Raw genomic sequence first — 56,777 nt, 5'->3', positions numbered from 1 at the left:
TTGGGTAAAGCGTGTTCCTGTGGGAGCGGGCTTGACCCGCGATGGAGCGCGTAGCGGTCCGCTTTCAGTGCAAAGCGATACAAAAAAACATTAGATACACTAAAAAGCTGTTTGATATTGAATTGTGTATCGCTTATAAATACTCCCATGCCCAACCAGCCTTGAGGCGGGAGCCCGAACATGTACGCACAGCTTGTCGAAACCGGCGTCAAACGCATCAAGTCCCTGGACGAGATGTCGCCCCAGGAACGTGCCTTCCAGGAAAAGATCGACGCCGAAATCAAGATCGAAGCCAAGAACTGGATGCCCGACGCCTACCGTCAGACCCTCATCCGCCAGATTTCCCAGCACGCCCACTCCGAGATCGTCGGCATGCTGCCCGAGGGCAACTGGGTCACCCGTGCCCCGACCCTCAAGCGCAAGCTGCAGCTGATGGCCAAGATCCAGGACGAAGCCGGCCACGGCCTGTACCTGTACAGCGCCATGGAAACCCTGGGCGCCGATCGCGACGAAGAGATCGCCAAGCTGCACAGCGGCAAGGCCAAGTACTCCAGCATCTTCAACTACCCGACCCTCAACTGGGCCGACATGGGCGCGGTGGGCTGGCTGGTGGATGGCGCCGCCATCGTCAACCAGGTGGTGCTGCAGCGCACCTCCTACGGCCCCTACGCACGGGCCATGGTGCGCATCTGCAAGGAAGAGAGCTTTCACCAGCGCCAGGGCTACGAGATTCTGCTGACCATGATGCGCCACGGCACCCAGGCCCAGAAGGACATGGTGCAGGACGCGATCAACCGCCTGTGGTGGCCGGCGCTGATGATGTTCGGCCCCAGCGACGACAACTCGCCCAACAGCGCGCAGTCGATGGCCTGGAAGATCAAGCGCCAGAGCAACGACGAACTGCGCCAGCGCTTCGTCGACCAGACCATCCCGCAGCTCGAACTACTGGGCTGCACCGCCCCCGACCCCGACCTGAAGTGGAACGCCGAGCGCGGCCACTACGATTTCGGCGCCATCCAGTGGCAGGAATTCTTCGACGTGCTCAAGGGCAACGGCCCGTGCAACCAGGAACGCCTGGCCACCCGACGCAATGCCATCGAAAGCGGCGCCTGGGTGCGTGAAGCCGCCGTCGCCTACGCCCGCAAACAACAGAACAAGAACGCCGCCTGAACCGGCGACTGATGGGAGATACACGATGTCTGTCTGGACCCTCTACGAAGTGTTCGTGCGCAGCAAGCACGGCCTGAACCACAAGCATGTGGGCAGTGTGCATGCCGCCGACGACGCCATGGCCATCGAGAACGCCCGCGAGCTGTACACCCGCCGCAGCGAAGGCGTAAGCCTGTGGGTGGTGCCCTCGGCGCTGATCGTGGCCTCCTCGCCGGACGAGAAGGACCCGCTGTTCGACCCGGCCGACGACAAGGTCTACCGGCACGCCAGCTTCTACGAGCTGCCCGACGAAGTCGGACACATGTGAGGTCGACCATGAACAGCACCCAAGACGATCTGATCCATTACCTGCTGCTGCTGGGCGACAGCGCCCTGATCCAGGGCCAGCGCCTGTGCGAGTGGTGCGGCAAGGCGCCGGCCATCGAAGAAGAACTGGCGCTGATGAACGTCGGCCTGGACCTGGTGGGCCAGGCGCGCAACTGGCTGGACTACGCCGCCGAGCTGCTGGCCGACGGCCGCGATGCCGACGACCTGGCGTTTCGCCGCGACGAGCGCGCCTACCGCAACCTGCTGCTGGTGGAGCAGCCCAACGGCGATTTCGCTGTGACCATGGCCAAGCAGTTCCTGTTCGACGCCTGGCACCTGCAGGTGCTCAAGGGCCTGTGCGACTCCACCGACCTGCGCATCGCCGGCATCGCCGCCAAGGCGCTCAAGGAGGTCACCTACCACCTGCGTCGCTCCAGTGAATGGGTGCAGCGCCTGGGTGGCGGCACCGACGAAAGTCGCCGGCGCATGCTCGCGGCCATCACGCAGGTGTGGCGCTTCACCGTGGAGCTGGCCAGCGGCAGCGAGGCTGAAACCCGCCTGGCCGCAGCGGGCATCGGCGCCGACCCGGCGCAGGTCGGCGCGGCATGGCTGCACCAGGTCGAGGCCACCTTCGCCTCGGTCGAACTGCCGTTGCCGCCTGCGGCCAGCCACTTCTACCTCAGCGGGCGTACCGGCATGCACACCGAGCACCTGGGCATCCTGCTGGCCGAAATGCAGTTTTTGCCACGGGCCTACCCCGATGCAACCTGGTGAGCTGATCGCCAGCGACCACGGTGCGCGGGCACTGCGGGCCGATGACCTGAGCCACGCCTGGACGGTGCTGGAGCAGGTGATGGACCCTGAAGTGCCGGTGGTCAGCGTGGTCGACCTCGGGATAGTGCGCGACCTGCACTGGCAGGCCGGCCACCTGCACCTTGTGGTCACGCCGACCTATTCGGGCTGCCCGGCCACCGAGGTGATCGAGGGCGATATCCGCCAGGCGCTGGAGCAGGCCGGGTTCGCCGCGCCGTGCCTGGAGCGGCGCCTGACGCCGGCCTGGAGCACCGACTGGATCACCGAGCAGGGGCGCGAGCGCCTGCGTGCCTATGGCATCGCGCCGCCCGTGGGCAGTGCCAGCAAGCGCAGCCTGCTGGGCGAAAGCCCGCAGGTGCTGTGCCCGGTGTGCGCCAGCAGCCACACCGAGCTGCTCAGCCAGTTCGGCTCCACGGCCTGCAAGGCCCTGTACCGGTGCCGCGAGTGCCTGGAACCTTTCGACTATTTCAAATGCATCTGAGCGCGCTGGCGCCGTGCAGCGGGAGAACAGCATGAGTCAATTTCACAGCCTGACCATCAAGGATGTGCGCGCCGAGACCCGCGATGCGGTGTCGATTGCCTTCGAGGTGCCGGCGCACCTGCAGGACGATTTCCGTTTCACCCAGGGCCAGTACCTGGTGATGCGCACGCAACTGGACGACGAGGAAGTGCGCCGTTCTTACTCGATCTGCAGCGGCGTGGAAGACGGCGAGCTGCGCGTGGCGATCAAGCGCGTGGCCGGCGGGCGCTTCTCGGCGTTTGCCAACGAGGTGCTCAAGGTCGGCCACCGCCTCGAAGTGATGCCGCCTTCGGGCAACTTCCATGTGCCACTGGACCCGACCCGTCGCGGCAACTACCTGGCGGTGGCGGCGGGCAGCGGCATCACGCCGATCCTGTCGATCATCAAGACCACCCTGGAGCGCGAACCCGACAGCCGCTTCACCTTGCTCTACGGCAACCGCTCAAGCTCCGGCGCGCTGTTTCGCGACAAGCTCGAAGACCTGAAGAACCGCTACCTGCAACGCCTGAACCTGATCTTCGTGTTCAGCCGCGAGCAGCAGGACGTGGACCTGTACAACGGGCGCATCGACGCCGACAAGTGCGGTCAGCTGTTCTCGCGCTGGCTTGACCCCAGGGCGCTGGACGCCGCCTTCATCTGCGGCCCGCAGGCGATGACCGAGACCGTGCGCGACAGCCTCAAGGCCAATGGCATGGCGGGGGAGAAGATCCATTTCGAGCTGTTTGCAGCGGCGGGCGACGAACGCAAGCGTGAAGCCCGCGAGGCGGCACGCCAGCTGGACGCCGCCGTCAGCCAGATCACCGTGATCAGCGACGGTCGGGCGCTGGCCTTCGACCTGCCGCGCAACACCGTCAGCGTGCTGGATGCCGGCAATGCCATCGGCGCCGAGCTGCCGTACTCGTGCAAGGCCGGGGTGTGCTCGACCTGCAAGTGCAAGGTCATCGAAGGGGAGGTGGAGATGGACAGCAACCACGCCCTGGAGGACTACGAAGTGGCGGCGGGGTATGTGCTGTCGTGCCAGACGTACCCGGTCAGCGACAGGGTGGTGCTGGACTTCGATCAGGTCTGATAACGCGTCGGTCCCATCGCCGGCAAGGCCGGCTCCTACACGGCGATGAGGCCCGCCTGAACACCGCAACACCTGTGTGCCCTGAAAACTAAAACAACAACACCAAGAGAGCGCCCCAATGACCCCCGAAGACATCGACAGCATCTGCAAGCACCCCGACTTCAAGCAACTGGTACGGCGCAAGCAGCGCCTGAACTGGTCGCTGACCCTGGCCATGCTGGTCATCTACTACGGCTTCGTGCTGCTGGTGGCGTTCTCCCCCAGCACCCTGGGGCAATCGCTCAGCGGCGGCGTGACCACCGTCGGCATGCTGGTCGGCGTGCTGGTGGTGCTGGTGTCCTTCGGCCTCACCGGGATCTACGTGTACCGCGCCAACAACGTGCTCGACCCGCTCAACGACAAGGTCCGCCAGGAGTGCGCGAAATGAACTGGACAGCCATCAGCATGTTCCTGCTGTTCGTCGTGTTCACCCTGGGTATCACCCGCTGGGCCGCACAGCGCACCCGTTCGGCCAGTGACTTCTACACCGCAGGCGGCGGCCTCACCGGCTTTCAGAACGGCCTGGCCATCGCCGGCGACATGATCAGCGCCGCCTCGTTCCTGGGCATCTCCGCGATGATGTTCCTCAACGGCTATGACGGCCTGCTGTACGCCCTGGGCGTGCTGGCCGGCTGGCCGATCATCCTGTTCCTGATTGCCGAGCGCCTGCGCAACCTGGGCAAGTACACCTTCGCCGACGTGGTGTCGTACCGCCTGGACCAGACCCCGGTGCGCCTGACCTCGGCCCTGGGCACCCTGACCGTGGCACTGATGTACCTGGTGGCGCAGATGGTCGGCGCCGGCAAGCTGATCGAGCTGCTGTTCGGCATCAGCTACCTGTATGCGGTGATGCTGGTGGGCGTGCTGATGGTGTTCTACGTGACCTTCGGCGGCATGCTCGCCACCACCTGGGTACAGATCATCAAGGCCGTGCTGCTGCTCTCGGGCACCAGCTTCATGGCGTTCATGGTGCTCAAGCACTTTGGTTTCAGCACCGAAGCGATGTTCAGCGCCGCCACCGAGGTGCACGCCAAGGGCACCGCGATCATGGCTCCGGGCGGGCTGCTGTCCAACCCCATCGACGCGATTTCCCTGGGCCTGGGCATGATGTTCGGCACCGCCGGGCTGCCGCATATCCTGATGCGCTTCTTCACCGTGAGTGACGCCAAGCAAGCGCGCAAGAGCGTGTTCTACGCCACCGGTTTCATCGGCTACTTCTACCTGCTGCTGATCATGGTGGGCTTCGGCGCCATCGTGATGGTCGGCACCGACGCAAGCTACCGCGACGTCAACGGCGCGATCATCGGCGGCGGCAACATGATCGCCGTGCACCTGGCCCAGGCCGTGGGCGGCAACCTGTTCCTGGGCTTCATCTCGGCCGTGGCCTTCGCCACCATCCTGGCGGTGGTGGCCGGGCTGGCGTTGTCCGGCGCCTCGGCGGTGTCCCACGACCTGTACGCCTGCGTGATCCGCAAGGGCCAGGCCACCGAGAAGCAAGAGATGCGCGTGTCGCGAATCGCCACCCTGGCCATCGGCGTGCTGGCGATCATCCTGGGCCTGATGTTCGAGTCGCAGAACATCGCGTTCCTGTCCGGGCTGGTGCTGGCGATTGCCGCCTCGGTGAATTTCCCGGTGCTGTTCCTCTCGATGTACTGGAAGGGCCTGACCACCCGTGGCGCGGTGATCGGCAGCATGAGCGGGCTGGTCTCGGCCATCGTGCTGCTGGTGCTCAGCCCGGCGGTGTGGGTCAACGTGCTGCACAACGAAACGGCGCTGTTCCCCTACAGCAACCCGGCGCTGTTCTCCATGAGCCTGGCGTTCCTGGGCGCCTGGGTGTTCTCGGTCACCGACACCTCGGAGCGGGCAGCGCAGGAACGCGGCCGCTACCTGGCGCAGTTCATCCGCTCGATGACCGGCATCGGTGCCGCAGGCGCAAGCAAACACTAATAAACCAAAACGATTGTCGGGTATAAAAATAATGAACCACATTCGCTTCATGCCGGCTTCGCTGCTGGCCGGCTTCGCCTTGCCCCTGGTCGCCGCGCCGGCCCTGGCCGACTTCATCGACGACAGCCATGCCAAGGTCGAGTTGCGCAACCACTACATCAACCGCGATTTTCGCCAGAGCAACGCGCCGCAATCCAAGGCCGAGGAGTGGGCCCAGGGTTTTACCGTGAAGTTCGAGTCCGGCTTCACCGATGGCCCGATCGGGGTAGGCGTCGACGCCATGGGGCAACTGGGCATCAAGCTCGACTCCAGCCGTGATCGGCGCGGCACCGGGCTGCTGCCGTTCGGGCCCGACAGCCTGGAACCGGCCGACGACTACAGCGAGCTGGGCCTGACCGCCAAGCTGCGCGCCTCAAAGAGCGTGCTGCGCCTGGGTACCTTGCAGCCGATCCTGCCGGTGGTGGTGTACAACGACACCCGCCTGCTGGCCGCCAGCTTTCAGGGCGGCCTGCTGACCAGCCAGGAGATCGACGGCCTGACGTTCAACGCCGGGCGGCTGACCAAGGCCAACCTGCGCGATTCCTCCAGCCGCGACGACATCGGCTACGGCGCGGCCAGCAGCGACCGCTTCGATTTTGGTGGCGGCACCTATGCCTTCACCCCGCAACTGAACCTGACCTACTACTACGCCAAGCTCGACCAGATCTACCGTCAGCAGTTCGTCGGCCTGGTGCACACCCAGCCACTGGGCGAGGGCCTGAGCCTGCGCAGCGACCTGCGCTATTTCGACAGCCGTGGCGACGGTGCCGAGCGGGCAGGGCGCATCGACAACCGCAACTTCAACGGCATGTTCACCCTGGCCAGCGGCGCGCACAAGGTCAGTGCCACCTTCCAGCAGATGTCGGGCGACAGCGCCTTCCCGTTCCTCAACGGCGGCGACCCGTACACCGTCAACCTGGTGACCTACAACACCTACACCCGCGCCGGGCTCGACTCCTGGCAACTGCGCTACGACTACGACTTCGTCGCCCTGGGCATTCCGGGCCTGAGCTTCATGACCCGCTACACCGACGGGCGTCATGCCAGGACCGCGACCGTGGACAACGGCCGCGAGCGCGAACGCGACACCGACATCACCTACGTGGTGCAGAGCGGCCCGTTGAAGAACGTCAGCCTGCGCTGGCGCAACGTCACCTTCCGCTCAGGCAACGGCTTGACCAACAGCCTGGACGAGAACCGCCTGATCATCGGCTACACCCTGGCGCTGTGGTAAGCGCGCCCCTTAAAAGAACCGGAGGACACCTCATGTCTGTTGCCCCAACCTTGCAAAGCTTCATCGCCGGCCGCTGGCTCGGCCAGCATGGCGCGCAGCCGCTGCGCAGCGCCCTGGACGGGCACATATTGGCGTACAGCCATGAAGAGCGGCCCGACTTTGCCGAAGCCATCGAGCATGCGCGCCGTGAGGGCCTGCGCAGCCTGATGGCGATGGACTTCCAGCAGCGTGCCGCGCGGCTCAAGGCCCTGGCGCTTTACCTGGCCGAGCGCAAGGAACAGCTCTACGCACTGTCCCACCACAGCGGCGCAACCCGCGCCGACAGCTGGATCGACATCGAGGGCGGCAACGCCACGCTGTTCGCCTATGCCGGCATCGGCAGCCGCGAACTGCCCTCGGGCAACCTGCTGCACGAAGGCCCGGCCATCCCGCTGGGCAAGCAGGGCACCTTCGCCGGCAGCCACATCCTGGTGCCGCGTGCGGGGCTTGCGGTGCACATCAACGCGTTCAACTTCCCGATCTGGGGCATGCTCGAAAAGTTCGCGCCGACCTTTCTGGCCGGCATGCCGTGCATCGTCAAGCCGGCCACCTCCACCAGCTACCTGACCGAAGCGGTGGTGCGCCTGATGGATGAGTCCGGCCTGCTGCCGGCCGGCAGCCTGCAACTGGTGGTGGGCAGCACCGGCGACCTGCTCGACCGCCTGCAAGGCCAGGACGTGGTGACCTTCACCGGTTCTGCCGACACCGCGGCCAAGCTGCGGGTGACCCCGAACCTGATCCGCCACTCGGTGCCGTTCACCGCCGAGGCCGACTCGCTCAACTGCGCGATCCTGGGCCCGGACGTGAAGCCGGACGATGCCGAGTTCGACCTGTACATCAAGGAAGTGGTGCGCGAGATGACCACCAAGGCGGGGCAGAAGTGCACCGCCATCCGCCGCGCCATCGTGCCGGCCAAGCACCTGGACGCCGTGGCCACGCGCCTGCGCGAGCGCCTGAGCAAGGTAGTGGTGGGCGACCCGTCGGTGGAGGGCGTGCGCATGGGCGCGCTGGCTTCCCATGACCAGCAGCGCGACGTGGGCGAGCGGGTGCGCAGCCTGCTGCAGAGCTGCGATCAGCTGTTCGGTGCCAGCGATGGTTTCGAGCCTCGGGGCGAGGGCGTGAGCGAAGGGGCGTTCTTTGCGCCGACCCTGCTGCAGGCACGCGACCCGCACGCCGACGGCGGTGCCCACGACATCGAGGCCTTCGGCCCGGTGAGCACGCTGATGGCCTACGACGATCTGGACGAAGCGCTGGCGCTGGCCGCGCGCGGCAAGGGCAGCCTGGTGGCCAGCCTGGTGACCGCCGACCGCGAGGTGGCAGCCAAGGCCATTCCGGTGGCTGCGGCCTGGCACGGTCGGTTGCTGATCCTCGACAGCGAGGCGGCGGCGGAGTCCACCGGGCACGGTTCGCCCTTGCCGCAGCTCAAGCACGGCGGCCCTGGGCGTGCCGGTGGCGGTGAAGAGCTGGGCGGGCTGCGGGCGGTCAAGCACTACCTGCAGCGTGCGGCAGTGCAGGGTTCGCCGAGCATGCTGATGGCGGTGACCGGCGAGTATGTGCGCGGTGCCCAGGTGTTCGAGAGCGAGGTGCACCCGTTCCGTCGTCACTTCGAAGAGCTGCGCATCGGCGAGTCGCTGCTGACCCATCGGCGTACCGTGACCGAAGCGGACCTGGTGAACTTCGGCTGCCTGTCGGGGGATCATTTCTACATGCACTTCGACGACATTGCGGCCAGGCAATCGCAGTTCGGCAAGCGCATTGCGCATGGCTACTTCGTGCTGTCGGCGGCGGCGGGGCTGTTCGTCTCGCCGGGCGAGGGGCCGGTGCTGGCCAACTATGGCCTGGACACCCTGCGTTTCATCAGCCCGGTGGGCATTGGCGACACCATCCAGGCGCGCCTGACCTGCAAGCGCAAGATCGACCAGGGCAAATCCAGCCCGCTGGGCCAGCCGCAAGGGGTGGTGGCGTGGGATGTGGAAGTGACCAACCAGCTGGGTGAGCTGGTGGCCAGCTACGACATCCTGACGCTGGTGCTCAAGCGCCCGGCCTGACCTTGTTCGCCTGTAGGAGCCGGCCTTGCCGGCGAAGGGGCATGACTGGCCAGCGTGCCATGACTCTTCGCCGGCAAGGCCGGCTCCTACAGACCAAGGGGCCGGGCCTGCAAACCAATATGGCACGCACACAAAAATACCTGGCACACACGCAAGCGCTTTACCCCCTCCGACTTTGCTCTAATCCCGTCATGGCCTGCCACGCCACTCATTGATCCACCCAGAACGGGATAACAATAAAAAATGAAACGCTTGATGCCGCTTGCCGTGCTCTACGTGTCAACGCTCGCCCACGCCGGCACGCCCGGCAACATCGACGCCAACCGACTGCTCAACGCCAACCAGGACGCCGCCAACTGGCTCGCCCACGGGCGTACCTACGACGAACAACGCTTCAGCCCGCTGACCCGCATCAACGACCAGAACGTCGCCGGGCTTGGCCTGGCCTGGACGCAGAAGCTCGACATCGATCGCGGTACCGAAGCCACCCCCATCGTGGTCGACGGCGTGATGTACACCACCGGTGCCTTCAGCATCGTGTATGCCTTCGACGCCGCCAGCGGCAAGCCGCTGTGGAAGTACGACCCCAAGATCCCCATGGAAAAACTCAGCCAGGGCTGCTGCGACGTGGTCAACCGCGGTGTGGCCGTGTGGCAGGGCAAGGTCTACGTGGGCAGCTTCGATGGGCGCCTGATCGCCCTCGATGCGGCCACCGGCAAGGAGGTGTGGAGCGTCGACACCGTTCTGGACCCCAACAAGAGCTACACCATCACCGGCGCCCCGCGCATCGTCAAAGGCAAGGTGCTGATCGGCAACGGCGGCGCCGAGTTCGGCGTGCGCGGCTATATCACCGCCTACGATGCCGATACCGGCAAGCAGGCCTGGCGCTTCTTCACCGTGCCCGGCGACCCGGCGCTGCCACCGGAAAACGAGGCCATGGCCAAGGCCATGAAAACCTGGAAGGGCAATGGCTGGGTCAAGTGGGGCGGTGGCGGCACCGTATGGGACTCGATGTCCTACGACCCCGAGCTGGACCTGCTGTACGTGGGCACCGGCAACGGCTCGCCGTGGAACTACCAGTTCCGCAGCCAGGGCGAGGGCGACAACCTGTACCTGTCGTCGATCGTCGCGCTGCGCCCGGAAACCGGCGAATACGTGTGGCACTTCCAGGTGACGCCCGGCGATCGCTGGGACTTCACCGCCACCCAGCAGATCGTGCTGGCCGACATCCAGATCGACGGCAAGACCCGCAAGGTGCTGATGCAGGCACCCAAGAACGGTTTCTTCTACGTGATCGACCGCACCAACGGCGAGTTCATCTCGGGCAACAACTTCGTGCAGGTGAACTGGGCCAGCGGCCTGGACCCCAAGACCGGGCGCCCCATCCTCACCGACCAGGCCGACTACGCCAAGGCGCCGAAGGTGATACAGCCAAGCTTCCTCGGCGGCCACAGCTGGCACCCGATGTCGTACAACCCCAACACCGGCTATGTGTACATCCCGGCCCAGGACACCGTGGCCGAACTCAAGGCCGCCGACAAGCCGCTGTTCCTGCCGACCAAGTCGGTGGTCAACTTCGGCCTGGACGTGCCCGACCTGCCGGAAGACCCGAAGGTGTTCAACCAGATCCGCAGCGCCTGGCGCGGGCACCTGATTGCCTGGGACCCGGTCAAACAGCAGGCCGCCTGGACCCACGACTATGTCGAGTCCGGCAACGGCGGCACCCTCAGCACCGCCGGCAACCTGGTGTTCCAGGGCACCTCGGACGGCCGCGTCATGGCCTTCAGCGCCGACAAGGGCAAGCAGCTGTGGGAGCACCGCGCCAACTCCGGCGTGCTCGGCGGGCCGGTCACCTATGAGGTCAAGGGCGAGCAGTACGTGGCGTTCATGGCCGGCTGGGGCGGCATCATGCCGCTGATCGCAGGCGGCCTGACCGACAAGGGCAAGGTGCAACCCGAATCCCGCGTGCTGGTGTTCAAGCTTGGCGCCAAGGGCGAACTGCCGCCGCCGCGCAAGGCGCCGGTGCTGCCACCGCAGGTGCCCGCGCTGACAGCCTCGGCGGATGAAATCGCCCAGGGCCGCACCCTGTTCAACGGCATGTGCGGCGCCTGCCACGGCCTCAACGCCTCCAGCGGCGGGGTGATCCCCGACCTGCGCTACCTGAGCCCGGACAAGCACCAGGCCTTCGTCGGCATCGTCAGCGGTGCGTTCATGAGCAAGGGCATGCCGAGCTTTGCCGGGGTACTGGACATGCCGCAGATGCAACTGATCCAGCAATACATCATCAAGCGCAGCCTTGACCTGCGCGCCGCCGCCGACGCCACTGCGGCGCAGTAAGCCACCCCTCGACCCCGCTCGCCAGGCGTGCGAGCGGGGCAGCCTCAACCCGTTCCAATAACAATTAACCGGTAGACAGGTGATCCCCATGAAAGCGCTTTTGCACAAAGGCGGCGCATTGCCGTGCTCGCTGTTCCTTGCCCTGTGCGCCAGCCCCGCGCTGGCCGATGTACGCCCCGACTCCGGCGACTATGCCGCGCTGCCACCGGGCACCGACCTGGCCTTGCTGTACCAGCAGAACCCGCGCATCGACCGCTCGTACATGGGCGGCAAGCGCGCCGCCGACAACCTCGACCTGGACCTGACCGTGGGCGTGCTGCGTCTGGTGCACTTCACCGAGTTCTTCAACACCGGCCTGATCTGGGACCCGCAGATCATCATCCCCTACGGCCATCAGGAAATCGGCGCCACCGGCCAGAAGAACAGCGGCCTGGGCGACATCACCTTCGGCGCCACGGTGTGGAGCCTGGCCGACATGGAGCGCAACCGCCACCTGGGCTGGTCGCTGTTCGTCACCGCGCCCACCGGCGCCGACAAGAACCAGGGCTTTGCCCTGAGCGGCAACCGCTGGGCGGCGGACTTCCAGGTGGGCTATGTGCACGGCTTCAACGAACGCTGGACGTGGGACGTGATCGCCGAGACCGAGTTCTACCAGGAGCAGCGCGACACCGGTGCGCACCGTGACCCGCTGATCCAGCTGCACAACCACCTGCGCTACAACTTCACCCCGGCCACCTCGGTGGCGCTGTCGTACCGGCACAACTGGGGCTCGCGCGAGACGCTGGACGGGCAGACCCTGGAAACCAGCCACAACAACGGCACGGTCGGCCTGTCGGCGACCACCATGCTGGGCAAGCAGTGGCAGGTAATGGGGCAGTACTGGCGGGATGTGGACGTGCGCTCGGGGCCGATGACCGACCATTCGCTGCAGTTCAGGTTGGCGTATATCTACTGAGGCGAGCCTGACGCACACCGGGTGAGGGGCACCCGGTGTGGTCACACGCCATGGCCGGGCTTAGACTGCGTGGCTTGGGCCTGTCAGTCGCCACGCGCCGGGCCGGACACTTGAACTGTGACGTGAACATGAAGCTCAAACTGTGCCTGCTGCTGCTTGTTTGCCCACCGCTGTTGGCCCAGGAGTTCGCCTGCCAACTGGGTGGCAAGATCGTTCCCGTTGCCGAGTATCGGCAGCCGACCCCTGTCTTCACCCGGCTGAAAAATGACGGGCATCCGATGACGGCCTTCGGCTTTTCAATTGCGCACAGTCAGGTGCTGGGGGCCGACAAAGCCGCGCGTGACTATTGCCAGTCGCTGATCGCAACAACGCGCACGGTGCTGTTGTCAGGTCAGTACCCGGCTGATCACTTTCACCCGGGCCAGACCCTGTCGCTCAAGCATGTGCATCGCGACCGCCATGTCTGGCCTTACTGGCCAGACTATTACTGGCTTGCAGATAGCCCCCAGGGCCGCTGACCGACTCTTCGCTGCCGCGTCGCCTGGCGTGATGGAGTTATTGGCCGACGTGGTCGCAGCCAGGGTCGTTCGAGGTTGGGTCGAGTGCGCCTGCGGTACGTCTCAGGCAGCGTTCAGTCGGGCGTTCAAGCGTGTTACGGGTAACACGCCTGGGTTGAGTCGCAGGTTGAGGCAGTCGGCTGCCATCTGAAACTGAGTGGGATGAGCGGGTGGGCCATCTTGGGCGGCCTTGGCACTATTTGAGACAAGGCCGAACGCGGTCGCTCGCACCTCTTTGATTTCGATAGGCCGCGTCTGCGGCCCGTGTGTTGCGTCATCAACTACTGACCGCTTTGGCCTCCATGCCATCAAGCACCGACTCGATCAATGCATTGCTCAATTCCAGCGAATGTTGCGAGGCCATCAGCAGGCTTTTGAACTGCTCATCGGCTCGTTCGCAGGCTTGTGCTGTGGTGTCCCTTGCACACTGGATCATGATCGACAGGTAGACCAGCGCCTCTTCGAGCTTGATGTCTTCGCGCACGGAAAACAGGGGCGGGTGATTGCCGTGGCAACAGCCGAAGGAGGTGTAGGCGGGTTTGCGCGGGGTGTTGGGCAGCGGGGGATTGGGGACGAACTTTGTCATGTGGTGCTCCTTGATTAGTGGAGCCGACCCTGATTCGGATACGGCGCTTTGTGCGCCTTGATTTATCTCAGGTGACCAAACCTGGACGCTGGATTTACAGCGACTGAGCAAGGTTAACGGGGTTGGGGTGGGGATTCAAGTTTCTGGCTGAGGGAAGGAGGAGGCGTTACCGTCTGAGTGCTGATGCATTCATTTTGACGATCTGGCTTGCTTTTGAATTTCAAAGGTTTGAGGCGCGCAGAGTGGCCTGCGCTTGAGGCTGACCAATACGTTGCAGTCTGTTGCGGCAGCTAGAGATTCTGGCCGTATGCGGTCTTGGGTGAAAGACCGCTAACAACCCATAGTAGCTTCACGAAGGGCCGCAATCGGCCAATGCCGCAGCAGTGGGCGCCGCAGCATGAGTGCGAAGACCTTTAATTACTCGACCTTGTTACCTGGCAATGGGGCCGTATGAATTTCGTCAAACATAGCGGTTGCCACTGAAGCAGCATAAACAATGTATTTCACATCACTTTCTTTGCTCTTGACTTCATAAATTTCACAAAGAAGGCTTTTGTTGTTCTTGGGCAACACTGCAGGCGACCAGGATGAAGGGCTCTTGAAGTTATACTCAGGGCCTTTGTACATTAAGGATTTTATGCCAACAACGGTGCGCTTGTATTTTTGTCTATCAGGCCTTTTGGAGTTTTCATAGTCGCCTATAAATGACCCTAAAGAACCGGAGACAACATCTATGCACTCCTTGTCTAGCGCGGTCTCATAATCAGCAGCCGCGTATGTTCCAACGCTGCCATGGTTGGAATAGAATTTTTGTCGGGGCGTCAATTTCTCTTCTGGCTGCTTGGGTTTATATTCATCACCCTCGAAATGGTATTCAATGTACCCTCGCGAAATATCCACCCTGTTGTATATTTTTCTCTTTTCTATGACGTCTTCAAAAGTGTACCAGCGATGCTCAATTAGTGTGTGCTCGACGTCTAGCCCGCTCGCCATCACTTTTAAAGAAAGCGCGGAGCCGAACAGGATATATGCAATGTTGATACTTTTCATGAGCTCGCCCAGGGCATGGTTTTTTTAAGTTTACTTGATTCTAGCCAGTGCACGGTAGAGTTGTAAATTTATCTAATGGCAAAATCAACCTCATCAATTGAATTGCCCCGCTTGTAGACGCGTCGTATGACCGCTTTTGGCCGATAGCTGCCACTCACAAACGACCGCTTTCGGCCAAAAGGAGCCAGCCGAAGGGCTCTAGGCTCTGTACAAAATCCCGAGAACCCAATAGACGCGCCTCATCTGCTGAGGTTTTGTAGAGCCCCCGCCACTCACGGAGACCCTGCCGCCTGCGCCTGCAACCACGCCACCGAAGCGGGCGATGCTTGGCTCAACGCAATCGAGCCCTGGTGCACCGAGCCGTCCCAGCCCTCCATCGTCACCCACAGCAGGGTATCCACCGGTGTCTTCGGGGATATCGGAATCGAGGTGCCCATGCTGTGCGGCGAACCAAAGAAGATCCCGCCCGCCGCGCGCAGGCTGCGGGGTTTGCCCACGCGCAGATAGGTCGCTTTCACTTCGCCGATGCAGGCCTCGCACAAGGCCGCGCTGAAACTCTTGATATACCCCGCCGGCCCTTCGTTGCGCGGCGGCTGGGCGCGAAACTCCGCCAGGCGCAGGCTCCACGGCCCGACCGTAACCTCCCCGATCTCCCGCTCGCCAAGCCCCGCCTCACCCTTGAACAACGCCTGATCAGCGAAGTACCTGGGCAAAAATACCAGGGGCACCACCACCAGCACCACGTTCAGATGAAACCGCCATTTCAGCCAGTAGCGCCGCAGCGGCGAGCCACTCACCTCGATTGCCTTGCCTCGCTTGAGCGCAGCTGCAGTGGCCTGCAGCGTGCGCTTGCTCCAGATCAGCAGGCCGCTGAGCACCATCACGCTCAGTAGCAGGCCGAAGACAAACCACACCAGCTTCAGCCACAGCCCACCAAAGTCACCGGTATGCAGCGGGCGCATGGATTCGGTGACGAACTCCAGCGCGCGCCGATCCGACAGTGTGTAGGAGGTGATGACGCTGCCGTCGTACGGGTTCAGGTTCGCGCTCTGCTGCATCAGCGGATAGGCGCCACGCCCGCGCACCTGCAGGGTGTCATAGGCATTGCCCGGCAGCTTGATGAAGCTCGCGGTGAAGCCGGGCACCTGCGCCGAGAAATTCGCGATGGCCTGTTCCACGCTGATGCGCGCGGGTTGCTCGCCAGGTGCGGCCAGGGGCACCGTCTCCCTCGCGACAAGGCCAATGGCAGGCCGGCTGGAAATGGAGATGTGGTTGTCGGCCAGCACGGCCTGGATCAGAAACCAGAGGCCCGTGACCGAAATGATCGCGATGAACCAGATCGACCACACACCGCTCAGGCGATGGAAGTCGCCCCAGAAAATCCGCGCACCCTGGTTCAAGCGCAGGGTCGGTTTGAAAAAGGCCTTCCAGAAACGCTTGTAGACCACCAGCCCGGTCACCAGCGAGGCCAGCATCGGCAAGGCGAGCAATGACACCAGGTACCAGCCCCAGGGATAGCCATTACCGAAGGGCACCAGCCACCAGCCGTGCAGCGCACGGGTGAAGCCGCGCACGTCGAACGCCGGGCTCACCCCCTGGATCTTGCCGGTGTACGGGTTCACATAGAGGTTGCGGGTGCTGTGGTCCGGTTGTACCACCTGGACCTGCAGGGCGAACGAGTCCTGGTCGGGACGCAGGATGTACTGCACGTCCAGGTCGGGGCGGTCGCGATGAATGGCCGCGAGGATCTGGTCGTAGTCGAGCCGGCGGGCGTCTTGCGTCGGTGGGTTGGCACGCATTTGCGGCTTTGCCAGCCACACCAGCTCCTGGCTGACGACTGCCAGGGTACCGGTGACGCAGACGAGCAGGGCAAAGCACCAGATCGGCAATGCCAGCCAGCTGTGGATCAGGAACCATAACTTGGAGCGCGATTTCTTGGACATGACTCAGCTGTCGTCAGGGGAGTGCAAGAAGGACGACGGGCCCCTGGCATGAACACCCATGCCAGGGGCCCGAAACCTGCTCAGAACTGCGGTGTGTACTTGACGGTGAACATGACGTTGCGCGGGTCGCCGTAGTAGTTGTTGGAGGCCACTGCGGTATAGGACGGAATGTAGTAGACCTTGTCGAAGAGGTTGTTGAAGTTCACCGCCAGGCCGATCTCATCGCTGACCTTGTAGCCGATGCGTGCATTCCAGATCGTGAACCCTGGCGTCTCGAATTTGCGGTCGTAGGCGACGGCGCTGCTCTGGCTGTTCAAGCCACCGCCGACGCTGAAGCGGTTGAAGTCGCCTGGCAATGTGTAGTCGGACCAGATGCGCACCGTGTGCTTGGGGGTCCAGGTGGAGAAGATCTTGCCTTCGTAGGTGTTGTCCTCGATAAACCTGGTGGTGTTGTAGACATAGCTGGCAGACGCTTGCAGGCCAGGCAGCACTTCACCGTTGATTTCAGCCTCCAGCCCCTGGCTGCGCACCTTGCCGGATGCCTCGGAGCAGTTCGAGCCCCCGCACTGGGACTCGGTGTTGAGCATTGTGACGGCGCGGTTCTGGTGGTCGTAACGGAACAGGGCAAGCGAGGTGTTGAGCCGCCCGTCGTTGAGCTCGCCCTTGAGGCCGACTTCATAGTTGCTGCCGGTAATCGGCTCGATCGTGGAGCCGCCCACCCCGATGGCGCTCTGCGGAATGAACACGTCCGCATAGCTGGCGTAGGCCGACCACTCGGGCGTCAGCGCATAGACCAGCCCGGCGTAGGGCGTGACCACGCCATTGTTGGCCTTGTCACTGTTGCTGGGGTAGCTGAAGGCATTGCGATCGTAGATCTGCGAGTCGTACTCGTAGGAGTACCAGCTGGTGCGCCCGCCCAGGATCAGTGTCAGGGGGTCGGTGAGCTTGACGCGCCAGGTGCCGTAAATGCCTTTTTGCACGATCTTGTACTGGCTGTCGGTGCGCGTGCCGCGCGCCGCCAGGCTGTCGTAGTTTTCGTACGGCAGGTGGTTGTTCAGGTCGAAGATGTTGGCGCCTACGCTGCGTACTACGGCCATGGTGTTGTCGCTGGTGTAGCGCGAGTAGTTGCCCCCGAGCACGACTTCCTGATCGAAACCCAGGCCACTGAAGTCGCCGTCCACGAACAGGTCCAGGCCGCGGCTGTGCGAATTGAAGTCTGTGGCATAGCGCCAGTTGGCGACGCCGCTGCCATCGTTCGCCACACCGGTGGGTGTCACGATGTAGGCATAGGTCATTTCGTTGCGTTCGTTGATCGCGACCGCTGCTGTCTTGAACTTCCAGTGGTCGTTGAATCGGTGCTCCAGGTCGACGTAAAGGGCCAGTTGTTCGGTCAGCCCGCGGTTCCAGTCGGAGCCGGTGTACGTCGAGCGGGACAGGCCGATGTCACGTCCGTCGCTGTAGCGTGGCAGGCCGGCGACCATGGGCGTGAAGCGGGTCTTGCGATCACTGATGCCAACGCCCAGGGTGGTGTTTTCCGACAGGTCGAAGTCCAGGGCGCCGTAGACCTTCTGCTCCCATCCGCCAACGTGGTCGATGAACGAGTCGCGGGTGTCGTAGTCGACCACGGCGCGACCGCGCACGGTGCCCGCCTCATTCAACGGGCCGCCGACATCCGCCTGGGTAGCGTAGTGGTCCCAGCTTCCGGCCTGTGCGGTCAGGGTCACGGTGGGCTTGGCCTGGCCGCGCTTGCGCACCAGGTTCACCGCGCCGCCCGGGCTGTTGGCGCCTTGCAGCAGGGCCGCGCCGCCACGCAGCAGTTCCACCCGGTCGTAGAAGGCCGTGGATTCGGTGAGGTAGCTGCCTAGCGCATAGATGCCGCGGGTCATGGGCACGCCGTCGTACTGCAGCGATTCGATCTCGAACCCGCGCGAGGTGATGAAGCCACCCGTACCGGGGCTCTTGGCAAAGGTCATGCCCGGTGCGTTGGCGAACAGCTCAGGCAGGTTGGTGATGTTCTGGTCGTCCATGCGCTGGCGGGTCATGACCGTGACGCTTTGCGGGATGTCCTTGAGCTTGTGCTCACTCTTGCCGATGGTGACGGTGCCCGTGGTGTAGGAGCCGGTACCTTCGGTGGTGCTGCCCAGCGTCTGGCCGCTGACGTTGATCGCGCTCAGTTCGAGCGAACCGTTGCCGGGGTTGGACGCGATCAGCAGGTACACGCCATTGGCCTGGCGTGCCACCTGCAGGCCGCTGCCCGCCAGCAGGGTGGCGAAGCCGCCTGCGACGCTGTAGTCGCCCTGGAGGGCGGGGGCGCGGCGGCCCTGGGTGCTCGCGGCATCGAACGACAACACCACCCCGGCGGCGCTGGCAAAGCGGCCCAGGCTTTCGGTCAGCGTGCCGGGCGCGATGTCATAGGCACGGGTTTGCTCGCTGGACGCATGCGCGGCCAGGCCGGCGAGCGGCCAGGCGGCAACGCTGCCCAGGGCGAGGTGGGCCGCCAGGGCCAGTGCGGTGTGTGATCGTTGCATGACGCTCATGTTTCCTTCCCCAGAACACTCAGTTGAACTTGTGGGAGGGAAGGCCGGATGAGCGTCGATGAAAGTGCAAGTAAGTGAAAATTATTTTCATTCGTGGTGCCGGCTGGCTCAGGTGCGCGCCACAACCGTCACCCAGTAGCGCGTGCGGCGCTGTACGGTCAGCGGGAATGCGCTTTGCAGCGCCGTCAGGGCCAGTTCGGTATCGGTGATGGGGAACGCGCCGGAAATCTTCATCTGCGCCACCGCCGGGTCACAGTTCAGTACGCCGGGGCGATAGCGCGCGAGTTGCGCCAGCAGGGTCTGCAGCGGGGTATCGACCGCGATCACGCTGCCTTGCTCCCACGCCGCCACAGCGGCGTCGTTGCTGCGCAGGCTGCCGATCCCGGCCGGGCCGAACGCCACCCGCTGACCGGCATGCAGGCGCAGGCGCTCGATCGGCTGCACCGACACCTCCACGGCCTTTTCCAGCACCGCGACTTCGCTGCCATGGTCGTCGACGCTGACGGTGAAGCGGGTGCCCAGGGCCAGGACGCTGCCGTGGCGGGTATCGACCCTGAAAGGCCGGGCGGCATCGTCGCGGGCGGTGGTGATCAGCACCTGGCCGCGGTGCAGTAGCACACGCCGCTGCTGCATATCGAAATCCACGTCCACGGCGCTGTCGGTGTCCAGCAGCATCTGGCTGCCATCCGCCAGGCGCACGGCACGGCGTTCGCCGACGCCACTGCGGTAGTCGGCGTACCATTGGCGACGGGTGTCGCTGCGCCAGCCCAGCGTCCCGAGGACCCCACCGCCCAGCAGCATGGCCAGGCCGTACAGCACCTGGCGGCGGCTGTTGCCGCTGCCCAGCAAGGTGGAGGCGGCGATACGCCCCGGCAGCCCGGCAAAGCTGTGGCTGACCGCCTGCATGCGTTGCCAGGCCTGGCGGTGCAGCGGGTCGCTGTCGTGCCAGCGTTGCCACGAGGCCTGATCCTCGGCACTGACGGTGCCGGATGACAGTTGTGCGTACCAGCGCGCGGCCTCACGCACCGCCTCGCGTTGGGCGGCGGAGGGGGAGCGGTTCATTCGACGCTTTCCCACTGCATCAGGCAGACATGTTCCATGGCCTTGGCCATGTGGTTGTTGACCGAGCGCAGGGAAATATCCAGGCGCGTGGCGATCTGCGCGTAGGGCAGGCCCTCGAGCTGGGACAGGATGAACACCTCACGCACCTTGGCGCCCAGGCCGGCGAGCATGCGGTCCAGCTCCACCAGCGTTTCGAACATGATTGCCTGCGCTTCGGCGCTGGGGATGTCGGCAAGCGCAATGCTGGCCAGGGTTTCCATGTAGGCCTGTTCGAGCGAGCGACGGCGGAACAGGTCGATCATCAGGCCTTTGGCCACCGTCGACAGGTACTGGCGGGGTGCACGGATTTCCAGTGATGTGCGGGTCTTGAGGAGCTTGACGAACGTGTCCTGCACCAGGTCCGCCGCATCGCAGTGGCTGCCCATGCGCTTGCGCAGCCAGCCGTGCAGCCATGAGCTGTGCTGCGCATACAGCGCGCCGACAGCAGCAGGTAGGGCAGGTGACTCGACCGGCATGATTGCATCTCAAATGGGAATTGGTTGCATTATTATTCGGATCACGAGGAGGTGGCAATATCGGCAGGTGCCAGTGCGACGTGGCAGCGGAGGCGCTGACTCGCCACGAAAGGGTGCTTGCCAGGCGTTCGCCGAGTCATCCGGGATGGCAGCTGAAGGATTTCGCAGGGCGCGAGCAGGGGCGGGGGTGTACGCAACGGTGTGTCGATCGAAAGGCAGGGCGTGCGTGGCGCACTGCGTACAGACAACAACACGGCGCATCCCTGCGCCACTTCACATCAGAAACTGTACTTGGCCGTGAGCATCATGTTGCGCGGTGCGCCGTAGGTGTCGCCGCCATAGCTGGTCGAGTTGGAGATGGACGAGTAGTACTTGCGGTCGAACACGTTGTTGGCGTTGAGCTGCAGGTCCAGGTTGCGGGTCAGCCGGTAGCCGGCCATCAGGTCGGTGACGGCGTAGCCACCCTGTTCCAGGCGATAGCTGCCACCGTTGGCCAGCGCCACGTCGTTGTACAGGCGGCTCTGCCACGACACGTTGCCACCCACGCGCAGTTTCTCCAGCGGGCCCTGGAAGCGGTAGGTGGTGGTCAGCTTGAACAGGTGCTCGGGCGTGTCGGTGTCAAAGCGCTGGTTGACGTTCTGCGGGTTGGCGGCGTCCTTGAGGGTGTGCACGCGGGCATAGGTGTAGCCACCGCCCACCTGCCAGTTCTCGGTCAGCGCACCCTGCAGCTCGAAGTCGATACCCTGGCTGCGGATCTCGCCCGAGGCCTCGTAGCATTCGGTCTGCGGGCAGTTCGGCACGAACACCTGCACTGCACGGTTTTCCTGGTCGATGCGAAACAGCGCCAGGCTGGCGTTGAGCGCACCCTCGAAGTACTCGCCCTTGATGCCCACCTCGTAGTTCTTGCCCACGATCGGCTTGACCGGGGTGCCGGAGGTGCCCTTGCTGCTCTGCGGGGTGAAGATGTCGCTGTAGCTGACGTAGACCGAGTAATGCTCGTCCAGGTCATAGATCAGCCCGGCATAGCGGGTGACGTTGCGGGTGACCTTGTAGTCGCCGTCGCCATCGCGGTTGTCGTAGTCATACCAGTCCAGGCGCCCGCCCAGGATCAGCTTGAGCGGGTCGGCCAGGCTCAGGCGGGTGGTCAGGTACACGCCGTCCTGGGTGGTCACTTCGCGGCTGTTGCCGGTGTGGGTGAAGTTCGGCTTGCCGGCATCGATCGGCCAGTTGGGGTCGTAGGGGGCATAGTTGTGGGTGGTCATGTCGTAGATGCGCTTGCTGGCACCCACCACCAGTTCATGGGTGCGCCCCAGCGCCTCGAAGGGCCCGCTGACAAAGGCATCCACGCCGGCCTGGTTTTCATCGTGCGCCGACTGGTACACGGTGCGTGCCAGCGTGTTGTTGACCCAGCGCGACTGGTACGAGCCGGAGAACAGCGCGTTCTGCTCGGAATAGTTGGCGTTGACCTGCAGCTTCCAGTCGTTGGCCAGGCGCTGGCGTACCTCGGCAAAGACGGTATTGATCTCCTGGTCCTTGTTCTCCCAGGGGGTACCCGGGTTGTACGAGCGCGGCAGGTTCAGGTGATGGCCGTCCAGGCCGACCATCGAGGCGCCCCAGAAGTAGTTGGTCTTGTCCTTCTGGTTGGAGAAGCCGAGGGTCAGGGTGGTGTCGTCGCTCAGGTCCGCCTCGGTGATGGCGTAGAACAGGCCGTGGGTCTCGTCCACGCCATCGACGAAGCTGTTGCTGTCGCGGTAGGACGTCACCACCCGACCGCGCAGGGTGCCGCTGTCGTTGAGCGGGCTGGAGGCATCGACCTCGCCGCGGTAGTCGTCCCAGCTGCCGGCCGCACCGGTGAGGGTGACCTTCTGTTCGGCCAGCGGGCGCTTGCGCACCAGGTTGATGGCAGCCGAAGGGTTGCCCGCACCGGTCACCAGCCCGGTGGCGCCGCGCACCACCTCCACCCGGTCGAACATCGCCAGGTTCGGCTGGGCGCCCACAGTCCAGCCCTGGTAGCCACTGGGGATGCCGTCGTACATCAGGTTGTCGATATCGAAACCGCGCGCCGAATACGTCTGCCGGCCAGGGCCGCTGGAGAAGTCGAGGAACAGCCCCGGGGTGGCCTTGACCACGTCGTTGATGCTGGTCATGGCCTGGTCGTCCATGCGCTGGCGGGTAATCACGGTAACGGCCTGGGGCGTTTCGCGCAGGGTCAGCGGCAGCTTGGTCGCGGTCGACATGGCGCCGGTGGTGTATGACTGGGTGCCTTCGGTGGTACTGCCCAGTTGAGTGTTGACGATTTCGGTGGCGCCCAGCTCCAGGGTCGCAGCCTTGGCTGGCTGCGGTGTCGCAGAGCTGTCATCGGCCAGGGCGGGGGTCAGGGTGGCCATGCAGATGGCCATGGCCAACAGATTGCGGGGCAGGCCGGAGCAATGCGGCGGGGTAGGGCGCGACATGAAAGATTCCAGTGGCAGTGATAAATATAATACATATGAGAATCGTTACCAAATGATGTGTCAAGGTGTGTCGCAATAAATAGCGGCGTTCTGGCCGATGCCGCGTCCTCTGCTAGGTTTCTGATCATCGCCTTTTGTCACCCCACCCTCAGGCATTCGGGCAAGGAAGCAGCCGGTACGAAGAACAGGCCAACCAGCCCTTCGAAAAGGGCTTCCCGACCGAAGCGACGGCGCGCTGTCTCATCGACGAGCTGGTGTTCCAGCGCGACGTACAGTCGTATCTGTGGGCGTGAGTGGGCCTGGGACAACGTTACCTAGGGCTCTTCTTCTGAAGAGCCCTAGGTCGATTTCAAATACCGATATAACGTCTGGCGACTGATATCGAAATCACGCGCCAGCCGGGATTTACTTTCTCCCGCGCGGGCGCGCTCAATTAAACTTACAACCTGATTGTCGGACAGTTTCTTCTTTCGACCTCGGTAGGAACCCCGATTTCTTGCAGTTGCAATACCGGCGGCCTGTTTTTCGCGCAGTGCCGCGCGCTCGAACTCTGCAAGCAACTCCATGGCCGCGACGATGGGGCCCGCAACTTCACGGCCGTCATCTCGGAATGTCAGGTTTTCATCCACAAACTTGAGTGTGACCTGTTTTTCGATCAAGCGGCGAATGAAGTTGCACAACTGCTCGGTATTGGCTGAAAGCGAGGCCATGCTATCCACGATCACGGTATCCCCGCACTGCAGGTAACGCAGCAGCTTTTCAAAGCCTGCGCGGTGGGTGGCCGTGTCTGCAGGGGCATCGTAAAACACCGCGTCGAAGGCATCGGGGCTGGCTGGGCTGGGTACGCTGGCGTCTGGTTTCGGTGAGGCGAGCCGGCAATATCTGATGCGATGCAATCTCATGGTGCCTCCTTGGCAATACTTGTACGGCGTAGTTTTATAACTGTACAACCTGTAACTAAATTAAAAATCCTTACACGTAACTGTCACGCTGAACCCACCCAAAATACACAGTTGCAAAGACTTTTACTTGCCTTATCATTTTGAAGCTTGAAAGGATCTTAACAAGCTTCACGCAAACAGTCGATTTGCGTTTATATAATGCGCGCATGCATTCACCTACCCGTTGTATAGCCCGAACAATTGACGCGGCCGGTTTGTCCTGGCGGGGGATTGTCCGACACAAACAGAGGATGAGGTATGAAAGTCTTGGAGGCAGCAATGGAACTTGAACGCCCCACTACCGATCAGCAAAAGATTGATCATGTTACCCGGCGTATTACCGAACATGGTAATTACCTGCGCCAGCGCTATCCGATCCTGCAACATCAGAATGCGCTGGGCGCAAGTGTCATGGCGGTGTCCCTGATCGGCATGGTGGTGAGTGGGGGGCTCTACCTGCAGGGGTCCATTCCTGCCTGGGGCTGCATTCTGATAAACGCGCTGCTGACCTCGTTCATTCATGAAATAGAACACGATCTGATTCATCGTCTTTATTTCAGAAAACAGCCGCTGGCGCACAATGCCATGATGTTTTTATGCTGGTTGGCTCGGCCGGGAATGCCCAGCCCCTGGTTAAGGCGAAGTTTGCACTTTCATCACCATAAGGAATCGGGCACCGAGACGGATGTGGAAGCCTGGATCACCACCAGTGGCAGCCCCTGGGGTGTACTGCGGTTGTTGAAACTGGTGGACGGGTTCATCTTCGGTTTTCTCAATGCGGTATTTGCCCCAGGCTGGCGGGAGAAAGTCCGCTTGCTGGTCAAGATCGTCCGGCTCAATACACCCTTTGGGCTGTTGTACTGGGGTTGCTGGTATGTGTTTCTCGGCTACCACCTGTATGCCTGGCTTGGCGCGGTCAGCGGGCACGAGGTGCACAGTTCCGCGACCACCCTGGCGGTAATGGATGTGGTCAACAGTGTGGTCGTGATTCTGGTCGCGCCCAACCTGATCCGGCAGTTCTGCCTGTTTTTCATCAGTTCGAACATGCACTATTACGGTGATGTGGCACCGCGCAATGCGCTGCAGCAAACTCAGGTCATGAACGCTTGGTGGCTATGGCCGTTTCAATCGTTCTGCTTCAACTTCGGCAGCACCCACAGTATTCACCACTTCGTTGTCAGGGACCCGTTCTACCTGCGCCAGATGACCGCGCCTTATGCGCATCAAGTCATGGCCGAGGCCGGTGTTCGGTTCAATGACTTCGGCACCTATAAACGCGCGAATCGTTATTCCCTGGCACACACGCACACGCGCTCGCGTGGATGAATGCTCCATCAACCTGTGTGTTGGATGGGGCGCCCCAGGGGGCGCAGTCGATAGTCAGGTTCACGAGCCAACAGTAATGCGTTCGGGTCTGTCAGGCGCCGAGACAATCATTGTCGCCTGGCAGGTCTGCTACGCAGCAACGTCGCTCGGTTACAGGGCAACACTTCAACGACGAGGAAGACGAGGCATGAAAGCGCAAGGGATATGTGCCCAGCCCTTCGAGGCGGTCCGGCAGGCCTTCGAAGCGATGTTCGATGATCCGCAGGAGCGGGGTGCCGGGCTCTGTGTGCAGGTGGACGGGGAGCGGGTCGTCGACCTGTGGGCCGGTGTGGCGGACCAGGAGGGCGGCAGGCCCTGGACGCACGACACGCTGGCCAACACCTTCTGTGTTGTAAAACCCTATGTGGCAGTGGCCATCCTGATGCTGGTCGAGGCGGGCCGGCTGGAACTGGATGCGCCGGTGGCCCGCTACTGGCCCGAGTTCGCCCGCAACGGCAAGGCCAGGGTCAGTGTGCGTCAGGTGATGAACCACACCGCCGGCCTGCCGGCGCTGCGGGGCCCCGACCATAACCCGATGATGTATGACTGGGAGCACATGGTGCGGGTGCTGGAAGACGAGCCGCTGTGGTGGGAACCGGGCACCGACCTGGGCTACGGCACCACCACCTTTGGCTGGATTCTGGGCGAGCTGATTCGTCGGGTGGACGGGCGCGACCCCTGCGCCTTCATCCATGAACAGATGCTGGACCCCCACGGCCTGGACGTGCACCTTGGCGTGGACGAGACGCAGTTTCACCGTATCGCTCGCTTCGACAGTGCCTCCGGGCGCGTTGGCGACCCCTACTCGCAAGCGCTGCGCACGGTGGTGAAGAGCGAGCCCTCGCATATCGCCACATTCGCCTTCACCAACCCCGGCATGGTGCCCAGGCGCACCAGTGACCCGCGCTGGTGGGCCTATCGGCAACCCGGGGTGTGTGGCCATGCCACCGCTCACGGCCTGGCCGGTTTCTACAGTGCGCTGCTGGCGGGCCACTTCATCGGCCCTGAACTGCTCGACGAATTCACCCGAGAGCACAGTCATGGCATGGATCGGGTTTGGATGCGGCCGATGCGCTACGGGCTGGGCTGCATGCTGGAGCAGCAGGTCGACCCGGAGGCTTCCCACGCCATGGGCCCGAACACCTTCGGCCATATCGGGCTTGGCGGCCCGATCAGCTTTGCCGACCCCGAGCGGCGCGTGAGTTTCGGTTTCGTCACCACGACCTCGGGCGGCCACAGCATGATCGATCCGCGCCCCGGCCGGCTGTCAGCCCTTGTCTATGCGGCGCTTTGAGCAAGGCCAGCGCGCAGCGGCGGCTGGGCGCGGGTGGCGTCGCTCACCTCGAGCCAGCAGGGATGTCCCGCGGCTGATCCACATCCCTGAGGACGCCCGCATCCTCCACCGGCACCTGGACGCAGGCGTCGTGCGCGCCGCGCACGATGTCCTTGCCGCCCTGATCGCCCTGCAGGCATGCGAGGGCCGGCCAGAACTGTCGACCGAAGATCACCGGATGCCCACGCACCCCGTGATGTAGCGGCAGCACGATCTGCCGGGCGTTGCACAGGGCCTTCAACTGCTTGAGCGTCTGCCCCTGCACCCAGGGCATATCGCCCAGCAACACCGCCACGGCCGGGGCCTGTGACTGTTCCAGCGCACGCACCCCGGCTGCCAGGCTGCTGCCCATGCCCTGGTCGGCCTGCTCGGCCCACAGAACCCGTACCCGCCCGTCAATTGCCAGGGTCGCGGGATCGTCCCCGGGCCTGAGCACCACCCGGACGTCGTCGAACGCCTCCAGTGCCCGTGCCAGCGTGGCTGCCAGCAGCGTTTGCCCCGACGCCAGCCGTGCCAGGCGTTTGTCGCTGCCAAAGCGCCTGGCACGGCCTGCAGCCAGCACCAGGGCGATGCAGTCACCCTGGGTGCGCACAACACGATGCCTGAGTCAGTGGCGGGTGCTCCACCTGGGGCTGGGTCGGCCCCGCGCCGACAGCGCCGGGCAGGGGCACGCCGTTCTTCACCGCCAGCACCTCGGCCATCACGCTCACCGCAATCTCCCCTGGGGTCTTGCTGGCGATGTAGAGCCCGATGGGCCCATGCAGGCGCCGCAGCGATTCCGGCGTCTGGCCAAAATGCCCGATCAAGCGCTGGCGGCGGCTCTCGCTGTTGCGCCGCGAGCCAATCGCCCCGATGTACATCGCCGGCCCGCGCAGCGCTTCGATCAGCGCCAGGTCATCCAGCCTGGGGTCATGGCTCAGGGCAATCACGCAGGTGCGAACATCCACCGTAAACGCGCGCACCACGTCGTCCGGCATGCCCATCAGCTTCTCTACTCCGGCGACCGTCCACACGTCCATGTGCTCGGGCCGCGGATCACACACCGACACCTTGAACCCGTTGAACAGCGCCATCACCGCCACGTACTCGGCCAGCACACCGGCGCCGATCAGCAGCATCCGGTAAGCCGGCCCCAGCGGGTTGCTCATGCGCTGCCCATCGAAGCTGAACGGTGCATGGGGCTGGTCGGCCTGCACCGTCACCTCGCCCGAGGCCAGGTCAAGCTCGCGGCGCATCAGTACTCCCTCATCAAGCAGCGCCAGCAATCGGCCCAGCGCCTGCGCGCAGGGTGCGAACTCCAGCACCAGTTCCAGGGTGCCGCCACATGGCAGGCCGAACCGGTGCGCCTCGTCCGCACTCACGCCGTAGCGCACCACCTGGGGCGCGCCGCCTGGCATCCCCGGCCCGCCATGGAGGCTGCTGTACCGGTCAATCAGGTCGTCCTCGATGCACCCGCCCGACACACTGCCCACCGCGCGCCCGTCCTGCCTGAGCACCATCATCGAGCCCACCGGTCGCGGCGACGAGCCCCAGGTGCGCACCACGGTGGCCAGCAGGCAGCGCTCGCCGCCGGCAAGCCACTCCCGGGCAGTTCGCAGCACCAGCAGGTCAATGCTTTCCATGGGGTGTCCTCGACAGGCGTTGCAATGGCATGGGGGCTTCCTGGTGGTGATGCTCAACGCATCTGCAAGATGATCGGGTTGCTGCTGGCCGGCCCGGTGTGCTCGCGCAGCTTGCCCACCGCCTTGGCCTCTACCGCGCCACCGTGATTGCCCCAGGTGCTGCGCACAAAACTCAGCACCTCGGCAATTTCCCGGTCCGACAGCTGTTCGCGAAATGCCGGCATGCGGTAGGCGTCCGGCACGCCCGCGGCGACGATGCGCTGCGAGCCGTTCAGGGTGATGTTGATGGCCGATGCGTCCTCCCTGGCCAGCGCCGAGGTGGCGCCGGCCAGGGGTGGCATCCACTCGGCCTGGCCGCGCCCGTCCAGGCCATGGCAGGTCGCGCAGCGGCTCACGTAGGTATGCGCGCCGGGTGCCGAGGATGCGGCCGACAGCTCGCTCGCCTGGTACTGCCATGCCGGCCCGTCGCGGCTGGGGTCGCCGGGCAGCGACTTGAGGTAGTGCGCGATCGCGCCCAGGTCTTCGTCGCTCATGAACTGCGTGGAGTTGTTGAACGCCTCGGTCATCGAGCCGTACACCACCGCGTGCCGGTTGCGCCCGTGCTTGAGGAAGCTGACGATATCCGCCTCGTTCCAGCGCCCGAGCCCGGTGTTGGGGTCGTTGCGCAGGCTCGGCGCATACCAGCCATCCAGCAGCCCGCCGGCCAGGTACGTCTTGCTGGCCTCGCTCAGGCCCTTCTCGTTGAAGGCCAGGCCGCGCGGCGTATGGCAACTGCCGCAGTGGCCCGGCCCCTGCACGATGTAGGCGCCGCGGTTCCACTGCGCATCCTGGTCCGGCTTGGCCGGGTAGGGCGCGGGGTCGGTGAACAGGCCGTTCCACAGCGCAATCGGCCAGCGCAGGTTCAGTGGCCAGGGGATTTCGCTGGGCTTGTTGGCCTGCGCCGCCGGGCTCACCCCGTGCATGAAGAAGGCATACAGCGCGCGGATATCGTCGTCACTGAGCTTGGCGTACGAGGGGTAGGGCATGGCCGGGTACAGCCGGCGACCGTCCGGGGTCACCCCATGGCGTACGGCGCGGTCGAAGTCGGCCAGGCTGTAGGCGCCGATGCCGGTGGCGCGGTCGGCGGTGATGTTGGTGGCGTAGATCGCGCCCAGCGGGGTGGCCATCTTCAGCCCGCCGGTAAACGGCGCCGCCTCTGGCAGGCTGTGGCAGGCCACGCAGTCGCCCAGCCGCGCCACGTACTCGCCGCGTTGCACCAGGGCCGGGTCTGGCGGTGCGGCACTGGCCTGGGCAGCGAAGGGCGACGCTGGTGTGCGGGTCACGTACCAGGCCAGCACGGCTGCGATGACGAGGCACAGCAGCGCGAAACAGCCCAGCGTTGTTGCGAGTCGACTCTTGGTCATGTGCGCGATGTCCCTGATCGAGGCCTAGCTGAAGGTGTAGCGCGACAGCGGCATGCTGCGGATGCGCTGGCCGGTCAGGTGCGCCACCGCATTGGCCACCGCCGGGGCCACCGCCGGCAATGGCGGCTCGCCGATACCGCCCATCTTCGCGCCGCTCTCGACGATGCGTACATGTACCCGCGCCATGCGCTGCGCCGACAGGATCGGGTACAGGTCATAGTTGCGCGCGCGCGGCTGGCCGTTCACGTACACCGCTTCCTCCACCAGTGCCTGCGACAGCCCCAGCGACACCGCGCCATTGACCTGCGCCTCGATGATCGCCGGATTGACGATGCTGCCGGGGTCGATGGCCTCCCAGATATCGTGCACCTTCACCTGGCCCTGCTCGATGGACACCTCGGCGATCACCGCTGCCTCCGAACCGAACGGCGAGGCCATGGCCACACCCCGAGCGCGCCGCGAGCCATCCTCGGCGGTGAACGGGCCACGCTTCCAGCCACCGGACAGATCGCCCACCGCCTGCAGCAGGTTGGTCAGGCGCTGGTTGTCGCGCAGCAGGTGCAGGCGCAGTTCGAAGGGGTCCTGCTTGCCCTTGTCGGCCAGCTCATCGAGGAACGCCTCATAGAAGAAGTCATTCAGCGAGTTGCCCACCGAACGCCAGTAACCGAGCATCGCCGGGCCTTTCACATAGACCTGGGCAATACGTTTGCTGGGGATGGCGTAGGCCTTGCCCGACAGCCCTTCGAGTGCCGTGGGGTCGATTTTCTCGCCCTGCTTGCCGGCGATGGCTTCGGTGGGGCCTTCGGTGGCGCTGACTGCCTCGATGGCCACCGGCAGGCCCTGGGCGTCGAGTGCGGCGCGGAACTTGACCACGGCCATGGGGCGCAGCGCGTCACGCAGAAACTCCTCTTCGCGGCTCCAGATCAGCTTGACCGGGCGCCCGACTGCCTTGGCCAGCAGGATCGCCTGAGGGTAGGGGTTGGCGCTGTCGTACAGGAAGTGGCGGCCGAAAAAGCCGCCCAGCAGCGGCGAGTGCAGGGTGATCTGTGACGGGTCCAGGCCGGTGCGCTTGGCCATGTCGGCGCGGAACATGTCGGGCGCCTGGTTGGGCAGCCACACCTCCAGCGTGCCGTCGGGGTTGAAGCGCGCCAGGGCCGAAGGCGGCTCCAGCTGCGCATGGTTGAGGAACTGGTTGTGGTAGGTGGCCTCCACCTGGGTGGCGGCGTCGGCAAAGGCTTTGCCGAAGTCGCCTTCATTCTCCTCGTCGCGGGCCGGGCCGGTGGCCGCGGCCAACTGGTCGCGAAAGGCGTCACTGGAAAAGTCCGCAGGCATCTGGCGCACCTTCGCGTCGGCCGATGCCTCCAGCCACTGCACCTGTACGGCCTCCACCGCGCGCTTGGCGTGCCACCAGCGCTCGGCCACCACGGCCACCGCACCGGGCAGCCGATGCACCGAATGCACGCCCTTCATGGCTTTCACCTGCGCCTCGTTGCGCAGCTCGCCCACGCGCATGCCCAGGCGCGGTGCATGCTGCACCGCGGCATGCAGCATGCCGTCGACCTTCACGTCGATGCTGTACACGGCCTTGCCGGTGGACTTGTCATAGGCGTCCACCCGTTGCACCGGCTTGCCGATCCAGCGGAACTGGCTGGGGTCGCGCAGCGTCACGCTGGCAGGGTCTGGCACGGGCAGGTCCATGGCCTGGGCTGCCAGTTCGCCATAGCCCAGCGTGCGCCCCGACGCGGCGTGTATCACCCGGCCGGGCTCGGTGCTCAGGTCGCCCACCGGCACGCCCAGGCGCTCGGCAGCGGCCTGCAGCAGCATGGCGCGGGCCAGGGCGCCGAGGCGGCGCATGGTCGGGTAGCTGGTGCGCACCGACATGCTGCCGCCGGTGATACGCATGCCGTTGTCCATCACCACGTACTGCTCGCCGGGCGGTGCGCTGTCGATCAAAAAGGTGGCGGGGTCGGCATCGAGCTCTTCGCCCACGATCTGCGCCATGGCCGTGAAGATGCCCTGGCCGCCCTCCATGAACGGGCTGAGCAGGCGGATGCGGCCGTCCGGGCGGATCTCCAGGAAGGCCGGCACCTGAGTGCCGGGCGCCGCTGCGTTGCCCGTGGCGGCCTGCACACGGCTCAGGCCCAGGGGCAGGCCGAAGCCCAGCACCAGTGCGCCCACTGCCGTGCCGGCGCTTGCCAGCAGAAAGCTGCGGCGCGAGATATTGACCGGCTCGCCCACAGGGAAGGGCTGGGCCACGCCGGTAACGCGCAGGCTGTCGTTCATCAGGCGTTCTCCTGCGCGGCGGCCACGTCGTGCACGGCGGCATGGATGGCGTTGTAGGTGCCGCAACGGCACAGGTTGACCATTGCGGCAGCAATCTGGGCATCGCTCGGGTGCGGGGTGTGCTTGAGCAGGGCGGTGGCCGCCATCACCTGGCCCGACTGGCAGTAACCGCACTGGGCCACCTGGTGCTTGACCCAGGCGCTGACCACGCGCTTGCCCACGGCGTCGGCCTCCACGGCTTCGATGGTGGTGATTTCGCGCCCCACCACGCCGGCCACCGGGGTCACGCAGGCACGCACCACGGCGCCGTCCACCAGCACCGAGCAGGCGCCGCACTGGGCCAGGCCGCAGCCGTACTTGGTACCGGTCAGGCCCAGGTCATCGCGGATTACCCACAGCAGGGGCGTGTCCGCGTCAGCATCGACCTCGTAGGTCGTCTGGTTGATTCGCAGTTGCATGGCTCACCCGTCATCAGTCGGTCAGGTCTTGATTTCTTATGGGCGTGGCCGTGCGCAAGGCGCAGGCCACCCATAGACGCTAGCACACGGGGCGGCGGGAGCCGTTGAAGGGGCGGGTCAGGTGACGATCAGCAGGGGCTGGCCAGGTCCAGCTTGGCCACGATGGCGCCGGTGAAGAAGTCCACCACCTCGCCACGATGGCTCAGCACGTGGTCGCCAAACCAGTCAGCGGCCAGTCGCGCCTTGGGCATGATGGTGGTCTCGGTATGGCCGGTGGCGGTTGCGATGATGAGATTGCCGGCGAGCGTGGAGCTGTCGGTGGGCGAGGTCGGCAGGCACAGGTGGCTGCCGGATTCGTTGAACAGGATCCGGCCCGAGCCGACATGGCCATACGCACTGACGTCCTTGGTCCATACCGTTGCGCCCTCGCGGTCGCAGCACAACAGCCGGTTGTTTTCCCCGGTCACGAACAGGTACTGCCCGTCGCGGGAAAAGCGCAGGCTGCGCACCTTTGCCTCCAGCGGCACGCTGACCCTGCCGACTTCGCCGCTGGCGCAATCGACCGTCAATACGCCATTGCGGGCACGCTCGTCGGGGGCCCAGAGCCTGCCCTGCAACGGGTCGATGCTGCCGAACCTGGCGTCCACGTCACGCTCCACAGGGTCGCTGTGTTCATCGCTGTCCAGGTCGATGATCACCGGGCGTTTCTTGCCATTGGCCACGCTGACCAGCGCGTAGCGGGCGCTGGGGTCGAAGCGTGCCCAGTACGACAGCAGGTTCTGGGTTGCATGCAGCGGCGCGCCGTCGTGCACAAGGTTCAGCCGCGAGCGGCTGGCCCCGCGCACCACCAGCCACTTGACCCCGCTCAGCGCGATGCGGCGTTGGTCGCGCGCGATGTCCCACACGCTGTCGTCGGGCTGGGCGAAAGTCGGCCGGCTCAGGGTGCCGGTGTCGGGATGGTACTGCACGAGGCAGGGCGGGCGAACGGTGTCGTCCTTGTCGAAGAACACCAGGCGGCGCGGTACATCGATGTACATTGGAACTCCCAGGGCCAGCGTGCGAAACGATGCAGGATAAAGCCTGATTGCGCTGGGCAAAAGCACTTGCTCATGACAGTTCTGCCAGGCAGCGCTCCAGGATATCCAGCCCGCGCTCCAGCACGTCTGCCTCGGCGGTCAATGGCGCCAGCAACCTGATGATGTGCCGCGCCTTGCCCGCCGGCATCAGCAGCAGCCCGGCCGCGCGTGCCTTCTCCAGCACCTCGGCCAGTTGTGCGGTGGCCGGCTTGCCTTGTGGCGTGACCAGCTCGATGCCGCGCATGGCGCCCACACCGGTCAGGCGCCCGAGGTACGGCGTCAACCCGCGGGCCTTCCACGCTTCATAACGCCCGACGATGGCGCGCTCCTGCAGCTCGCCCCAGGTCGCCAGGTTGGCATCGCTCATCAGTTCCAGGGTCGCCAACCCTGCCGCACAGGCCAGCGGGTTGCCCGAATAGGTGCCGCCCAGGCCACCCTTGGGCAGGCTGGCCATCAGCTCGCGCCGGCCTACCACCGCGCCCAGCGGCACGCCGCCGGCAATGCTCTTGCCCAACAGCAGCAGATCCGGCTCGATGCCCAGCCGCGGGAAGCCGAAGCGCTGGCCGGTGCGGCCAAAGCCCGACTGGATCTCGTCGATGATGATCAGGATGCCGTGTGCATCGCAGAACGTGCGCAGGGCCTGGGCAAAGGTGGGGTCCATTGCCAGGAAGCCGGCTTCGCCCTGCACCGGCTCGAAGATGAAGCAGGCCACTTCGTTGACGTCGATCTCGACGCTGAACAGGCGCTCCAGCGCCTGCATCGCCTGCTCGCCGGTCACGCCGTTGTCGGCGCTGGGGTAGGGCAGGTGGAACACCGGGCCGGGCAGCACGCCGACCTTTTGCTTGTAGGGTGCCACCTTGCCATTGAGGTTGAGCGTGGCCAGGGTACGTCCGTGGAAGCCGCCATCGAAGGCCACCACCGCCGTACGCCCGGTGGCGGCGCGGGCCACCTTCAAGGCGTTCTCCGCCGCCTCGGCGCCACTGTTGGTGAGCATGCCTGCCATCGGGTAGCTCAGTGGCACGAACGCCTCCAGGCGTTGCATGAACTGCACATAGGGCCCGTGCGGGACGGCGTTGAACGCCGCATGGGTCAGTTGCGTGGCCTGGTGCTGGATGGCGCTGACGATCGCCGGGTTGCAATGCCCCAGGTTGAGTACGCCGATACCGCCCACGAAGTCGATGTAGTGCTTGCCATCGGTATCCCACACCTGGGCATTGCGCCCGTGTGAAAGTGTAATGGGATGCACAATGGAAAGAGATCGGCTGATTGTTTCGTGCGTCATGGGCAAGTACCTGGGTGACGGAAGTTTTTATATATCTAAGCCAACATCCGGCAAACGCCACAAGCGAAATAAAGTCGAGCAATCATTCCGTCAAATCGTGATCCTGCCCTGTATCCACTCGACGAACGCCTTCACCTTCGGCACCTGCGCCGCATGCTCGGCATGGGCGATGAAGTGCGCGCCCTCGCTGGGCATGGTGTGCGCCCAGGCCACCACCAGCTTGCCCTCGGCCAGTTCTTCGGCCACCAGGTAGCGTGGCACCAGGGCGATGCCGCAGCCGGCCTGGGCCGCGCGGATGCACAGGTAGAAGGTGTCGAAGCGCGGCCCGTGGTAGCTGTGCTGGGACTGCAGGTCCTGCTGCAGGAACCACTCGTGCCAGGCCTCCGGGCGCGAGGTGCATTGCAGCAAGGGGTGGCGGGCGAGGTCTTCGGCGCTGCGTGGCAGCGCTGCCGCGATCAGCTCGGGGTGACACACCGGCACCACCTCTTCATGGAACAGCTCGATGCAGGTGGCCCCCGGCCAGGTGCCCTGGCCGAAGAAAAACGCGATGTCGGCCTTGTTGTTGAGCAGGTCGAAGGGTTCCAGCTCGCTCTTGATGTCCAGATGGATGTTCGGGTGCTGCCGGCTGAAACCGTGCAGGTTGGGCACCAGCCAGCGTGCGCCGAAGGTGGGCTGGGTGGCCACGGTCAGCACCTGGGTCTCGCCGCCGTAGGTCAGGATGTAGCGGCTGGAGATGTCCAGCTGGGTGAGGATCTTGTTCACCTCGGCCAGGTACAGCGAGCCTGCAGGGGTCAGGTGCAGGCGCCGGCGCACGCGCTGGAACAGGTTGTGGCAGAGCATTTCCTCGAGTTGCGCCACCTGCTTGCTCACCGCGCTCTGGGTCAGGTGCAGCTCCTGCGCGGCGCGGGTGAAGCTCAGGTGGCGGGCCGCCGCTTCGAAGCATTGCAGGGTGGTGGTGGAGGGCATCAAACGCTTGGACATCGAGGGCACCGGGCAGATGAAAAGGACTGAGTTCATTCCATGGAGGAATCATGTGGTGATAAAAGGTCGTTTGTAAGCAGCCTGTTCGCAGATTAATACTGACCTGCGTCAATCATTTCAACTGCTAGTTTCGATGCCCCGAGGGACCGGGAAAAGTGCGTCCGAAACTTATCGAAAAGAGGCCGATCAGTACCCGTTACATCACGTTTGATGCCCAAAAAACAATAACGGCTCCTTACATTTCTGCTGCCGCACACTTTCCATGAAGACCTTGGCCTGACCTGCGCGGTCATCGCGCAACCAGGTGCAGCAGGCATTGGCCAGAGAGGCAACCATGTCGTCCCTACAAGAAAAACCGCAACGCTCGCTCAAGCACGGCCTGACCTCGCGTCAGGTCTCGATGATCTCCATCGCCGGCATCATCGGCGCCGGGTTGTTCATCGGTTCGTCCAACGCCATCGCCAAGGCCGGTCCGGCCATCCTCATCTCCTACATGATTACCGGCCTGCTGGTGCTGCTGGTGATGCGCATGCTCGGCGAAATGGCCATCGCCGACCCCAACAGCGGCTCGTTCTCCACCTACGCCGGGCGGGCCATCGGGCCATGGGCAGGCTTCACCATCGGCTGGCTGTACTGGTGGTTCTGGGTACTGATCATTCCGGTCGAGGCAATCGCCGGTGCCGACATCCTGCACGCCTGGTACCCCGACGTGCCATCCTGGGCCTTTGCCTTCCTGATCATGATCGTGCTGTCGTGCAGCAACCTGATCAGCGTGAAGAACTTCGGCAAGTTCGAGTACTGGTTCGCCCTGGTCAAGGTGGTGGCGATCATCGGCTTTTTGGTGGTGTGCCTGATGGGGGTGAGCGGTGTATGGCCGCTGGCGCAGACCTCGGGCGTCGAGAACCTGTGGTCCAATGGCGGCTTCATGCCCAACGGCTTCGGCGCCGTGCTGGCCGGCGTGCTGGTGACCATCTTCTCGTTCTTCGGTGCCGAGATCGTCACCATTGCCGCCGACGAAACCGCCAACCCGAAAGACAAGATCCGCCGCGCCACCAACCTGGTGGTGTACCGCATCGCGATCTTCTACGTGTTCTCGATCTTCTTCATTGTCGCGCTGGTGCCGTGGAATGACCCGCGCCTGCTGCAGGTGGGTTCGTTCCAGCGCGCGCTGGAAATCCTCAACGTGCCGGGTGCCAAGTTCCTGATCGACGTGGTGGTGCTGGTGGCGGTGACCAGTTGCATGAACTCGGGGCTGTACACTGCTTCGCGCATGCTCTATTCGCTGGGCGCGCGCGGTGAGGCGCACCCGCTGACCAAGCGTATTTCCGGCAGTGGCGTGCCCACCGTGGCGGTGCTGCTGTCGACCCTGGCCGGGTTTGTCGGTTGCTTCGTGAACTTCGCCTTCCCGGGCAAGGTGTTCGGCTTCCTGCTGTCGACCACCGGGGCCATTGCGCTGCTGGTGTACCTGGTGATTGCCGTGTCGCAGCTGCGCATGCGTGCCATCGTCGAGCGCGAGGGCACCGAGCTGGCGTTCAAGATGTGGCTGTTCCCGTGGCTGACCTGGCTGGTGATCGTGGTGATTTCGCTGGTGCTGGGCTACATGCTATTCAGCCCCGACTACCGCTACGAGACCTTGATGACGGCGGCGGTGACGGCGTTGATCCTGGGCATCGCGTTCTACCGCAAGCGGGCGCGTATCGAGCATCAGCCGCAGGCGATGACCGACCAGGGTTAGCGAGCGCTGCGCACTCGATCGCCGGCAAGGCCGGCTCCTGCAGGATCATCGTGAACCCTGCAGGAGCCGGCGAAGACGTCGCCACAGGCCTCAGCCGAAAATGTCGCGCACGCTGCTGCGATAGAACTCGAACGCCGCCAGCGCCCCATCCACCGCCTGGCGCTCCTGTTCCTCACTCAGCACCAGTGCATCGATCAACCCCACGAACTGGCGCCACTGCAGCGCACGCCCGTCCGGGTGCGGCGCCAGATGCCGGGCGCCACGCTGCGCGTCCAGCCCCAGTTGCTGGGTCTGCCTGAACAGAAACGCCGCCCCCAGGTTCGAGCCCTCGCTGCAGTACAGCCAGCCCAGTGCTTCAGCTGGCGCAGACAGCTGCACAGGTGTTGGTACACCGGGCACCGGCAGGCCAAGGTCGCGCAGATCGGCCTGCACTGCCTCGAACCGCGACAGCGCCGCCAGCCCGGGCAATGTGCGGTTCAACTGCGCATCGCCATACAAGGCTTGAAGGCTGCCATGAAAGCGGTGCTGCACCTGCAGAAACAATGCATAGCGCTCGCGGCTCTCGAACGGTCGAACGCCCATCACCAGCGTATCGACACTGTCGTGCTCGCGGCGGCTGGCGGCCTTGAGGCGTTGGCAGCGGCCGGGTTCGGGCGCAGGGGAGGCGGGGGCATTCATGGTCGGGGTCTCATGTCGGCAGTGAGCAGGCATTGGTAATGCCAATGCCTAGACTCTCTCGCGCCATCGTCGTTCCGTGCAGCACCCGGCCTGCCAGGCGAGCGTCTTCAATGCGTGGATCTGCAATGGAATCTTCATCCCGGGGCATTCGTCTCTGACTGCATTCGTGGGCGTTATGGCCGGCGGATGCTTGCATGCGCTCCAGGTACGGTCAAGCGCCGCGCAGGGCGGGTAGATGCGGGGTTGAGCAGGGGTGTCGAGCAGGCCCCTGCACCCGCAGCGCGGGCGCAGGGGCTGGCAGGTTCATGCCGGTGCGGCGGCTGTCTTGACTGCCCGCGGCTTGCGCAGCTGTTCCAGGCGTGAACCGCTGTAGGTGGTCTCGCGGAAGAACTTCCAGCGCCCGAACAGGCAGTACACGTGCGCCACGCGCCCCTGTTCGTGATAACCCATGCGCAGGTGCAGCTTCATGGCCGGTACGTTGTGCGTCTCGACCACGTCCACCACCTTGTTGCAGCCCTGGGCCTGCATGGCCGCCCACAGGTTGACCTGGGCATCCACCGACAGCCTGGTGCCGAAGTACGACGGGGTCATCTCGCCGCCGAACTCGAAGAACTCGCCCTCCTTGACCGGGAAGGTGCAGCCGTAATAGTGACGGTCCAGGTAGTCGCGCTTGCTGCCCCAGATGAACGCCACCGCATTGTCGGCATCGTCCAGGTACATGTGCCCGGTGTGGCCTTCGCGGGCAAGCTCGGCCATGGTTTGCACACGGTCGCCGAAGTGGCGGGCAAAGGCGACGGCGTTGTCCTCGGTGATGGTCACCAGGCGCACCGGCTTGTGCGGTCGCAGGTTGTGCGGCGGTACCGCACTGACCAGGTCGCGCTCCATCCACAGCAGTTCCCAGTGATAGAACACATGGCGTTCCCAGAGGGTTCTGGCGACGCGGCGCAGGCCTTTTCTTCTGATCTTGTCGCGCACGTTCTGCAAAGCACCCATGGTGCCTCCTTGCCGGATAGGGCGGATGAAACGGTGGGTTTGATGAAATCTTTTTCATGGTATAGCCCAGCGTTTTGACGGCGTGTCAAAAAGCCATCGCAGCGGTTGTTTCAAAATATGTGTAACAAGGGTGAACCGCTCTACACCGGAGGTTACCGGCATAGAGCAGTTGATCGGAAAGGTCTGACGCTTTTTTGACGATTTAATGGCGCCTGAATCAAGGCGCGGTTCTGCTCAGGCGATGAAGGTGTCAGGGGTCCGTGGCCGGGCCCGCGGCGCCAGGTGAGCGAGGCGCTTGCCGCTGTAGTGGGTGGTGCGCGAGAACCGCCAGCAACCGAACACTCTGTAGGCGTGGGTGATGCGACCCTGTTCCTGATAATCCAGCTGCAGGTGCATCTTCACCGCCTGCACGTTGTCCAGCGCCACCACATTGACGATGCGCGTACACCCCTTGGCCAGCATGGCGGACCACAGGTCGAGCTGGGCCTGGGTCGACAGGCCTGTACCGAAGTAGGCGCGGTCGACTTCCCCGGCAAACTGGAAGTATTCGCCCGGCTGCACCGGGAAGGTGCAGCCGTAGTAATGGCGGTCGTGGTAATCGCGGGTGCTGGCCCACACCATCGCCACCGCGTTGCCGTGGCTGTCCACGTACATGTGGCCGGTGTGGCCCTGTTCGGCGAGGTCGGTCATGGCCTGCACCTGGCCAGGGAAGTAACGGCTGAAGGCCTCGGTATTGTGGGGTGTTATCGCTACCAGGCGCACTGGCGGGCAGGTGCGCCTGCGTTGCGCGGCGACGGGCGCAAGGGGGCTGCGCTGCAACCACACCAGTTGCCAGTGCGAGAAGATGTAGCGGCGCCACAGCGGGCGAAGCGCACGCAGCAAGCCTTTTTGTCTGATGCGCTGGTGGGCGATTTCGATCAATTGCATGAGAACTCCGACAGGTTTTATTCCAGGAGCTCCGATTAGGCGTCCACCGGCAGTTGCATGCCATCGGCCTTCTCTACAGCCCCGGTAAGCTGAAGGTCATGCGCGCTGCATGACCTTGCAACCCGGGGCGTAGGCGCTCAGGCGTCGGTGTCGTGCAGCTGCGGCGCCGGCTCGCTGTCGGCCTTGCGTCTGGCTCGCGGGGCCAGGTGGGCCAGGCGTGAGCCGCTGTAGTGGGTCACGCAGGAGAAGTACCAGCGCCCGAAGAACCTGTACGCGTGGGTGATGCGACCCTGTTCGTGGTAGTCCAGGTGCAGGTGCATCTTGACTGCCTGTGCGTTGTCCAGCGCCACCACCACCACGATGCGCGTGCAGCCTTTGGCGAGCATGGCCTCCCACAGCTCGGTCTGTACCCGCGTGGACAGGCCGGTGCCGAAGTAGGCGCGCTCGACTTCGCCGGCGAACTGGAAGTATTCGCCGGGCTGTACCGGGAAGGTGCAGCCGTAGTAGTGCCGGTCGTGATAGTCACGGGTGCTGGCCCACACCATCGCCACCGCGTCACCGGCTTCGTCCAGGTACATGTGGCCGGTGTGGCCTTCGCGTGCAAGGTCGTTCATGGCCTGCAACTGGCCGGGGAAATGGCGCGCGAACGCGTCGGTGTTGCTCGGGGTGATCTGGACGAGCCGCACGGGAGGGCAGGGGCGGGTGCGTTGTCGAGGCACCCTGGCCAACGGGTCGCGGTCCAGCCACACCAGTTGCCAGTGCTGGAACACGTGGCGTTGCCATAGCGGGCGCAAGGCGCGACGCAGGCCTTTTTGTCTGAGACGTTGGAGCAGTTGCGAAACTAGGCGCATACGGCCTCCTGGCAGATCCGGTACTCAAGGGACCCCGATTAGGCGTGTGTCGGTAAACCCTGACCATCGGACAATGCTGCAGCCCTTGTCAGGCTTTGCACTACTACGGGCTCATGACAAAGACACTGCATGTCCGTGGCAAGTTTCATCGGTGGGGCCGGCGCGGCGCGGCGAGCGTTATTGTCGCCCCCCCGACGCATGACGTACCATCGGGCCTGCGACCCGCACCTACCTATAACAACCTTCTGCAGCGCAACACCCAGGCCGCCGGCCCAGGGGTGGCTTTTGCCTGCGCGCCTTTTGCCGCGCAGGTTTCATTGAACCCAGGGTCGCGTCTGACGCGCCCGCCCCGGAGCCTTGCCCCGTCCGATGAACAACCCCGCAGATACCCGTAATGGCAGCTGGCTCAGCGTTTTCGCGCTGGCCCTGGCTGCATTCATCTTCAACACCACCGAGTTCGTGCCGGTGGCCCTGCTCAGCGATATCGGCCGCAGCTTCGACATGCCCACCGCCCAGGTCGGGCTGATGCTGACCATCTATGCCTGGGTGGTGTCGCTGGCCTCGCTGCCGATGATGCTGATGACCCGCAACATCGAGCGGCGCAAGCTGCTGGCGTTCCTGTTCGTGCTGTTCATTGCCAGCCATGTGCTGTCGAGCATGGCCACCAGCTTCGGCATGCTGCTGTTCAGCCGCATCGGTATCGCACTGGCCCACGCGGTGTTCTGGGCCATCACCGCGTCGCTGGCGGTGCGGGTGGCGCCGCCGGGCAAGCAGGCCAAGGCCCTCGGGGTGCTGGCCACCGGCACCACCCTGGCCATGGTGCTGGGCATTCCGCTGGGGCGAGTGGTGGGCGAGGCGCTGGGCTGGCGCACCACCTTCATGGGCATCGCCGGGGTCTCGGTACTGACGTTGCTGTGGCTGATGCGCTCGCTGCCGCGCCTGCCCAGCCAGAACTCCGGTTCGCTGCGCAGCCTGCCGATGCTGCTCAAGCGGCCGGCGCTGCTCTCGGTGTATGCGTTGGTGGTGCTGGGCATCACCGCGCAGTTCACCGCCTACAGCTACATCGAGCCGTTCAGCCAGCAGGTCGCGGCGATGAGCGGCGAAATGACCACCATCCTGCTGTTGCTGTATGGCGGGGCGGGCATCTTCGGCTCGATCCTGTTCAGTCGCTACAGCGAGCGTTTCCCGCGGGGGTTCGCGATTGGCGCCATCGGCGCCATCGCCCTGAGCCTGTTGCTGCTGGCCCCGCTGGCAGTCAACCCGACCCTGCTCTGCGCGCTGAGCATGGTATGGGGCATGGCGATCATGTGTTTCAGCCTGGCCCTGCAATCGAAGGTACTGGTGCTGGCTTCCGATGCCACCGACGTGGCCATGGCCATGTTCTCGGGGCTGTACAACGTGGGCATCGGTGGCGGGGCATTGCTGGGCAGCCTGGTCAGTACCCACATGGGCCTTGGCGACATCGGCCTGGTGGGCGGCGCGGTCGCGGTCAGCGGCCTGGTGCTGTGTTGCGTGACCACCTACCGCTATGCCGGGGTGCTGGGCGCCGACAAACCGGCGTAAGCACCTCACCAGGGGCGCAGGCCCCGCTCGCTGAAGTAGCGCTCCACGGCGGCGGTGGAGGCCGAGGGTTCGGCCAGCGCCACGTAGCTGTCGGGGCGCAGCAGGTACAGCGCGTTGCGTGCCAGGCCGGCGGCCGTGCAGGCGGCCGACCAGGGGTAAACCTGCAGTGGCAGCTGGCGTGCGGCGCACCAGGCGCTCAGTTCCTTGCTGGCCAGGCCGTACACGTGCACCTGCCAGCCCAGGTGCGACAGCGCGCTGAAATTGTCGTGTTCCTGCGTGACCACCCAGGGCAGGCGGTCGCCGCCCTGCACATGGCCGGCGCTGCCGAAGCTCAGCGGCATCAGGCGGTAATTCAGGCCCAGCTGCGAGACCGTGCGAAACAGCAGGCTGCGCGCCTTGGCGAATGCCGCCATGCGCGGTATCAGCACCGGTGCCAGGCGCGTACGCAACAGGTTGGCGATGCTGCCATCGGCGGTAGCGAAGGTGAACACCTGGTCGGTGGTGGCCACCAGGCGCCGGGCGAAGGCCATGCGCTCGACCGGGTAGCTGTCGAGCAGGTCATCGTGGGCCTTGCCCTTGAGTACGCTGCACAGCTTCCAGGCCAGGTTGATTGCATCGCCGATGCCGGTGTTCATGCCCTGGCCGCCGGCCGGGCTGTGCACGTGCGCGGCGTCGCCGAGCAGGAAGGCGCGCTGCTGGCGGAAATGCCCGGCCACGCGATGGTGTACGCGGTAGGTGGAAAACCAGTTGACCTTGAGCACCTGCAGTTGCAGGTGCTCGATGGCACGTTGGCTGACATCCTCGAAACGCAGTTGCTCGGGGTGTTCGGCGCGTGCGTCGCGCACCGTGCCGATCAACCGCGCGCGGCCTGTGCCGGCCAGCGGGAACACCGCCAGAAAGTCCGCCTCGTCCAGGTCCACGTGCAGCTCGCCGTTCATGGGCGGGCCGCTGGCATCCACGTCGGCCACGTAGAACAGCTGCTGGTAGGTGCCGCCGGGGAAGTCGACATGCAGGCCGTTGCGCACGGCCGAATGGGCGCCGTCGCAGCCGGCCAGGTAATGCGTCTCGCAGTCTTGCTCGCTGCCGTCGGGCAGGCGCAGGCGTGCGCTGACGGTGGTGTCGTGCTGGGTGAAACCGAGCAGTTCGGTGCTGCGTTCGACCTCCACGCCAAGGCCGCGCAGGCGCTCGATCAGCAGGTTCTCGTGCTGGTCCTGCGGGTAGATTTCGAGAAAGGGGTAGGGCGTGAGGTTGGCGCCGATGCTGTCCAAAGGCAGGCGTGCGGCGGGCTCGCCCTTGACCCAGAGGTTGGCGGCGGGCACCTGGTGGCCGGCGCCAACGACCGCGTCGGCCAGGTCCAGCTGGCGGTACAGCTCCAAGGTGCGGGCTTGCACGGCGAGCGCGCGGGAGGTGGTGCCGGCGGCGCTGGTCCTGTCGAGGATGCGTACCGAGATGCCCAGCTTGCTCAGCCACAGGGCCAGGACCAGGCCGGTGGGCCCGGCGCCGATGATCAGGACGTCAGAGTGGGGCATGGCGCGGTCCTCCGGGAAGGTGCGGTGGCACTGACAAGTGTAGATGCAGGTGGCCACACCCCTCATCCAATTCGGTGTACCTTTGCATCCCCCCAACGCCCAGAGCACACCCATGATCGACTGGCTCAGCAACCACCCACACCACAGCGATACCCTGGCCCGCTGGCTGCACGAGCAGTTCGCCTACGAATACGCCGACGTACCGCTGGCCCAATGGCAACAGGAGTTCGCCGATGGCCAGACTGACGGCAGCCTGTACAGCCTGCTGGCGCTGGATGACGGCAACCTGCTGGGCAGCGCTTCACTGGCCCGCGACGACCTGCCCCTGCGGCCCGACCTGAGCCCGTGGCTGGCCTGCGTGTTCGTCAGCCCGCAAGCCCGCGGCCAAGGCCTGGCCGAAACGCTGATCGAGGGCATCTGCACCAAGGCCAGGGCCCTGGGGCACACGCACCTCTACCTGCACACCCACGACCGCGCCGAGTACTACCACAAGCGGGGGTGGCAGTACCTCGAGCAGTTCCAGGCCTGGGGCAAATCACACTGGCTGATGCAGTACCCGCTCTAGCCCGGGAACAGAAACGGGTTCACGCCGCTGCGATCGAACCCCTGGCGCTCCACCTCGGCATCCAGCGCGATCGAGGCCAGGTCATCGGCCACCAGCTCAAGGTCGCGCTCGTGCTCGGGGTAGAACACCTTCAGGTAGCTGTGGCAGTCGTCGCAGCTCTCGGCCTTGATCGCGGTTTCATGGGTATCCAGCGACCAGTAGTCCAGGCTGCCGGTCTCTTCGCAGTTGCTGCACTTGAGCCGCACCATGTGCCAGCGGCTCTCGCACAACCCGCAGTGCAGGTAGCGCAGCCCGGCCTGGGCACCGGTCATGATCACGCTGGCCACCGGCGCCCCGGTGCACACCGGGCAATGCTGGCGCTGCTCGCCCACGCCGGCATTGCCGATGGCGGGCAGGTGCGCCGCCAGCTGGGTGAAGTACAGCGACAGGGCGGCCCACAGGAACAGCGCCTGACCGCTGTCGATTTCGCTGAAGCGGCCTGCCAGCAACGCATCGGCCGCCACGTCCAGGGCGGCCTCGCCCTGCGCACACAGGCCCTGCAGGGTGGCGTGTTCGATGTGCTCGCCAAGCCCGCGCAACAGTTGCTGCCAGTAGGCATCGCGCGGCAGGCTGGCCCAGGCCAGCGGCGCCTTGCCGGCGGCTACCCGCCCGGCCAGGCTGCTCACCAGCGTTGCCGGTAGCGGCAGGCGTTCGAGCAATTGCTGCTGGGCATCGGCCACCTGTGCCACGAACCGCAGGTAGTCGGCCATCGGGTGCCCCTCGGCCAGCTGACGCAGGCGGGTGGCGCGCTGGCGGTAGCGCTCGCCCAGGGTCGGCAGCAGCACGGCAGGTATTTCGCCAACGCCGGCGCTACGCTGCTCGGCAGGGGTCATCTGGATGCTGTTCATTGCTGCTTGCCACTCCCGCTCTGCTTGTTGCTGATCTGCCGGTACCAGCGGTCATGGTGGGTCTTGGCCCAGCTGCGGCTCACATACCCGGTGACCATGCCGCGAATCGAACCCTTGACCCAGAACGCCAGGTACGCATGGCCGATGATCAGCAGGATCAGGCAGATGCCGGCAATGGCGTGTACCAGCAGGCCGATGCGAATCGACGGGATGCTGAACCACGGCGCGAAGTACGGCCGCCAGATCACCACGCCACTGACCAGCAGCACGCTGATCAGGCCCATGATTCCCCAGAACAGGATCTTCTGCCCGGCGTTGTACTTGCCGATCTGCAGCGCCGGCTCGTGCTCGCCGGCCAGCACCTGGCGCACGTTCCTGAACCACGCGAGGTCTTCACGCTCGGGCAGGTTGTACTTGACGAAGCGCACGAACAGGAACGCCAGCAGCAGGAACACCACCACCCCGAAGAACGGGTGCAGGATGCGCGCCAGCTGCGGGGTGCCGAACACGGCGTTGAGCCCGTTGAGCGACGGGAAGAACCACGACAGCCCCGACAGGGCCACGGCAAGGAAGCACAGCACCATTACCCAGTGGCTGGCACGCTCGATGAAGCGGGTGCGCAGGATCAGTTTGTCCTTGTTCATGCGTGGGTGTCCTCCTCGTGTTTCTCGTCGGCTTCCTCGACCTCGTTCGGCCCCACGCCCACGTAGTGGAACAGGGTGCCGGCCAGGGTAGCGAAGAAGGCCACGGCCGCCACCGGCTTGAGCCAGCCCTTCCAGCCATGGATGGCGCTGCTGATGCGCGGGTCGGTGGGCAGCTTGTGGTACAGGTGCGGCTTGTCGGCGTGCTGCAGCACGTACACCACGTGGGTGCCGCCCACGCCCTGCGGGTCGTAGATGCCGGCGCCGGCAAAGCCGCGGCCCTGCAACTCGGTCACGCGCTCGCTGGCCTGGTGCAGCATGTCCTGCTTGCTGCCGAAGTTGATCGCACCGGTGGGGCAGGTCTTGACGCAGGCCGGCTCCTGGCCCACCGACACGCGGTCCACGCACAGGGTGCACTTGTAGGCCTTGTTGTCCTTCTTGCTGATGCGCGGCACATCGAACGGGCAGCCGGCGATGCAGTATCCGCAGCCGATGCAGTGGTCGGACTGGAAGTCGACGATGCCGTTGGCGTACTGGATGATCGCCCCCGGTTGCGGGCAGGCCTTCAGGCAGCCCGGGTCGGCGCAGTGCATGCAGCCGTCCTTGCGGATCAGCCATTCGAGCTTGCCGCTTTCATCTTCGACTTCATCGAAGCGCATCAGCGTCCAGGTTTCGGCCGACAGGTCGGCCGGGTTGTCGTACACGCCGACGTTGTGGCCGACCTCGTCGCGCAGGTCGTTCCACTCGTTGCAGGCCACCTGGCAGGCCTTGCAGCCGATGCAGATGCTCACGTCGATCAGCTTGGCCACTTCGGCCTGGTGGTCGCGCGCACGCGGCGCCGGGGTCAGCACGTTGGTGGCCGAGCGCTTGATGATGTCTTGGGATTGCATGGACATGAAGTTCGCTCCCTCAGGCCTTTTCGATGTTCACGAGAAACGCCTTGTATTCCGGCGTGTGGGTATTGGAATCGCCCACCCCCGGGGTCAGGGTATTGGCCAGAAAGCCCTTGCGCGTGGTGCCTTCATAGCCCCAGTGGCAGGGGATGCCGATGGTGTCGACGTCCTGCCCGTCGATGGCCAGGCGGCGGATGCGCTTGGTCACCACGGCCTTGGCCTTGATGTAGCCACGCTGGGTGCTGACGCGCACCAGGTCGCCCTGCACGATGCCCTTGTCGGCGGCCAGCTTCTCGCCGATCTCGATGAACTGCTCGGGCTGCACGATGGCGTTGAGCCGCGCATGCTTGGTCCAGTGGCGGAACAGCTCGGTGATCGAGTAGGTGGTGGCCACATACGGGAACTGCTCGCGGCTGCCCATGCGCTTGCGATCGCTTTCGTACACCCGCGCGGTGGGGCTGTAGGTCACGTTCGGGTGCAGCGGGTTGTTCGCCAGCGGGCTTTCGGTGGGCTCGTAGTGTTCGGGGAACGGCCCGTCGTTCATCGCGCCCACCGAGAACAGCCGGCCCAGGCCTTCAGGCAGCATGATGAACGGGTTGGTGTTGGTGCCCGGTGCAGCGGTGACGGCGAAGTCCGGCACGTCCACGCCGCTCCAGCGCGCCCCGTCCCAGCCGATCAGCTTGCGCTTGGGGTCCCACGGCTTGCCCTGGGGGTCGGCCGAGGCGCGGTTGTAGAGAATGCGCCGGTTCTGCGGCCACGCCCAGGCCCAGCCCGGGGTGCAGCCCAGGCCGCTGTCGGCGTTGTCGCGCCGTGCCATCTGGTTGCCCTTTTCGGTCCAGGAGCCGGCGAAGATCCAGTTGAAGCTGGCAGTGGTGCCGTCGTCGCGCAGCTGCGAGAAGTCGTCGAGCAACTGGCCCTTGCGCAGAATCAGGTTGCCCTGTTCGTCGTGCAGGTCGGCCAGGGCGCGGCCGTTGGATTCCTTGGCCACTTCCTCGGGCTTGGGGTCGAACGGGTCGGCATAGTCCCAGGCCATGTTGAGGATCGGCGCGGGGTTGGCACCGCCTTCCTTCTCGTACAGCTCGCGGATCTTCAGGAACAGGTGGCCGAGGATCTTGCCGTCGTGCCAGGCCTCGCCGGGCGGCGCAGCGCCGGCCCAGTGCCATTGCAGCCAGCGCCCAGAGTTGACGATCGAGCCGTCTTCCTCGGCAAAGCAGGAGGAGGGCAGGCGGAACACTTCGGTCTGGATCGCCGCGGTGTCCACGTCGTGCTCCTCGCCGTGGTTCTGCCAGAAGCTCGAGGTCTCGGTGGCCAGCGGGTCGATGATCACCAGGAACTTGAGTTTCTCCAGCGCGGCCTGGGCCTTGTTCTTGTCCGGGAACGCCGCCACCGGGTTGAAGCCCTGGGCGATGTAGCCGTTGACCTTGCCCTCGTACATGCGGTTGCTGTAGTTGAGCACGTCGTAGCTGTCGTCCCACTTGGGCAGCCAGTCGAAGCCCCAGTCGTTGTCCTTGGTGGCCTTGTCGCCCCACAGGCTCTTCATCAGGCTGACGAAGAACTTGGGGGTGTGCTTGTAGTAGTTGACCTGGTCGGGCAGCACCGCGCTGGGCGTGGTCTGCTTGAGGTAGGTGGCCAGGTCGGTCTGCGCATCCGATGGCAGGTTCATGTAGCCGGGCAGGCGCAGCGAGAGCAGGCCCAGGTCGGTGTAGCCCTGGATGTTGGAGTGGCCGCGCAGGGCGTTGACCCCGCCACCGGCCATGCCGATGTTGCCCAGCAGCAGCTGGATCATGCCCGAGCCTCGGATCATCTGCGCGCCGTTGGTGTGGTGGGTCCAGCCCAGGGCGTAGAGGAAGGTGGCGGTCTTGTCCGGGGCACTGGTGGTACCGAGGATCTCGCAGATCTGCAGGAAGTCGGCCTTGGGCGTGCCGCAGATGTTGGTGACCATGTCCGGGGTGTAGCGGCTGACGTGGGTCTTGAGCAGGTTCCACACGCAGCGCGGGTGGCTCAGGGTCATGTCGCGCCTGGCGAAGCCGTCGGCGTCCAGCTCGTAGGTCCAGGAGCTGCGATCGTAACTGCGCTTGGCCGGGTCGTAGCCGCTGAACAGGCCGTCGTCGAAGCTGTAGTCCTCGCGCACGATCAGGCTGGCGTTGGTGTAGGCGCGCACGTAGTCGTGCTGGATCTTGTCGTGGGTGATCAGGTAGTTGACCACGCCCATCAGGAAGGTCACGTCGGAGCCGGCGCGAATCGGCGAGTAGATGTCGGCCACGGCGGCGCTGCGGTTGAAGCGCGGGTCCACCACGATGACCTTGGCGCCATTGCGGATCTTGGCCTCGATCACCCACTTGAAGCCCACCGGGTGCGCCTCGGCGGGGTTGCCGCCCATGATCAGCACCACGTTGGCGTTCTTGATGTCGACCCAGTTGTTGGTCATGGCGCCGCGCCCGAAGGTCGGCGCCAGGGCCGAGACGGTAGGGGCGTGGCACACACGGGCCTGGCTGTCGGTGCCCAGGATGCCCAGGGCGCGGGTGAAGCGCTGGTCCAGCGAGCCGGTTTCGCTGCTGGCGGCCGAGCTGCACAGCATGCCGGTGCTCAGCCAGCGGTTGACCGTGGTGCCCTTGTCGTTCTTCTCGATGAAGTTGGCGTCACGGTCGTCCTTCATCAGGCGTGCGATGCGCTCGATGGCGTGATCCCAGCTGATGCGCTGCCATTTGTCCGAGCCAGGGGCGCGGTATTCGGGGTAGAGCAGGCGTTGTTCGCTGTGGATGTAGTCCACCAGGCCCGCGCCCTTGGGGCACAGCGAGCCGCGGCTGACCGGGTGATCGGGGTCGCCTTCGATGTGGAAGATACGCGCCTTGGCGTTCTTGGCGCCGTCGCCAAGGCTGTACATCAGCACGCCGCAACCCACCGAGCAGTAGGTGCAGTTGTTGCGGGTTTCCTTGGCGCGCAGCAGCTTGTACTGGCGTGATTGGGTGGCCTGGGCCATGCCCGGGGCGAAGCCCAGGCTGGCCGCAGTGGCGGTGGCAGCGCCGACGGTGCACAGCTTGAAGAACTGTCTTCTGCCCAGTCCCATGGTTATCTCCTTGTACAAACGAGCTCCAGAATCGGCCGCGCACGCGCAGGCCCGCCGAGATCAGCGTCAGGATCGGTAAGTGGTATGCAGGCTAGTCACAGAGGGTGCGCGCCAAGACCCTTTCTATCGTGGGTGTATTGCGCGCATTCGGGGGCAGTTTATGCCCTTACTTAATTTGTGACTAATCGACCTTGTCGATGAACCTATAGAGGGATTCGATTGTTTGGCATTCAGCGCGAGAGGTCGGCGGGGATCATTGCGGTATCGATCACGATATCCACGGGCGCGGTGACGATAAACGCCAGCGGGCACACGATCAGCGGCCAGCAGAACTGCGCCGAGGTGGCGCTGAACAGGAACGAGAAGTTGTTGCGCACGCCCCGGTACATGCCTGGGGATGCACATTCGGCGCAGTACCCACCGCGCATCATGGTGCCGCAGCTGGTGAGGGCGAGGGTGGAGACGATGAGGGCGAGCGAGAGGATTCGGATGGTGCTGTTCCTTGGCACAGGGGGAGGGTCCGTTTTTCTGCGCGGCATTCTCTCACCGGGGGCCGGGGCAATGCTACAGTCGCTCCTTTTTCAATCAGCAGGCCAGGCCTCTTCGCTGGCAAGGCCAGCTTCTACAGGGCCAGCGAAGAGCCCGGTGCTGCCGACACACAACCAACGGGAGAGACAACCATGCGCGCAGCAATGCTATTGGGTACGGCACTGGTGCTGGCCGGATGCGCCTCGTCGACGATGAACCAGGCTCGCCTGGGCGCACCGCACAAGACCTTCACCTCGGCCAAGGCCGAGCCGCTGGTGGCCGAGTGCATCCAGTTCGGTTGGCAGGACGAAGCCGTCTTCGGCGTGGATGCCAGCGGCTACCTCGACGCCGGCCCCAACGGCGGGGCCACGGTGTCGACACGCGATGCCGAATACTTCGCCGATGTGCGCGCCGAAGCCGGCGGCACGGTGGTCAAGTTCTACACCCTCAAGGACGATGCATTGGCCCAGCGGCGCATGGCGGCGTTGGCCACCTGCCTCTAGCCACGCCCCTCGAAACGCCCGGTGATGCGCTCGCGCCAGCTCAGCGGGCGCGCAACGTGTTCATGCGCGCCGATCTCAACCAGGGTGAAGGCGCAGCGCACGATATCGCTCACTTCCTGATCGGCCAACCGTGCGCAGGCTTCGCGGTGCGCCTGTGCCTGATCGCGACCTGCCAGGCTGTGCACCTCGAAGCCAAGGTTGCGTTTGGTGATATGCCAGTGGTGAAACACAGCGACAAAGCGGCTCATGTGCGCCCCGCAGTCAGATCAGGGATGGGGTCATGCATGCAGCTTGCCCGTGATGCGCTCCAGCCAGCTCAGGCGCCGGGGCGCCAGGGCAGTGCTGGCAATCTCGATCACGGTGAAGTCGCAGGTCTGATCGTCCTGGTAGCCCTGTTCATTGCGTATGTCGCCCGCTTCAAGGTGCGCATCGGCATGATTGTCGCTGTGTAGCGCGTGCACCTTGAAGCCCCTGTCCACGGCATGCCGGCTTCGCAAGTGAAACACCCCCACGAAGCGGCTCATGCCTGCGAAGCCCCGCGCTGTGCTTCAAGCGCCTCGATACGTGCCTGCAGGCGTTCGCGTTCCTGGCGTTCGGCGCCGATGTCCTCGAACACGCTGATCAGATGCTGCGGCTGGCCGTCCTGGCGGCGCTGCAGGGCGGTACGTGCACGTACCCAGATGTAGTGGCCCTGCTTGTGGCGCACGCGCTTTTCCACTTCGTAGCGCTCGATCTCGCCGGCCAGCAGGCGCTGCAGCAACTGCAGGTTGGCGGCCAGGTCGTCGGGGTGGGTCAGTTGCTGGAAGGTCATGCCGTACAGCGTTTCGGCGCTGTAGCCCAGCAGCTCGCAGAAGCTGCCGTTGACCCGCTGCCAGGTGCCGTCCGGGTCGATGTAGGCCAGCGCGCCCCAGGCCAGTTCGAAGATGGCGCGAAAACGTTCCTCGCTGTTGCGCAGTTGCTCTTCGGCGACCTTGCGCTCGGTGTTGTCCATGCTGATGCCGACCATCTTCACCGCGCGCCCGGCGCTGTCGCGCACCACCGTGGCGCGGGAGGCGATCCAGCGCATCTCGCCGTCGGGGCGATAGATGCGAAAGTCGCACTCGCAGCCTTCGCCTTCGAGCAGGGTCTTGCTGTACAGCGCCTGCAGCATCTCGACGTCCTCGGGGGGCAGGTGCACCCAGAAGTCTTCGTTGCGGATCACCTGCCAGCCGTACACGGCCTCGACGTTGGGCGAGTAGGTGAGTTCGTCGCTGATCAGGTTCCATTCCCAGGTCACGATGCGGGCGCCTTCCTGGGCCAGCTTCATGCGGGTTTCGCTCTCCATGATCTCGGCGGTGTAGCGCCGGCGCAGGTCGGTCATCGGCAGCTCCACCACCTGGGTCTGCTGCACGTCCTGCAGGGCTTCTTCGCCGTAGCGCAGCCAGATCCAGTTGACCTTGAGAAAGTCGGCCAGCTTGCGCAGGTTGGCGTAGTCGATCTCGCCGCCGCGGGTCCATTTGTGCACGGCGGTGCGCGAGATCCCCAGGGCCGTGCCTACCGCCTGCAGCGTCAGCTTGTGGTGTTCGAGCAGTTCCTTGAGGCGAAAGGCGAAGCTGTTTTCGGTCATGCGCTGGGGTGTCCTTGGCGAGGGCATGGCCGGCCAGTATACATAAGCTGTCAACCTCAGGTTGACGGGGGTATGCGCGTCGCATCGCGGGCCTGACCCGCGATGCATTCAGCGCCGCTCACCAGCGCACACGCACCCCCAGGTTGCCGATCAACCCGTTCAAGTCGTTGTCGTCCACGTCGCTGCTGTAATCGGCACTGACAAACAGCGCCACCTTGGGCGTCACCCGTGCCACCAGGCCCAGGCCCACCTCCACGGTGGTGGCGTTGCGTCCGCTGCTGATCTTGTCGACCTTGTCCAGGCTCACCGTGTCGGCGTTCGAGAAGTCGTACCACACGTTGGTGCGCACATAGGGTTCGATGGGCATGCCGCGCACCTCGTAGCGGGCCGACAGCTTCGCCCCCACCCGACCGGTCCAGCTCGGCTGGCTGTCATAGGCCTGCAGGGTCTGGGCCTGGGCGTCGTTGCCGGGGTAGTACTGCTGGTTGATCAACTGCGCCTGGGGCTCGATCACCCAGTGCTTGCCCAGGCCGATGGGGAAGCCGCCCTCCACCGAGAAGGTCAGCGCGTGCCCGTTGCCATCGAGCCGTTCGCCGTCGCTGCCGCGCCCGCTGGCGTCGAAACGGGTGCCCATGGCCACCGCATCCACATGCCAGCCCTGGTCATGCTGCAGGCTCCAGTACATGCCCAGGCTTTGCCCTTCCAGGCGCACGGCGTTCTGCTTGTCGCCCAGCTGTGGCCGGCGATTGTCCAGGCCGCCCTGCAGGTTGCTGTGGCCCATGAAGATCCCGGCGCGGTGGGTGTTGCCGCCGGCGGTTTCCCGCACGAACAGGTCGGGGGCGATCTGCAGGTTCTGGTTGGGGGCATCCAGGCGTTGCGGGGCAGTCCTGACCGGCGTGGGAAAGAACTGCGCCCACTGGCTGGCAATGCCTTCGTCGCCGAACACCGCCGTGCGCTCTGCCAGGCGTTCGGAAAACGCCCCCAGCGTACCCAGGCTCAGCCCCGACACGCTGGCCGGGACCAGCGACGGCAGCGCCAGGCCGTGTGCCGGGTTGAACATCGGGTCGTCGTCTTCCAGCCCCGCCGCCAGGCTTTCGAGCGGGGTTGCCAGCAGCAGCGACGTCGACAGTGCGTAGAAAACATACTCGAGCCCCGAAGGGCAGGGTGCGCTTTTCATGGCCGATCTCCTCTGTGTGTTACAGCCAAAGGTCTGGCCTGATGTCACGGGCTGTAAGGCAGGAACAGAGAGCGACCCAAACCAGCAAACCTGCCCCATGGCGCGCGCAAAGCCGCGTGCCAGAGGCCCGGAATGAAGTTGAACACGGTGGTTCTAGGTGTAGCTAAGGAGAGTCGCAGGCAGGCGTCAAGATAGTGTGATTATTTTGTGATGGCCGTGTTGGAGGGGGTAAGCGGTTGAAAAATAGCGGTTACTGAATGGGCATAGCCGCGTTGCGAATGACAACGCGGCTGGCTATTTCGAATGATTGCTAAAGCGTCAGGCGTCCTCGTCCCGTTGCAGTTCCAACAGCAGCAACGAGCGTCCGGTGACGTTGAACACGCTGCCGAATTCCAGGCGCTGGGCCTTGCGCAGCTGCGGCCGGTCGGTGTCGATCAGGCAGTTCCAGTACTCGCCCTCGGGCACGTCGGGCAGGGTGAAGTCCACGCCGTCGTGGTGCGCGTTGACGATCAGCAGCAAGGTGGCGTCTGCCCCCGGGCGCAGGATGCCGCTGACCTGCGCGCGCCCGTCCATGAGCATGCCCAGGCAACGCCCTTGCGGGTCTTCCCACTGCTCCACGCTCATCTCGCTGGCGTCCGGCGCGAGCCAGGTCACGTCCTTGACCCCGATCGCCTCGTTGTAGTCGCCCACCAGGAAGCGGCTGCGGCGCAGGATCGGGTAGGCCAGGCGCAGCTTGGTCAGGCGCTTGACGAACTTGAGCAGGGCGCTGCCTTGCTCGTCCAGGTCCCAGTTGATCCAGCCGATCTCGCTGTCCTGGCAGTAGGCGTTGTTGTTGCCGTGCTGGGTGCGGCTGAACTCGTCGCCGGCCACGATCATCGGCGTGCCCTGGGCCAGCAGCAGGGTGGCGAAGAAGTTGCGCATCTGGCGCTGGCGCAGGCTGTTGATCTCGGGGTCGTCGGTGGGCCCCTCGACCCCGTGGTTCCAGGAGATGTTGTTGTTGCTGCCGTCCTGGTTGTTCTCGTCGTTGTCCTCGTTGTGCTTGTCGTTGTACGACACCAGGTCGCGCAGGGTGAAGCCGTCGTGGGCGGTGATGAAGTTGACCGAGGCATAGGGGCGCCGGCCGCGGCGGTTGAACAGCTCGCCGGAGGCGGTCATGCGCGCGGCAAAGTCGGCCAGCTGGCCTTCGTCGCCTTTCCAGAAGGCGCGCACGGTGTCGCGAAAGCGGTCGTTCCATTCGGCCCAGCCCGGCGCGAAGTTGCCCACCTGGTAGCCACCGGGGCCGCAGTCCCAGGGTTCGGCAATCAGCTTGACCTGGCTCAGCAGCGGGTCCTGGCGGCAAGCCACCAGAAAGCTGTGCCGCTCGTCGAAGCCTTCGTGGTAGCGGCCCAGGATGGTCGCCAGGTCGAAGCGAAAGCCATCAACGTGCATCTCGCCTGCCCAGTAGCGCAGCGAGTCGGTGACCAGTTGCAGTACGCAGGGGTGGCTCAGGTCCAGGGTGTTGCCGGTGCCCGAGTCGTTGATGTAGTAGCGCTTGTCGTCGGGCATCAGGCGGTAGTACGAGGCGTTGTCGATACCGCGCATCGACAGTGTGGGGCCCTGCTCGTTGCCTTCGGCGGTGTGGTTGTAGACCACGTCCAGAATCACCTCCAGGCCGGCGTCGTGCAGGTGCGCGACCATCTCCTTGAACTCGGCGATCTTGCCGTTGGCCAGGTAGCGCGGGTGGGGCGCGAAGAAGGCGATGCTGTTGTAGCCCCAGTAGTTGTTCAGGCCCTTTTGCAGCAGGTGCTGGTCGTTGACGAAGGCGTGGATCGGCAGCAGCTCGATGGAGCTGACGCCCAGGCCCTTGATGTGCCCCAGCAGCTCGTCGTTCATCAGCCCGGCGAAGGTACCGCGCGCCGCTTCCGGCACCGCCGGGTGACGCATGCTGATGCCGCGCACGTGCGCTTCGTAGAACACGGTACGATCCCACGGCACGCCCACGCGCTGGTCGCGGCCCCAGGTGTAGGCCGGGTCGATGACCTTGCACTTGGGCACGAACGGCGCACTGTCGCGCTCGTCGAAACTGAGGTCGCCATCGGGGTGGCCGATGGTGTAGCCGAACAAGGCCTCGGACCAGCGCAGCTCGCCGACCAACTGCTTGGCATACGGGTCGATCAGCAGCTTGTTGGGGTTGAAACGGTGCCCGTTCTGCGGCTCGTAGGGGCCGTACACGCGGTAGCCGTAGATCTGCCCCGGGTGCGCGTCGGGCAGGTAGCCGTGGTAGATCTCGTCGGTGTACTCGGGCAGTTCGATGCGCTCGAGCTCATGTTCGCCGCTGGCGTCGAACAGGCACAGTTCGACCTTGGTGGCGTTGGCCGAGAACAGTGCGAAGTTCACACCCAGGCCGTCCCAGGTGGCGCCCAGGGGGAAGGGCAGGCCCTCGCGGATGCGCGAAGGTTCAACGGCGTCGGGCTGGGTGTTGTGTTTGGACTTGGGCTGGGTCATGGCAATCCTTGTAGCGATCCTTGGGGGGCGAAAGGCGACGCACTGGGCGCCGGGGCAGCGTTGCGCTGCCCCGGGGCGGTAGTGACGCAAGGTACGGCGGCGTCAGGGCGTGGCGGGCTTCTTCGCGGTACGCGGCTTCTTTGCCGGGTCGGGCTTGGCCGCAGGGGCCGGCGGCTTGGCCTTGGAC

47 protein-coding genes and 3 pseudogenes are annotated in these 56,777 nt (G+C 64.8%); 19 read left to right on the top strand and 31 right to left on the bottom strand.

The genetic code is table 11. The features are described 5' to 3' along the window. Window positions 1-180 precede the first annotated feature (180 nt). The 13 genes and pseudogenes from paaA to JZZ72_RS28295 form a co-directional block, all read left to right on the top strand. Window positions 181-1,170 carry a 1,2-phenylacetyl-CoA epoxidase subunit PaaA gene (gene paaA, locus JZZ72_RS14295; RefSeq protein ID WP_054915436.1) on the top strand — a complete coding sequence of 330 codons (990 nt, stop codon included), beginning with the start codon at window positions 181-183 and terminating at the stop codon, window positions 1,168-1,170. Window positions 1,171-1,195: 25 nt separating this feature from the next. Then, window positions 1,196-1,477 (top strand): 1,2-phenylacetyl-CoA epoxidase subunit PaaB, encoded by a 282-nt coding sequence (gene paaB / locus JZZ72_RS14290; protein WP_043863004.1) that lies wholly within the window; start codon window positions 1,196-1,198, stop codon window positions 1,475-1,477. Between the two features lie 8 nt (window positions 1,478-1,485). Continuing rightward, window positions 1,486-2,250, top strand: a complete 765-nt coding sequence (gene paaC / locus JZZ72_RS14285; protein WP_088515418.1) for a 1,2-phenylacetyl-CoA epoxidase subunit PaaC — start codon at window positions 1,486-1,488, stop codon at window positions 2,248-2,250. Continuing rightward, complete coding sequence (paaD, locus tag JZZ72_RS14280; protein ID WP_054915435.1) at window positions 2,237-2,770, top strand: 1,2-phenylacetyl-CoA epoxidase subunit PaaD; 534 nt, start codon at window positions 2,237-2,239, stop codon at window positions 2,768-2,770. Before paaC ends, paaD begins: the two co-directional genes overlap by 14 nt. Before the next feature lie 31 nt (window positions 2,771-2,801). Beyond that, complete coding sequence (gene paaE, locus JZZ72_RS14275; RefSeq protein WP_210014627.1) at window positions 2,802-3,878, top strand: 1,2-phenylacetyl-CoA epoxidase subunit PaaE; 1,077 nt, start codon at window positions 2,802-2,804, stop codon at window positions 3,876-3,878. 118 nt (window positions 3,879-3,996) lie between these two features. Further along, a complete protein-coding gene (locus tag JZZ72_RS14270; RefSeq protein ID WP_043863000.1) occupies window positions 3,997-4,305 on the top strand; it encodes a DUF485 domain-containing protein in 309 nt (102 codons plus the stop codon). Continuing rightward, window positions 4,296-5,864 (top strand): annotated as a pseudogene (locus JZZ72_RS14265) (cation acetate symporter); the annotation flags it as partial. The gene JZZ72_RS14270 and the pseudogene JZZ72_RS14265, both read left to right, overlap by 10 nt. Window positions 5,865-5,895: 31 nt before the next feature. Then, a complete protein-coding gene (locus JZZ72_RS14260; RefSeq protein ID WP_043862998.1) occupies window positions 5,896-7,137 on the top strand; it encodes an OprD family porin in 1,242 nt (413 codons plus the stop codon). A 32-nt stretch (window positions 7,138-7,169) separates the two neighbouring features. Further along, a complete protein-coding gene (gene paaZ / locus JZZ72_RS14255) occupies window positions 7,170-9,224 on the top strand; it encodes a phenylacetic acid degradation bifunctional protein PaaZ (RefSeq protein WP_210014626.1) in 2,055 nt (684 codons plus the stop codon). A gap of 243 nt (window positions 9,225-9,467) precedes the next feature. After that, window positions 9,468-11,561 carry a PQQ-dependent dehydrogenase, methanol/ethanol family gene (locus tag JZZ72_RS14250; protein ID WP_210014625.1) on the top strand — a complete coding sequence of 698 codons (2,094 nt, stop codon included), beginning with the start codon at window positions 9,468-9,470 and terminating at the stop codon, window positions 11,559-11,561. Between the two features lie 88 nt (window positions 11,562-11,649). Then, a complete protein-coding gene (locus tag JZZ72_RS14245) occupies window positions 11,650-12,516 on the top strand; it encodes a transporter (protein WP_043862995.1) in 867 nt (288 codons plus the stop codon). A 128-nt stretch (window positions 12,517-12,644) separates the two neighbouring features. Further along, on the top strand, window positions 12,645-13,034 hold the full coding sequence (locus tag JZZ72_RS14240; RefSeq protein ID WP_152644126.1) for a hypothetical protein: 390 nt from the start codon (window positions 12,645-12,647) through the stop codon (window positions 13,032-13,034). Next, window positions 12,991-13,224, top strand: a pseudogene (locus tag JZZ72_RS28295) (hypothetical protein); the annotation flags it as partial. The gene JZZ72_RS14240 and the pseudogene JZZ72_RS28295, both read left to right, overlap by 44 nt. A 126-nt stretch (window positions 13,225-13,350) precedes the next feature. On the opposite strand, the gene JZZ72_RS14235 reads toward JZZ72_RS28295, so the two are convergent. The 8 genes and pseudogenes from JZZ72_RS14235 to JZZ72_RS14200 all read right to left on the bottom strand — a co-directional run bounded on the left by JZZ72_RS14235 (window position 13,351) and on the right by JZZ72_RS14200 (window position 24,121). Then, the gene (locus JZZ72_RS14235; protein WP_210014624.1) at window positions 13,351-13,659 is read right to left on the bottom strand and encodes a DUF6124 family protein; all 309 of its coding nucleotides are present in this window, start codon (window positions 13,657-13,659) and stop codon (window positions 13,351-13,353) included. 417 nt (window positions 13,660-14,076) lie between these two features. Continuing rightward, window positions 14,077-14,709 carry a hypothetical protein gene (locus JZZ72_RS14230; protein ID WP_054915425.1) on the bottom strand — a complete coding sequence of 211 codons (633 nt, stop codon included), beginning with the start codon at window positions 14,707-14,709 and terminating at the stop codon, window positions 14,077-14,079. 812 nt (window positions 14,710-15,521) lie between these two features. Next, window positions 15,522-16,652: pseudogene (locus JZZ72_RS14225) on the bottom strand (PepSY-associated TM helix domain-containing protein); the annotation flags it as partial. An 80-nt stretch (window positions 16,653-16,732) separates the two neighbouring features. Next, on the bottom strand, window positions 16,733-19,180 hold the full coding sequence (locus tag JZZ72_RS14220) for a TonB-dependent siderophore receptor (protein ID WP_210014623.1): 2,448 nt from the start codon (window positions 19,178-19,180) through the stop codon (window positions 16,733-16,735). Window positions 19,181-19,297: 117 nt separating this feature from the next. Beyond that, the gene (locus tag JZZ72_RS14215; RefSeq protein ID WP_210014622.1) at window positions 19,298-20,251 is read right to left on the bottom strand and encodes a FecR domain-containing protein; all 954 of its coding nucleotides are present in this window, start codon (window positions 20,249-20,251) and stop codon (window positions 19,298-19,300) included. Continuing rightward, a complete protein-coding gene (locus JZZ72_RS14210; protein ID WP_054915411.1) occupies window positions 20,248-20,766 on the bottom strand; it encodes a sigma-70 family RNA polymerase sigma factor in 519 nt (172 codons plus the stop codon). The genes JZZ72_RS14215 and JZZ72_RS14210 overlap by 4 nt, the downstream gene beginning before the upstream one ends. 278 nt (window positions 20,767-21,044) lie before the next feature. After that, window positions 21,045-23,219, bottom strand: coding sequence for a TonB-dependent siderophore receptor (locus tag JZZ72_RS14205; RefSeq protein WP_210014621.1), 2,175 nt, complete (start codon window positions 23,217-23,219; stop codon window positions 21,045-21,047). A gap of 338 nt (window positions 23,220-23,557) precedes the next feature. Then, the gene (locus JZZ72_RS14200) at window positions 23,558-24,121 is read right to left on the bottom strand and encodes a recombinase family protein (protein WP_043862978.1); all 564 of its coding nucleotides are present in this window, start codon (window positions 24,119-24,121) and stop codon (window positions 23,558-23,560) included. Between the two features lie 297 nt (window positions 24,122-24,418). Between JZZ72_RS14200 and JZZ72_RS14195 the strand changes: the two genes are divergently transcribed. Next, window positions 24,419-25,486 (top strand): fatty acid desaturase, encoded by a 1,068-nt coding sequence (locus tag JZZ72_RS14195; RefSeq protein ID WP_058541120.1) that lies wholly within the window; start codon window positions 24,419-24,421, stop codon window positions 25,484-25,486. A 187-nt stretch (window positions 25,487-25,673) separates the two neighbouring features. Further along, window positions 25,674-26,819 carry a serine hydrolase domain-containing protein gene (locus JZZ72_RS14190; protein ID WP_058541119.1) on the top strand — a complete coding sequence of 382 codons (1,146 nt, stop codon included), beginning with the start codon at window positions 25,674-25,676 and terminating at the stop codon, window positions 26,817-26,819. A gap of 43 nt (window positions 26,820-26,862) precedes the next feature. On the opposite strand, the gene JZZ72_RS14185 is transcribed toward JZZ72_RS14190, so the two are convergent. The 8 genes from JZZ72_RS14185 to gcvA form a co-directional block, all read right to left on the bottom strand. Continuing rightward, on the bottom strand, window positions 26,863-27,450 hold the full coding sequence (locus JZZ72_RS14185; RefSeq protein WP_328825161.1) for a nucleotidyltransferase family protein: 588 nt from the start codon (window positions 27,448-27,450) through the stop codon (window positions 26,863-26,865). Next, window positions 27,434-28,480, bottom strand: a complete 1,047-nt coding sequence (locus JZZ72_RS14180; protein ID WP_210014620.1) for an XdhC family protein — start codon at window positions 28,478-28,480, stop codon at window positions 27,434-27,436. The genes JZZ72_RS14185 and JZZ72_RS14180 overlap by 17 nt, the downstream gene beginning before the upstream one ends. A 53-nt stretch (window positions 28,481-28,533) precedes the next feature. Next, a complete protein-coding gene (locus JZZ72_RS14175; protein ID WP_210014619.1) occupies window positions 28,534-29,883 on the bottom strand; it encodes a c-type cytochrome in 1,350 nt (449 codons plus the stop codon). Window positions 29,884-29,907: 24 nt separating this feature from the next. Then, window positions 29,908-32,166 (bottom strand): xanthine dehydrogenase family protein molybdopterin-binding subunit, encoded by a 2,259-nt coding sequence (locus JZZ72_RS14170; protein ID WP_078480179.1) that lies wholly within the window; start codon window positions 32,164-32,166, stop codon window positions 29,908-29,910. Beyond that, the gene (locus JZZ72_RS14165) at window positions 32,166-32,624 is read right to left on the bottom strand and encodes a (2Fe-2S)-binding protein (RefSeq protein WP_043862972.1); all 459 of its coding nucleotides are present in this window, start codon (window positions 32,622-32,624) and stop codon (window positions 32,166-32,168) included. Before JZZ72_RS14165 ends, JZZ72_RS14170 begins: the two co-directional genes overlap by 1 nt. Window positions 32,625-32,752: 128 nt before the next feature. Further along, window positions 32,753-33,661 (bottom strand): YncE family protein, encoded by a 909-nt coding sequence (locus JZZ72_RS14160; protein ID WP_210014618.1) that lies wholly within the window; start codon window positions 33,659-33,661, stop codon window positions 32,753-32,755. 70 nt (window positions 33,662-33,731) lie between these two features. Next, window positions 33,732-34,982, bottom strand: coding sequence for a 2-aminoadipate transaminase (locus tag JZZ72_RS14155; RefSeq protein WP_054915403.1), 1,251 nt, complete (start codon window positions 34,980-34,982; stop codon window positions 33,732-33,734). 90 nt (window positions 34,983-35,072) lie between these two features. After that, window positions 35,073-35,963, bottom strand: coding sequence for a transcriptional regulator GcvA (gene gcvA, locus JZZ72_RS14150; protein WP_043862969.1), 891 nt, complete (start codon window positions 35,961-35,963; stop codon window positions 35,073-35,075). A gap of 334 nt (window positions 35,964-36,297) precedes the next feature. On the opposite strand from gcvA, the gene JZZ72_RS14145 reads away from it, so the two are divergent. Next, entirely contained in the window at window positions 36,298-37,698 is a 1,401-nt protein-coding gene (locus JZZ72_RS14145; protein ID WP_043862968.1) for an amino acid permease, read from the top strand. A 90-nt stretch (window positions 37,699-37,788) separates the two neighbouring features. On the opposite strand, the gene JZZ72_RS14140 is transcribed toward JZZ72_RS14145, so the two are convergent. From JZZ72_RS14140 to JZZ72_RS14125, 4 genes are all read right to left on the bottom strand, one after another. Then, window positions 37,789-38,376: a biliverdin-producing heme oxygenase gene (locus tag JZZ72_RS14140; protein ID WP_210014617.1), complete on the bottom strand. Its 588-nt coding sequence runs from the start codon at window positions 38,374-38,376 to the stop codon at window positions 37,789-37,791. Between the two features lie 303 nt (window positions 38,377-38,679). Further along, a complete protein-coding gene (locus tag JZZ72_RS14135; RefSeq protein ID WP_043862966.1) occupies window positions 38,680-39,369 on the bottom strand; it encodes a GNAT family N-acetyltransferase in 690 nt (229 codons plus the stop codon). 234 nt (window positions 39,370-39,603) lie between these two features. After that, window positions 39,604-40,296: an N-acetyltransferase gene (locus JZZ72_RS14130; protein ID WP_104573075.1), complete on the bottom strand. Its 693-nt coding sequence runs from the start codon at window positions 40,294-40,296 to the stop codon at window positions 39,604-39,606. Window positions 40,297-40,433: 137 nt separating this feature from the next. After that, the gene (locus JZZ72_RS14125) at window positions 40,434-41,147 is read right to left on the bottom strand and encodes a GNAT family N-acetyltransferase (RefSeq protein ID WP_236066279.1); all 714 of its coding nucleotides are present in this window, start codon (window positions 41,145-41,147) and stop codon (window positions 40,434-40,436) included. A 369-nt stretch (window positions 41,148-41,516) separates the two neighbouring features. On the opposite strand from JZZ72_RS14125, the gene JZZ72_RS14120 reads away from it, so the two are divergent. Further along, window positions 41,517-42,710, top strand: a complete 1,194-nt coding sequence (locus JZZ72_RS14120; protein WP_043862964.1) for a sugar transporter — start codon at window positions 41,517-41,519, stop codon at window positions 42,708-42,710. Between the two features lie 5 nt (window positions 42,711-42,715). Here JZZ72_RS14120 and JZZ72_RS14115 read toward each other — a convergent pair whose 3' ends face one another. After that, window positions 42,716-44,239 carry an FAD-dependent oxidoreductase gene (locus tag JZZ72_RS14115; protein WP_058541110.1) on the bottom strand — a complete coding sequence of 508 codons (1,524 nt, stop codon included), beginning with the start codon at window positions 44,237-44,239 and terminating at the stop codon, window positions 42,716-42,718. 112 nt (window positions 44,240-44,351) lie between these two features. Between JZZ72_RS14115 and JZZ72_RS14110 the strand changes: the two genes are divergently transcribed. Next, window positions 44,352-44,804 (top strand): GNAT family N-acetyltransferase, encoded by a 453-nt coding sequence (locus tag JZZ72_RS14110; RefSeq protein ID WP_043862962.1) that lies wholly within the window; start codon window positions 44,352-44,354, stop codon window positions 44,802-44,804. Here the strand turns inward: JZZ72_RS14110 and fdhE are convergent. The 5 genes from fdhE to JZZ72_RS28105 form a co-directional block, all read right to left on the bottom strand. Next, complete coding sequence (gene fdhE / locus JZZ72_RS14105; RefSeq protein ID WP_043862961.1) at window positions 44,801-45,691, bottom strand: formate dehydrogenase accessory protein FdhE; 891 nt, start codon at window positions 45,689-45,691, stop codon at window positions 44,801-44,803. The two genes, JZZ72_RS14110 and fdhE, sit on opposite strands and share 4 nt — an antisense overlap. Beyond that, entirely contained in the window at window positions 45,688-46,335 is a 648-nt protein-coding gene (locus JZZ72_RS14100) for a formate dehydrogenase subunit gamma (RefSeq protein WP_043862960.1), read from the bottom strand. The genes fdhE and JZZ72_RS14100 overlap by 4 nt, the downstream gene beginning before the upstream one ends. Continuing rightward, window positions 46,332-47,222: a formate dehydrogenase subunit beta gene (gene fdxH, locus JZZ72_RS14095; RefSeq protein ID WP_269210608.1), complete on the bottom strand. Its 891-nt coding sequence runs from the start codon at window positions 47,220-47,222 to the stop codon at window positions 46,332-46,334. The genes JZZ72_RS14100 and fdxH overlap by 4 nt, the downstream gene beginning before the upstream one ends. A 19-nt stretch (window positions 47,223-47,241) precedes the next feature. Next, window positions 47,242-50,292 carry a formate dehydrogenase-N subunit alpha gene (gene fdnG, locus JZZ72_RS14090; protein ID WP_081315155.1) on the bottom strand — a complete coding sequence of 1,017 codons (3,051 nt, stop codon included), beginning with the start codon at window positions 50,290-50,292 and terminating at the stop codon, window positions 47,242-47,244. Between the two features lie 230 nt (window positions 50,293-50,522). Further along, a complete protein-coding gene (locus tag JZZ72_RS28105) occupies window positions 50,523-50,801 on the bottom strand; it encodes a YceK/YidQ family lipoprotein (protein WP_116054465.1) in 279 nt (92 codons plus the stop codon). A gap of 171 nt (window positions 50,802-50,972) precedes the next feature. On the opposite strand from JZZ72_RS28105, the gene JZZ72_RS14080 reads away from it, so the two are divergent. Beyond that, entirely contained in the window at window positions 50,973-51,323 is a 351-nt protein-coding gene (locus JZZ72_RS14080; protein WP_043862958.1) for a hypothetical protein, read from the top strand. On the opposite strand, the gene JZZ72_RS14075 is transcribed toward JZZ72_RS14080, so the two are convergent. The 5 genes from JZZ72_RS14075 to glgX all read right to left on the bottom strand — a co-directional run bounded on the left by JZZ72_RS14075 (window position 51,320) and on the right by glgX (window position 56,590). Next, window positions 51,320-51,571 carry a hypothetical protein gene (locus JZZ72_RS14075; RefSeq protein WP_043862957.1) on the bottom strand — a complete coding sequence of 84 codons (252 nt, stop codon included), beginning with the start codon at window positions 51,569-51,571 and terminating at the stop codon, window positions 51,320-51,322. The two genes, JZZ72_RS14080 and JZZ72_RS14075, sit on opposite strands and share 4 nt — an antisense overlap. Window positions 51,572-51,601: 30 nt before the next feature. Further along, on the bottom strand, window positions 51,602-51,784 hold the full coding sequence (locus tag JZZ72_RS14070) for a hypothetical protein (protein ID WP_146095039.1): 183 nt from the start codon (window positions 51,782-51,784) through the stop codon (window positions 51,602-51,604). A 59-nt stretch (window positions 51,785-51,843) separates the two neighbouring features. Further along, a complete protein-coding gene (locus JZZ72_RS14065) occupies window positions 51,844-52,929 on the bottom strand; it encodes a helix-turn-helix domain-containing protein (protein WP_043862955.1) in 1,086 nt (361 codons plus the stop codon). 118 nt (window positions 52,930-53,047) lie between these two features. After that, window positions 53,048-54,106, bottom strand: a complete 1,059-nt coding sequence (locus JZZ72_RS14060; protein ID WP_043862954.1) for an autotransporter outer membrane beta-barrel domain-containing protein — start codon at window positions 54,104-54,106, stop codon at window positions 53,048-53,050. A gap of 318 nt (window positions 54,107-54,424) precedes the next feature. Then, complete coding sequence (gene glgX, locus JZZ72_RS14055; protein ID WP_054915395.1) at window positions 54,425-56,590, bottom strand: glycogen debranching protein GlgX; 2,166 nt, start codon at window positions 56,588-56,590, stop codon at window positions 54,425-54,427. Window positions 56,591-56,777 lie beyond the last annotated feature (187 nt).

Source organism: Pseudomonas palmensis (genome assembly GCF_017848315.1).
In the GTDB taxonomy this organism is placed as follows: domain Bacteria; phylum Pseudomonadota; class Gammaproteobacteria; order Pseudomonadales; family Pseudomonadaceae; genus Aquipseudomonas; species Aquipseudomonas palmensis.
Note: the sequence above shows the minus strand (reverse complement) of the source record. Positions and strands in the feature narration are given on the sequence as shown.

What these genes read in the sequence shown, in the direction of transcription:
- glgX (WP_054915395.1), bottom strand. Translation starts at nt 56,590, where the DNA reads ATGACCCAGCCCAAGTCCAAACACAACACCCAGCCCGACGCCGTTGAA.
- JZZ72_RS14065 (WP_043862955.1), bottom strand. Translation starts at nt 52,929, where the DNA reads ATGACCGAAAACAGCTTCGCCTTTCGCCTCAAGGAACTGCTCGAACAC.
- JZZ72_RS14205 (WP_210014621.1), bottom strand. Translation starts at nt 23,219, where the DNA reads ATGTCGCGCCCTACCCCGCCGCATTGCTCCGGCCTGCCCCGCAATCTG.
- JZZ72_RS14250 (WP_210014625.1), top strand. Translation starts at nt 9,468, where the DNA reads ATGAAACGCTTGATGCCGCTTGCCGTGCTCTACGTGTCAACGCTCGCC.
- paaC (WP_088515418.1), top strand. Translation starts at nt 1,486, where the DNA reads ATGAACAGCACCCAAGACGATCTGATCCATTACCTGCTGCTGCTGGGC.
- fdxH (WP_269210608.1), bottom strand. Translation starts at nt 47,222, where the DNA reads ATGCAATCCCAAGACATCATCAAGCGCTCGGCCACCAACGTGCTGACC.
- JZZ72_RS14260 (WP_043862998.1), top strand. Translation starts at nt 5,896, where the DNA reads ATGAACCACATTCGCTTCATGCCGGCTTCGCTGCTGGCCGGCTTCGCC.
- JZZ72_RS14100 (WP_043862960.1), bottom strand. Translation starts at nt 46,335, where the DNA reads ATGAACAAGGACAAACTGATCCTGCGCACCCGCTTCATCGAGCGTGCC.
- JZZ72_RS14170 (WP_078480179.1), bottom strand. Translation starts at nt 32,166, where the DNA reads ATGAACGACAGCCTGCGCGTTACCGGCGTGGCCCAGCCCTTCCCTGTG.
- JZZ72_RS14220 (WP_210014623.1), bottom strand. Translation starts at nt 19,180, where the DNA reads ATGCAACGATCACACACCGCACTGGCCCTGGCGGCCCACCTCGCCCTG.
- JZZ72_RS14175 (WP_210014619.1), bottom strand. Translation starts at nt 29,883, where the DNA reads ATGACCAAGAGTCGACTCGCAACAACGCTGGGCTGTTTCGCGCTGCTG.
- JZZ72_RS14075 (WP_043862957.1), bottom strand. Translation starts at nt 51,571, where the DNA reads ATGAGCCGCTTTGTCGCTGTGTTTCACCACTGGCATATCACCAAACGC.
- JZZ72_RS14215 (WP_210014622.1), bottom strand. Translation starts at nt 20,251, where the DNA reads ATGAACCGCTCCCCCTCCGCCGCCCAACGCGAGGCGGTGCGTGAGGCC.
- JZZ72_RS14130 (WP_104573075.1), bottom strand. Translation starts at nt 40,296, where the DNA reads ATGCAATTGATCGAAATCGCCCACCAGCGCATCAGACAAAAAGGCTTG.
- JZZ72_RS14195 (WP_058541120.1), top strand. Translation starts at nt 24,419, where the DNA reads ATGAAAGTCTTGGAGGCAGCAATGGAACTTGAACGCCCCACTACCGAT.
- JZZ72_RS14115 (WP_058541110.1), bottom strand. Translation starts at nt 44,239, where the DNA reads ATGCCCCACTCTGACGTCCTGATCATCGGCGCCGGGCCCACCGGCCTG.
- JZZ72_RS14165 (WP_043862972.1), bottom strand. Translation starts at nt 32,624, where the DNA reads ATGCAACTGCGAATCAACCAGACGACCTACGAGGTCGATGCTGACGCG.
- JZZ72_RS14190 (WP_058541119.1), top strand. Translation starts at nt 25,674, where the DNA reads ATGAAAGCGCAAGGGATATGTGCCCAGCCCTTCGAGGCGGTCCGGCAG.
- JZZ72_RS14110 (WP_043862962.1), top strand. Translation starts at nt 44,352, where the DNA reads ATGATCGACTGGCTCAGCAACCACCCACACCACAGCGATACCCTGGCC.
- paaB (WP_043863004.1), top strand. Translation starts at nt 1,196, where the DNA reads ATGTCTGTCTGGACCCTCTACGAAGTGTTCGTGCGCAGCAAGCACGGC.
- JZZ72_RS14155 (WP_054915403.1), bottom strand. Translation starts at nt 34,982, where the DNA reads ATGACGCACGAAACAATCAGCCGATCTCTTTCCATTGTGCATCCCATT.
- JZZ72_RS14245 (WP_043862995.1), top strand. Translation starts at nt 11,650, where the DNA reads ATGAAAGCGCTTTTGCACAAAGGCGGCGCATTGCCGTGCTCGCTGTTC.
- fdnG (WP_081315155.1), bottom strand. Translation starts at nt 50,292, where the DNA reads ATGGGACTGGGCAGAAGACAGTTCTTCAAGCTGTGCACCGTCGGCGCT.
- paaE (WP_210014627.1), top strand. Translation starts at nt 2,802, where the DNA reads ATGAGTCAATTTCACAGCCTGACCATCAAGGATGTGCGCGCCGAGACC.
- JZZ72_RS14135 (WP_043862966.1), bottom strand. Translation starts at nt 39,369, where the DNA reads ATGGGTGCTTTGCAGAACGTGCGCGACAAGATCAGAAGAAAAGGCCTG.
- JZZ72_RS14060 (WP_043862954.1), bottom strand. Translation starts at nt 54,106, where the DNA reads ATGAAAAGCGCACCCTGCCCTTCGGGGCTCGAGTATGTTTTCTACGCA.
- gcvA (WP_043862969.1), bottom strand. Translation starts at nt 35,963, where the DNA reads ATGTCCAAGCGTTTGATGCCCTCCACCACCACCCTGCAATGCTTCGAA.
- JZZ72_RS14270 (WP_043863000.1), top strand. Translation starts at nt 3,997, where the DNA reads ATGACCCCCGAAGACATCGACAGCATCTGCAAGCACCCCGACTTCAAG.
- JZZ72_RS14120 (WP_043862964.1), top strand. Translation starts at nt 41,517, where the DNA reads ATGAACAACCCCGCAGATACCCGTAATGGCAGCTGGCTCAGCGTTTTC.
- JZZ72_RS14080 (WP_043862958.1), top strand. Translation starts at nt 50,973, where the DNA reads ATGCGCGCAGCAATGCTATTGGGTACGGCACTGGTGCTGGCCGGATGC.
- JZZ72_RS14180 (WP_210014620.1), bottom strand. Translation starts at nt 28,480, where the DNA reads ATGGAAAGCATTGACCTGCTGGTGCTGCGAACTGCCCGGGAGTGGCTT.
- paaD (WP_054915435.1), top strand. Translation starts at nt 2,237, where the DNA reads ATGCAACCTGGTGAGCTGATCGCCAGCGACCACGGTGCGCGGGCACTG.
- JZZ72_RS14200 (WP_043862978.1), bottom strand. Translation starts at nt 24,121, where the DNA reads ATGAGATTGCATCGCATCAGATATTGCCGGCTCGCCTCACCGAAACCA.
- JZZ72_RS14125 (WP_236066279.1), bottom strand. Translation starts at nt 41,147, where the DNA reads ATGCGCCTAGTTTCGCAACTGCTCCAACGTCTCAGACAAAAAGGCCTG.
- JZZ72_RS14235 (WP_210014624.1), bottom strand. Translation starts at nt 13,659, where the DNA reads ATGACAAAGTTCGTCCCCAATCCCCCGCTGCCCAACACCCCGCGCAAA.
- JZZ72_RS14160 (WP_210014618.1), bottom strand. Translation starts at nt 33,661, where the DNA reads ATGTACATCGATGTACCGCGCCGCCTGGTGTTCTTCGACAAGGACGAC.
- JZZ72_RS14240 (WP_152644126.1), top strand. Translation starts at nt 12,645, where the DNA reads ATGAAGCTCAAACTGTGCCTGCTGCTGCTTGTTTGCCCACCGCTGTTG.
- JZZ72_RS14145 (WP_043862968.1), top strand. Translation starts at nt 36,298, where the DNA reads ATGTCGTCCCTACAAGAAAAACCGCAACGCTCGCTCAAGCACGGCCTG.
- fdhE (WP_043862961.1), bottom strand. Translation starts at nt 45,691, where the DNA reads ATGAACAGCATCCAGATGACCCCTGCCGAGCAGCGTAGCGCCGGCGTT.
- paaA (WP_054915436.1), top strand. Translation starts at nt 181, where the DNA reads ATGTACGCACAGCTTGTCGAAACCGGCGTCAAACGCATCAAGTCCCTG.
- paaZ (WP_210014626.1), top strand. Translation starts at nt 7,170, where the DNA reads ATGTCTGTTGCCCCAACCTTGCAAAGCTTCATCGCCGGCCGCTGGCTC.
- JZZ72_RS14210 (WP_054915411.1), bottom strand. Translation starts at nt 20,766, where the DNA reads ATGCCGGTCGAGTCACCTGCCCTACCTGCTGCTGTCGGCGCGCTGTAT.
- JZZ72_RS14230 (WP_054915425.1), bottom strand. Translation starts at nt 14,709, where the DNA reads ATGAAAAGTATCAACATTGCATATATCCTGTTCGGCTCCGCGCTTTCT.
- JZZ72_RS14140 (WP_210014617.1), bottom strand. Translation starts at nt 38,376, where the DNA reads ATGAATGCCCCCGCCTCCCCTGCGCCCGAACCCGGCCGCTGCCAACGC.